The sequence below is a fragment of the Streptomyces sp. NPDC044003 genome, assembly GCF_056435185.1.
On sequence record NZ_JBWKFA010000002.1, the window covers coordinates 529381 to 579600 of the forward strand.

The window sequence follows — 50220 nt, forward strand, 5'->3', positions numbered from 1 at the left end:
TCTCCTCGATCGAGCGGGAGATCAGGCTGTACTCGATCTGGAGGTCCGCGATCGGGGCGACGGCGGCGGCCCGGCGGAGGGTGTCCGCGCCGACCTCGGAGAGGCCGATGTGCTTCACGTGCCCCGCCTCGACCAGCTCGGCGATCGCGCCGACGGTCTCCTCGATCGGCACGTCCGGGTCGACGCGGGCGATCCGGTAGATGTCGATGTGGTCGGTGCCGAGGCGCTGGAGCGAGTACGCGGCGAAGTTCTTCACGGCGGCCGGGCGGCCGTCGTAGCCGGTGAACCCGCCCTCGACCGTGCGCAGGGCGCCGAACTTCACGCTGGTCAGCGCCTGCTCGCGGGCGGCGGAGGGCGCGGTCCGCAGCGCCTCGTTGATGAGCAGCTCGTTGTGGCCCATTCCGTAGAAGTCGCCCGTGTCGAGCAGGGTGACGCCGGCGTCCAGGGCCGCGTGGATCGTCGCGATCGACTCGGCGCGGTCGCTCTCGCCGTACAGGGCGGACATGCCCATGCAGCCGAGGCCGAGCGCGGAGACTACGGGGCCGGTGGTGCCGAGGGGACGGGTGGGGACGGCGGTCTTCGGGGTCTTTGCTGTGGTGGTCATGGAACAACCATGACATGTGCAATGACAGATTTCAATATCTGTCACTCCATCTCCCACGTCCGGCTCACTTCACCGTGCGCGGCAGGCGCAGGCTCAGCAGCAGCGTCACCGCCACCACACCCAGCTGGACCAGGAGCGTCGTCCGCAGCGCCCCTCCCATGTCCGCCGGCGTCGAGGCCAGCGAGAGGAACAGCGAACCCAGCGTCGCCACGCCCAGCGTCAGCGCCGACTGCTGCGTGGTCACCATGACCCCGCTGCCCACGCCCGCCCGCTCCGACGGCACTTCGGAGAGCACCACCCGGAAGAGCACCGGCAGCTGGAGCCCCTGACCGAGACCCGCGACCGCCATGCCCGGCACCAGCTCCCCCACCGAGAGCCCCTGCCAGTCGTGCCCCACCGACCAGGCGATCGCGGCGACGCCGACCCCCTGGAGCAGGGCCCCCACCGGCACGACCCGGGTGCCCCAGCGCCGTACGAGCCGCGGCCCCGCCAGCGAGGCGCCGAAGAACGCCAGCGCCATCGGCACGAGCGCCAGGCCCGAGGCCACCGCGCCCGTCCCCAGGCCCTGCTGGAGCGCCACCGCGATCACGAACATGAAGCCGCTGAAGCCCAGCGAGAGCGGCAGCACCACCGCGAGCCCGCGCCGCAGCGGGACCAGGGCGAGCAGGCTCGGCGGGACCAGCGGGACGGCGCCCCGGCGGTCCGCCCGCCGCTCCACCCACCAGAAGGCCCCGGCCGCGAACGGGAACACCGCGAGCGACACCCAGGTCCACAGCGGCCAGCCCGCCGCCCGGCCCTCCGTCAGCGGCGCGAGCAGGGTGAGCAGCGCGAGCGCGAGGAGCAGCGTGCCCGGCACGTCCACCGGCGCGGGCCGGTCCGAGCGGGTCTCCGGCACCGTGCGGACGGCGAGGGCCAGGCCCGCCACCGCCACCGGCACGTTCACCAGGAACACCGCGCGCCAGCCGGAGCCCGCGATGTCGGCGGTCACGAGCACCCCGCCCAGGATCTGGCCGCCCGCCATCGCGAGACCCGCGGTCGCCCCGTACAGGCTCAGCGCCCTGGCCCGGCGCGGCCCCTCGGTCGAGGAGGTGATGGTCGCGAGCACCTGCGGCAGCATCAGCGCCGCCGCGGCGCCCTGCGCCACCCGCGCCGCGACCAGGGTCCAGGCGTCCGGGGCGAGCCCGCAGGCGAGCGAGGTGAGGCCGAAGGCGGCCATGCCGGCGAGGAAGAGCCGGCGGCGGCCGAAGAGGTCGCCGAGCCGCCCGCCGAGGACGAGCAGCACGGAGTACGCCAGGCCGTACCCGGCGACGACCAGCTCCAGGAGCGCCGGGCCCGCGGCCAGGTCGTGGTCGATGGACGGCAGGGCGACGTTGACGATGAAGAAGTCGATGAGGGGGAGCGCGGCCCCGAGCAGGACGGTGAACAGGCCGAGTGCGCCGAGCGCCGGGGCCCGGCGGCCGGCCGGGGCCACGGTACGGACGGAAGGGGAGGTCGTAGTCACGGGACCGAGCCTCCGCCTCCGCTCAGCCTGGTACCAGAGTGTCCTTATCCTGGTACAAGCACTACCTGGAAACCGGCTGACCGGCCCGGCACGCTGGAGGCATGACCGTCATGGCGATGCGCGCACCCTCGGACGCGGCGAACGAGACCGACGTCGCGCCGAACGAGACCGACGTACGGCGCCACGAACTCGCCGCCTTCCTGCGCTCCCGCCGCGAGCGCATCACCCCCGAGCAGGTCGGGCTGCCCCGGGGCCGGCGCCGCCGCACCCCCGGACTGCGCCGCGAGGAGGTCGCGCACCTCTCCGCCGTCGGCGTCACCTGGTACACCTGGCTCGAACAGGCCCGCGACATCCAGGTCTCCCCGCAGGTCCTGGACGCCCTCGCCGGGGCCCTGCTGCTCGACCCGACCGAGCGCAGCCACCTCTTCGCCCTCGCCGGAGCGGCCGACCCGCACCCCGAGGCGCCCTGCTCCGCCGTCACACCCACCCTGCGCCGGCTGCTCGACCAGCTGGAGCCCGTCCCGGCGGCGATCCAGAACAGCCGGTACGACTTCCTCGCCCACAACCGCACCTTCGGGCAGCTCTTCTGCGACCTGGACGCGCTGCCCCGCGAGGACCGCAACTCCCTCTGGCTGGCCTTCACGAACGAGGACTTCCGGGCCTCGGTCACCGATCTGCCCGAGGTCATGCGCGCGCTCGCGGGGAAGCTCCGCGCCGCCATGGCCGAGCACCTGGCCGAGCCCGCCTGGAAGGAGCTCGTACGCCGCCTGGAAGAGGCCTCGCCCGAGTTCCGGGAGCTCTGGGCCCGGCACGAGGTGGTCGCCCCCGGCGGCCGCGTGAAGGTCATCCGCAACGCGCGCGTGGGGCTGCTCAGCTTCGAGCACACCAACCTCTGGCTCGGCCCGAACGCCGGGACCCACCTCGTCACGTACGTCCCCGTGGACGACGCCACCCAGGCCGGCGTCGCCCGCCTGCTCGACCTGGTGGTCCGCGAAAGGCAGGGTCAGGTCGAAGGGGCCTTGGCCATCGCCTGAGGCCCGCCCTCCGTCGAACCCTCCGGCGCCAGGCACCGAGCCGTCCGCTCCGCCGTGCGCCGCGCCCACGCACCGCTGGTCAGCGCCCCGACCGCCAGGACGGCGAGCCCGCAGCCCGTGATGATCCAGTAGCCGGGGCGGGCCGCCGCCACGAACGCGTCCGCCTGCGGCGCGGCGCCGGCCCCCGCCGCCAGGACCGTGCCGATCACCGCGACGCCGAGCGTCTGCCCGACCTGGCGGCTCGTCGAGGCGACGGCGGCCGCCACGCCGGCCTGCGCGCGGGGCATCCCGGAGACGGCGGTGTTCGTGATGGGGGCGTTCACCAGGCCGAAGCCGATGCCGAAGACCACGTACCCGGTGAAGAGCAGCGCATCGCTCGTCTCGGCCGAGAAGGCCGCGAAGAGCAGCGGCCCCGCCGCCATCGCCGTCCCCGCGAGGAGCAGCGAGGGGCGCGGCCCGCGCGCCGCCGTGAGCCGCCCCGACAGCGGGGCGAAGACGAAGGTCATGCCGGCCATCGGCAGCATCCAGAGCCCGGCGGACAGCGGGGAGAGCCCGCGCACGTCCTGGAGGTAGAGCGTGTTCAGGAAGAGGAAGCCGCCGAGCGAGGCGAAGGCGCAGACCGCGATGACGGTGGCGCCGCTGAACGGCGCGCTGCGGAAGAACCGCAGGTCGATGAGGGGCTCGCGGCGGCGGGGCTCGTAGAGCAGCAGCCCGATGAGCGCGGCGGCCGCGATCCCGGCGAAGAGCGGGTCGGTCTCGATGATCGCGTACGTGAGCGAGCCGAGGAGCGCCGTCACCAGGAGCTGCCCGACGGGGTCGGGGCGCCGGGGGCGGGGCGCGCGGGACTCGGGGACGTACTTCATGGTCAGGAGCAGGGCGACGAGGGCGACCGGCAGATTCACCCAGAAGATCGCCCGCCAGCCGACCGACTGGACGAGCACGCCGCCGACCAGCGGCCCGGCGGCCATGGAGACGCCGACGACCCCGCCCCAGACGCCGATGGCACGCGCGCGTTCCGCCGGTTCCGTGAAGGTGTTCGTGATGATCGACATGGCGACCGGGTTGAGCATCGAGCCGCCCACGGCCTGGACCGCCCGGAAGGCGATCAGGGCCTCCAGGTTCGGCGCGAGGGAGCAGAGCAGCGAGCCGAGGGCGAAGACGGCCAGGCCGGTGACGAAGACCTTGCGGCGGCCGATCCGGTCGGCGGTGGAGCCCGCGAGCATCAGCAGGGAGGCGAGGACCAGGGTGTAGGCGTCGATCGTCCACTGCATGCCGGCGACGGTGGCGCCGAGGTCGCGGCGCATGGCGGGCAGGGCGACGTTCAGCGCGGTGTTGTCCAGGCTGACGATGAGCAGGCTCATGCAGCAGATCGCGAGGACGACGAGACGGCGACCGCGTGTGAGCTCGGGCATGTGCGGATCGTATGGCTGTCTAAGAAACTCCGCAGTGCGGGACAATGGCCGAATGACCGCGTTCACCCCTCTCGCCATCGGGCCGCACATCGTGCAGCCGCCGGTGGTGCTCGCCCCGATGGCCGGCATCACCAACGCCCCCTTCCGTACCCTCTGCCGTGAGTTCAGCGGCGGCAAGGGGCTGTTCGTGAGCGAGATGATCACGACACGCGCCCTGGTCGAGCGCAACGAGAAGACGATGCAGCTCATCCGCTTCGACGAGACGGAGAAGCCGCGCTCGATCCAGCTGTACGGCGTGGATCCGGTGACGGTCGGCAAGGCCGTGCGGATGATCGTCGACGAGGACCTCGCCGACCACATCGACCTGAACTTCGGCTGCCCGGTCCCCAAGGTGACCCGGAAGGGCGGCGGCTCCGCCCTTCCCTACAAGCGGCCGCTGCTGCGGGCGATCCTCCACGAGGCCGTGACGAACGCGGGCGACCTGCCGGTCACGATGAAGATGCGCAAGGGCATCGACGACGACCACATCACCTTCCTCGACGCCGGGCGGATCGCCGTCGAGGAGGGCGTCACCGCGATCGCCCTGCACGGCAGGACCGCCGCCCAGCACTACGGCGGTACGGCCGACTGGGACGCGATCGCGCGGCTCAAGGAGCACGTCCCGGAGATCCCGGTGCTCGGCAACGGCGATATCTGGTCGGCGGACGACGCGCTGCGGATGATGCGGGAGACGGGCTGCGACGGTGTCGTCGTGGGCCGGGGTTGCCTGGGCCGCCCGTGGCTCTTCGGGGACCTGGTGGCGGGCTTCGAGGGCACCGGGGCGTACGCGCAGCCGGGGCTTCGGGAGGTCGCGGACGCGATGGTGCGGCACGCGCGGCTGCTCGGCGAGTGGCTGGGCGACGAGGCACGCGGTGTCATCGACTTCCGCAAGCACGTGGCCTGGTACCTGAAGGGCTTCGCGGTCGGCTCGGAGATGCGCAAGAAGCTCGCGATCACCTCTTCTCTGGACGAGCTGCGCGCTCAGTTGAGCGAGCTCGACCTGGACCAGCCGTGGCCGGTGGGTGCGGACGGTCCTCGGGGCCGTACGTCCGGAAACAACCGAGTCGTCCTGCCGGACGGCTGGTTGAAGGACCCCTACGACTGCGCCGGGGTGAGTGAGGACGCCGAGCTGGACACGTCCGGCGGCTGAGATCCGGCCCTTCTGGGGGAGTGATCCTCGCCACCCTTGAGGGGGATGGTGCTCAGATGAGCAGGTTACGGGTGGCTGCACAGCCTGAAGGGGTGGCACTGAGTGCCATCCCTTTTGCGTTCAAGAGTTGAACGCAAGTGCTCGATTGGGCGCTCATGTGAGCGGTTAGGGGTTGGATTGGGCCAACTGGCCTTCGGGCCGTGAAACCGGAAGCTTCGCCTCGGTAACTTTCGAAGTGCTGGCGGACGGGTGGTTAAAACCGTGTGACCGGCAGGCGTACCTCCCCAGAAGCCTTCGATCTGGGTATGTTCCTCGCCGTCAGGGCAGCCAACCGAGTCATCGAGGAGTCGGGACCCGTGTCGGAAATTAATGATCAGAAGTTCGTCTACGACTTCACCGAGGGCAACAGGGACCTGAAGGACCTGCTCGGTGGCAAGGGCGCCAACCTCGCCGAGATGACCAACCTCGGCCTGCCGGTGCCTCCGGGCTTCACGATCACCACCGAGGCGTGCAAGGTCTACCTCGAGAGCGGCTCGGAGCCGGTCGAGCTCCGCGACGAGGTCACCGCGCACCTCGACGCCCTCGAGCAGCAGATGGGCAAGAAGCTCGGCCAGGCCGACGACCCGCTTCTGGTCTCCGTCCGCTCGGGCGCCAAGTTCTCCATGCCGGGCATGATGGACACCGTCCTCAACATCGGCCTCTCCGACGAGTCGGTGGCCGGCCTCGCCCGCCAGGCCGACAACGAGCGCTTCGCCTGGGACTCGTACCGCCGCCTCATCCAGATGTTCGGCAAGACCGTCCTCGGCGTCGACGGCGAGCTCTTCGAGGAGGCCCTCGACGAGGCCAAGGCCGCGAAGAAGGTCGCCAGCGACACCGACCTGGACGCCGCCGACCTCAAGAAGGTCGTCAAGCACTTCAAGAAGATCGTGAAGGCCCAGACCGGCCGCGACTTCCCGCAGGACCCGCGCGAGCAGATGGACCTCGCCATCGAGGCCGTCTTCAACTCCTGGAACACGGACCGCGCCAAGCTGTACCGCCGCCAGGAGCGCATCCCGGGCGACCTCGGCACCGCCGTCAACGTCTGTTCGATGGTCTTCGGCAACCTCGGCCCCGACTCCGGCACCGGCGTCGCCTTCACCCGCGACCCCGCCTCCGGCCACCAGGGCGTCTACGGCGACTACCTGCAGAACGCGCAGGGCGAGGACGTCGTCGCCGGTATCCGCAACACCGTGCCGCTGGCCGACCTCGAGTCGATCGACAAGAAGTCGTACGACCAGCTCATGCACATCATGGAGACGCTGGAGACCCACTACAAGGATCTCTGCGACATCGAGTTCACCATCGAGCGCGGCCAGCTCTGGATGCTCCAGACGCGCGTCGGCAAGCGCACCGCCGGTGCCGCCTTCCGCATCGCCACGCAGCTCGTGGACCAGGGCCTGATCGACGAGGCCGAGGCGCTCCAGCGCGTCACCGGCGCCCAGCTCGCCCAGCTGATGTTCCCCAAGTTCGACGAGAACGCCAAGGTCGAGCAGATCGGCCGCGGCATCGCCGCCTCCCCGGGCGCCGCCGTCGGCAAGGCCGTCTTCGACTCGTACACGGCCGTCAAGTGGTCCCGCTCCGGCGAGAAGGTCATCCTGATCCGCCGCGAGACCAACCCGGACGACCTGGACGGCATGATCGCCGCCGAGGGCATCCTCACCTCCCGCGGCGGCAAGACCTCGCACGCCGCCGTCGTCGCCCGCGGCATGGGCAAGACCTGTGTCTGCGGCGCCGAGGAGCTGGAGGTCGACACCAAGCGCCGCCGGATGACCACGGCCGACGGCCAGGTCGTCGAGGAGGGCGACGTCGTCTCCATCGACGGCTCCACCGGCAAGGTCTACATCGGTGAGGTACCCGTCGTACCGTCCCCGGTCGTCGAGTACTTCGAGGGCCGCATGCACGCCGGCGCCGACGACGCCGACGAGCTCGTCGCCGCCGTCCACCGGATCATGGCCTACGCCGACCGCGTCCGCCGCCTCCGCGTCCGCGCCAACGCCGACAACGCCGAGGACGCCTCGCGCGCCCGCCGCTTCGGCGCCCAGGGCATCGGCCTCTGCCGCACCGAGCACATGTTCCTCGGCGAGCGCCGCCAGTACGTCGAGCGCCTCATCCTGGCCGACACGGACGCCGAGCGCGAGGAGTCGCTGAAGGCGCTGCTCCCGCTGCAGAAGCAGGACTTCATCGAGCTCTTCGAGGCCATGGACGGGCTGCCCGTCACGGTCCGTCTGCTCGACCCGCCGCTGCACGAGTTCCTGCCCGACATCACCGAGCTCTCGGTGCGCGTCGCCCTCGCCGAGTCCCGCAAGGAGCCGCACGAGAACGACCTGCGCCTGCTCCAGGCCGTGCACCGGCTGCACGAGCAGAACCCGATGCTGGGTCTGCGCGGCGTCCGCCTCGGTCTGGTCATCCCCGGCCTGTTCACCATGCAGGTCCGGGCGATCGCCGAGGCCGCGGCCCACCGCATCGACGCCAAGGGCGACCCGCGCGCCGAGATCATGATCCCGCTCGTCGGCACCGTCCAGGAGCTGGAGATCGTCCGCGAGGAGGCCGAGCAGGTCATCGCCGAGGTCCAGGCGCAGACCGGCGTCGAGCTGAAGCTCGCGCTCGGCACCATGATCGAGCTGCCGCGCGCCGCCGTGACCGCCGGTCAGATCGCCGAGGCCGCGGAGTTCTTCTCCTTCGGCACCAACGACCTGACGCAGACGGTCTGGGGCTTCTCCCGCGACGACGTGGAGGCCTCGTTCTTCACCGCGTACCTGGAGAAGGGCATCTTCGGCGTCAGCCCCTTCGAGACCATCGACAAGGACGGCGTCGGCGCCCTCGTGCGCAGCGCCGTCCAGGCCGGCCGCGCCACCCGCCCCGACATCAAGCTCGGTGTCTGCGGCGAGCACGGCGGCGACCCGGAGTCGGTGCACTTCTTCCACGAGGTCGGCCTCGACTACGTCTCCTGCTCGCCCTTCCGGATCCCGGTGGCGCGCCTGGAGGCCGGTCGCGCCGCCTCGGGGGCGAAGGGCAGCGACAGCCGCTGAGCCTGCTGAACCGGGGTTCAGGAGCGGCGGTCGGGCCCTCCTGAACCCCGGTTCAGCAGCGGGCTTCACAGCCACCGGGGCCGCCGTCGGTCACCTCTTGACCCTCACCGACGGGCGGCGGCTCCGGATTCACAAAGAGACGGGACGGACACCTTTTGTGCGGAGGTGTCCGTCCCGTTGTTTGTTCGTTTGTTTGTCGAGCTGATGTGAGTCAATGTTCAATTGCGGCCGATTGGATTATTGGCCATTGAACTTGTTTGATTCCTCAGCGCAAAGAACGGGGCGGGCGCGGCCCCCGGATCCCCACCCGGAGGCCGCGCCCTTTACCGATGCCGGGCAGGTGAGCCGCAACCTCGCCGACCGCCGCCGGACGGGCAAAGCCCCCCACGGTCTTCACCACGTCACCTCGGTCCTGAAGGTTTCCTGCCCGACCCGTACAGCTTTTCGGTTCCCCCCTGATTGCCGCGATGCCTTTCAACTGTGGCTGAAACACCCTGGTAACGTGCAGTGATGCTGTGCATACTCGTCGTCGGGGGTGGTTGCGAGTGCACAGGTGGGGACCTTCATGCTGCGGATTCATTTCACCGCGAACGATTTGGCAGGGGTGCGGACGGCCGCCCGGCCGGACGTTCTGTGGGAAACGATTCTGAGCTTTCACCGTTTAAGGGACCGGCGCGGCCCCGTCGTCTACGGGGAATGGCGCGCGGACGCCCGGATGCGGCTCGGCGGTGAGACCCGGCTCCTTGCCGCGCTCGTCCCCAGCCGCGGCTATTTCCCCGACTTCCTGACGCCCGCCGAGGGCGTCCACGGACTCGACGAGGGCCTCCAGGCCATCCGCGCGACCGAACACGACCGGCTCCGCGGCGAGCTCTCGCTGCTCGCCGCCGACCGTTCCGGCGGCCGGACCGTGCCCCACTCGCTGCGCGCCCTCGCCGACGGCGGCGCGGAGCCCTTCGACCGGCTCGTCGGGGCCCTGCGCAGCTACCACCGGGCCGCGATCGAACCGTACTGGCCGCACGTCCGGGCCCGCGTCGAGGCCGACCGGGCCCGCCGCGGCCGCGCGCTCCTGGACGGCGGCGCCGAGGAGCTGCTCGCCTCGCTGCCGCCGATGCTGCGCTGGCGCGCACCCGTCCTGGAGGCGGACTACCCGGTCGACCGGGACGTCCACCTCGACGGGCGGGGCCTGCTGCTCCAGCCCTCGTTCTTCTGCCGGGGGACCCCGGTGGTGCTGCGCGACCCCGCGCTGCCGCCGGTCCTCGTCTACCCCGTCACGCACGGCGAGACGCCGACCGTCCGCGCGCCTGGCGGCTCCTCGCTGGCCAAGCTGGTCGGCCAGACCCGCTCGGCCGTCCTGCACGCCATCGGGGACGGCGGCACGACCAGCGAGCTGGCCCGCAGGGCCGGGGTGTCGCTCGCCTCGGCCAGCCAGCACGCGGGCGTCCTGCGCGAGGCCGGGCTCATCGCGACCCTCCGCCACGGCAACGCCGTCCTGCACACCCTGACACCGCTGGGCGCCGCCCTCCTCGGCGGCGCCCAGCGGCAGGTCGACCTGCGGTGCTACACGGGTGGCTACGCGCGGAACGGGCCGGTCACCTCGTAGGTGATGCCGCCCGAGGAGCTGCCGCTCGTGCCGCGCTGGCTGGAGAAGTACAGCCGCGTGCCGTCGGGGGAGAAGGCCGGTCCGGTGATCTCGGAGCCGGACTGGCCGTTGATCCGCAGGAACTGCGTGACGACGTCGTCCGGGGTGATGAGGCAGATCTCCATGTTGCCGCCGTCCTCGGCGACGTAGAGATCACCGGAGGACGAGCCGGTGATGTTGTCCACGCCGGTGAGCGGGGCGCCACCGCCGACCACCAGCGAGTCGTCGTAGGCCAGCTCGTAGGTGCCGGCGGCCAGGTTGACCTGCCAGACCCGGTTGTCGCCCTTGGTGGTGAACCAGACGGTGTCGTTCGCGTAGTGGCAGCCCTCGCCGCCGTTGAAGTGCTTCGCGCCGGAGACCTGGGTACGGGTGGTGGTCGGGGAGCCGTCCGGGTCCGGCACGTTCTGCCAGCCGAAGGTGCCGGAGGTGCCCGAGCCGGCGGTGAGGACCTGGAGGGTGCCGGAGGAGAGGTTGCCCCAGGTCGTGGGGATGAACCGGTAGAAGCAGCCGTCCGTCTCGTCCTCGGTCAGGTAGACCACCTGGCGCACCGGGTCGGCGGCCGCGGCCTCGTGCTTGAACCGGCCCATCGCGTCACGGCGGGTGGCGGTGCCGCCCCACGGGTTCGTCTCGTAGACGTAGCCGAGCGACACCTCCTCGCAGGACAGCCAGGTGTTCCACGGGGTCTTGCCGCCGGCGCAGTTCTGGCGGGTGCCGGAGAGGATGCGGTACGCGCCGGTGATCGCGCCGGCGGAGTCGAACCTCACCGCGCTCGCGCCGCCGCTCGGGTTGATCTCCGAGTTCGAGACATAGATCCAGCCCGAGCCGTCGGCGAAGCAGGCGCCGCCGTCGGGGGCGTTGTGCCAGGCGTACGAGGTGCCGGTCACGGTCTGGCCGGACCGGGCGATCACCCGGCTGGTGAACCCGGCCGGCAGCTGGATGCCGTTCGCGTCCGCCGCGCCCAGCGCCCCGTAGGGGCCGGCGCCGGGCTGTGCGGGGGCGGCGACGGCCGCGCTCTGCCACAGGCTGCCGCCGAAGGCGGCGGCCGAGGTGCCGATGACCGCTCCACGCAGGAAGGTGCGTCGCTCCACGTCTCACTCCTGAGAAGGGTGGTGCCTGCCCCGCCGCACCGGTCGGCGACGGGGTCGCGCGCTTCCGGAACCTAGGAGTGCGGAGTTGACTGGGCATCAACGAGCGGTGAAGCGGAGGCGGGGGCTCGCTGTCGGTGCGGGGCGCTAGGTTCCCGCCATGTCGATTCACGCACGTCTGCTCGGTTCCGTACGGCTGCCCGGGGCCGGCGCCCTCGTCCACGGCGATGTCTACGAGAGCCGCCGGGGCGGCAGCCGCCGCGCCCTGCTCCTCCACGGCGACGACCTGGAGGTCCACGACCTGGAGGACCTGTTCGCCGGGGAGCGGGCGCCCGCGGCCGTCTTCCCGATGCCGTGGCCGGGCTGGGGCCGGGGCGGCGCCTCGGTGAGCCCCGACGGCACCTTCGCGGTCTTCTCCGGGCAGCGGGCGGTACGGGCCGTCGGCAGGGACGGCACGACCCGGTGGGAGTACCGGCACGCCTGCTGGGGCCCCGTGCTCGACCACGAGCACACCGGGGACGAGCAGCAGCTCTGCGAGGGGTACGAGCACGGCTCGGTCCGGGTCTCCGACGACGGGCGGTTCGTCTGGGCGCACGTCATGGGGGAGGAGTACGAGGAGATGTGGGCCGTCCTGGACGCCCGCGACGGCCGGGAGCTCGCCCGGCTGCCCCTCGACGACAGCGCGGCCGCCGGATCCCACCACCTCGCCCACCCCGACGGCGTCCACATGGGGCTCTGCATCGGCATGGGCCAGGACGGCATCCTGCTGTACTGGGCGCGCTGGGACGGCGAGCGGACGACCGTGTGGGACCTCAACGAGACGCTCGACCGGATCCTCCTGGACGCCCACGCGGCCCACGAGGGCTTCCTGACCGTCGAGCACTACGGGGCGGACCTGCGGCTGCACGCCCTGGACGGCGCGGTCCTGGCCGAGCGGGAGCAGGACGAGGAGGCCGAGCTCGCCTGGGACTACGCGGCCGGCTTCGTCGACGGCGACACCGTCATCGCGACCACCGGCATCGAGTACGAGGACGAGGAGGGCCCCCGCCACTGGCTCCTGACCGCCCGCACCCTGGAGGTACGCGGCTCCGTCACGTACCCCTGCGGCCCCGTCGACAGCCTCGTCCGCCCCCTCGGGGACGGCAGCTGGCTCACATACGACGAGAAGACCGAGACGCTCAGCCGCTGGACGGTCTGAGGGACCTTCGGCACTGGGGCCCGGCCACGGCGCGGGGGACACTGGGGAGCATGCGTGAGACCCCCGACATCGGCGACCGCCACGACCTCGACGTGCTGCTGCGGCGCTTCTACGGCGCCGCCTTCGCCGACCCGCTGATCGGGCCCTTCTTCACCGAGATCGCCGGGACCGACCTGGAGGTCCATCTGCCGCGCATCGCCGACTTCTGGGAGCGCGCCCTCTTCCGTACCGCCGACTACGGCCGCGACGCCTTCGCCCCGCACGCCGCCCTCCACGCCGCCCGGCCGCTCACCGCCGCGCACTTCGGCCGCTGGGTGCAGCTCTGGCACGCGAGCGTCGACGGACTCCACAGCGGGCCGCGGGCCGAGCGGGCCAAGGCGCAGGGGGAGCGGATCGCCCTCGCCCTGCTGAAGCGGCTGGGCGGCGGGTCGACGGAGGGCACGGGCGGCGGGTTCGTCCCGCTGGCGGCCCTCGAACTGCGTTCCGTGGCCTGAGCGAAAAGAATCCTCGGGAGAGCGATGAGTTCCGAGGGGCAGGCCCGTCTTACCTCTCGACAGCACCGCACGACGGAAGAGAGCGCGCCATGGCCCCCCAGATGATCTTCGTGAACCTGCCCGTCAAGGACGTCGACGCCAGCAAGGCCTTCTTCGAGAAGCTCGGCTTCTCCTCGAACCCGCAGTTCAGCGACGAGACCACTGCCTGTGTGGTCATCAGCGACACGATCTTCGCGATGCTCCTCGAAGAGCCCAAGTTCCAGTCCTTCATGGCGCCCGGCAAGGAGATCTCCGACGCGACCAAGACCACCGAGGTCCTGGTCACGCTGAGCGCCGAGAGCCGGGAGAAGTGCGACCAGCTGGCCGACCGCGCCCTCGCCGCCGGCGGCAGCCCGGCGAAGGAGCCGCTGGAGATGGACTTCATGTACGGCCGCTCCTTCACCGACCTGGACGGCCACCACTGGGAGGTCTTCTGGATGGACCCGGCGGCCGTCCAGGGCTGAGTGCCCCTCCGAAGGCTCAGGCCGAGACGCCGCCGTCGATCACCAGGTCCGTGCCGACGGCGGAGCCCGCGTCGTCCGACGCGAGGTACAGCACCGCCGCCGCCACCTCGGCCGCCGACGCGATGCGGCCGAGGGGCGACTGCTCCTTCATCCGGACCTCCCGCTCGGCCTCCGTCTCGCCGGGCTGGAGCGACATCGTGGACTCCGCCGCGCCGGGGCTGACCGCGTTGATCCGGACCCCGTCGCCGATGTGGTCCAGGGCCGCGGCCCGGGTGATCGCCGAGACCGCCGCCTTGGAGACCTGGTAGCCGAAGACCCCGGGGATCCGGACGTGCGGACCCAGGTTGGACGCGATGTTCACGATGGCCCCGCCGCCGTTCGCCCGCATGTGGGCGACCTCGGCCTGCAGGGCGTGCAGCACCCCCGTGACGTTGATGTCGAGCAGCGCGTGCCAGTCCTCCAGGGGGAGGTCGGCGGCGCTGTGGCCGCCGCCCCGGAAGACCCCCGCGTTGTTCACGGCCACGTCCAGGCCGCCGTAGAGCTCGACCGCGCGCCGGACCAGCTCCCGGGTGGACTCGGCGCTCGACACGTCGGCGGTCACCGCGGCGGCGGTGCCCCCGGCGGCCTCGATCAGGGCGACCGTCCCGCCGAGGGGCTCCGCCGTACGGCCGGCGACGACGACCTTCGCGCCCTCGGCGGCGAAGGCGAGCGCGATGGCGCGGCCGAGACCGGAACCGGCGCCGGTGACGAGGACGGTGCGGTCGGTGAAGCGTGCGGACATGAGGGCTCCTTGTCGAGTGGTGAACTTGACCGTACGTTCCAGAATGAGGGTCGAAGAAAGGGCGCCCCCCGTGGGCGCCCGTTCCTCACTTCAGCAGTGCCAGTGCCTGCTCCGCCGCGTCCGTGACCCGGCCCGGCTCGCTCGACACCTTGCCGACCACCCGGATCCCCTGGAGCAGGACGAGCAGCATCCGGGCCAGGGCGCGCGGATCCCGGTCGGCCGGGAGCTCGCCCCCGGCGCGGGCCCGGGTGAGCGCCCCGTACAGCAGCGTCTCGATCTGCTCCCAGCTCAGCTCGACCCGCCGCGCGACCATCGCGTCGTGCGGGCCCAGCTCCGCGGCCGAGTTGGTGACGAAGCAGCCGTTCAGGCGCTCCCCGTCCGCCGCCGCCTCGGCGGCGAAGCGGCGGACCAGGGCCCGCACGGCCGGCAGGGCCGGGCCCGGCGCGGACAGCTCCTCGACGATCCGCGGGTCGCGGGTCTCCAGGTAGCGGTCCATCGCCTTCAGGTACAGCTCGTGCTTGTTGCCGAAGGTCGCGTAGATGCTGGCGCGGCCGATGCCGAGGCGCTCCACGAGGTCGGACATCGTCGTCGCCTCGTAGCCGCGCGCCCAGAACAGTTCGAGCGCTGCCTGGAGCGCGGCCTCCGGATCGAATTCCTTGGTCCTGGCCACGCGAAGACCGTACGGCTGTCTGGAACGCTCGGTCAAGTTACTTCGTGCGCACCGGATACACCGCCACCGTGACCTCGTCGTCGTCCAGGCACCGGCCCGTCTCCAGGTCGAAACGCTGCTTCAGGAGCGGCGAGGCCACGAACGGCCGCCCGCCCGCCGAGCCGACGAGCCCCCGGGACAGCACCTGCGCCCCCGTGAACGGATCGCGGTTGTCGATCGCGTACGTCCGGCCCGAGCGGTCCCGGAAGACCGCCACCTGCCGGCCGTCCGGCAGCAGCGCCGCCACGCCACGGCCGGGCGTCAGCCGGGCCTCCTCGCACACCGCCATCCAGGAGTCGGGGGACAGAGACAGTTCGAGCGTCGCCGTCGTGGTCGTCGTCGTCATCGGGAGGTGGCCCCTTCCAGCGTTCCGATCGTGAGAATCGTGAGGTCCGGCTTGATCTGGTCGCGCTCCGGCACGAACCGGACCGACGGGTCCGGCGCTCCCGGCGCGTTCACGAAAGAGACGAAGCGCCGCAGCCGCTCCGGGTCGTCCAGGGTCTCGGCCCACTCGTCCCGGTAGTCGGCGACGTGCGCGGCCATCAGCGCCTCCAGCTCGTCGCAGAGCCCGAGCGAGTCGTGCACCACCACGTCCTTGAGGTGGTCGAGCCCGCCCTCCAGGCGCTCCAGCCAGGTCGACGTCCGCTCCAGGCGGTCCGCCGTCCGGATGTAGAACATCAGGAACCGGTCGATCAGCCGCACCAGTTCGGCGTCCGAGAGGTCCTGCGCGAGGAGGTCCGCGTGGCGCGGGGTCGCGCCGCCGTTCCCGCCGACGTACAGGTTCCAGCCGTTCGCCGTCGCGATGATCCCGAAGTCCTTCGACTGGGCCTCCGCGCACTCGCGGGCGCAGCCCGAGACCGCCGACTTCAGCTTGTGCGGGGCGCGCAGGCCCCGGTAGCGCAGCTCCAGCTGGATCGCCATCCTCACCGAGTCCTGGACGCCGTAGCGGCACCAGGTCTGCCCGACGCAGGACTTCACCGTGCGCAGCGCCTTGCCGTACGCGTGCCCGGACTCGAAGCCCGCGTCGACCAACCGCGTCCAGATCGAGGGCAGCTGGTCCACCCGGGCGCCGAAGAGGTCGATCCGCTGGCCGCCGGTGATCTTCGTGTAGAGCCCGAAGTCCCGCGCCACCTCGCCGATCACGATCAGCTTGTCCGGGGTGATCTCACCGCCGGGGATGCGTGGCACCACCGAATAGGAGCCGTTGCGCTGCATGTTGGCGAGGAAGTGGTCGTTGGTGTCCTGGAGGGAGGCCTGCTCGCCGTCCAGGATGTACCCGTTGTTGAGGGACGCCAGGATGGAGCCGACGGTCGGCTTGCAGACCTCGCAGCCCTCGCCGCCCCGCGCCTCCTCCCGGCCGTGCGAGTCGAGCAGGGCGGCGAAGGAGGTCAGCTGCAGGGTGCGGGCGATCTCGTACAGCTCGCTCCGGGTGTACGAGAAGCAGCCGCAGAGCCCCTTGTCGGTGGCGGCCGGCAGCAGCTTCTCGATCACCTTCACGCAACTGCCGCAGCCCGTACCGGCCTTGGTGCACCTCTTCACCTCGGGGAGGCTCGTGCACTGACCGATCGCGTGCTTCGTCACGTTGTGGCAGGAGCAGATCACCGCGTCGTCCGGCAGCGCCGAGGGGCCGAGCGCGACCGGGGCGCCCGCGCCCGCCGGAAGCACCAGCTGCTCGGGGGAGACCGGCGGCACGGAACCGGTGAGCGGACGAAGCAGCCCGTACTGCTCGGCGTCGCCGACCAGGACGCCGCCGAGCAGCACCCCGTCGCCGGAGATCACCAGCTTCTTGTAGACGCCCGAGCGGGAGTCGGAGTACACGACGTCGAGGCAGCCCTCGGCCGTGCCGTGCGCGTCGCCGAAGGAGGCCACGTCCACACCGAGCAGCTTCAGCTTGGTCGACATGTCGGCGCCGGTGAAGCCGCCCCCGGCCTCCTCCTCGGCGATCGCCGCCGCCGCCGTCTGCGCCATCTCGTAGCCCGGCGCGACCAGGCCGTACACCCGGCCGTCCGAGGCCAGCGCACACTCGCCGATCGCGAAGACCGCCGGGTCGGACGTACGGCACAGCGCGTCGACCGCGATGCCGCCGCGCTCGCCGACGTCCAGGCCGCAGTCGCGGGCCAGCTGGTCCCGGGGGCGCACACCCGCCGAGAACACGACCATGTCCGTGGCCAGTTCGGAACCGTCCGACAGCTTCATGCCCGTCACGGAGCCGTCCGCCGTCACGACCTCCTGCGTGCCCGTCCCCGTGTGGACGGTCAGCCCCATCCGCTCGATCGTCCGCAGCAGGGCCGCGCCGCCGCCCTCGTCGACCTGCACCGGCATCAGGCGCGGCGCGAACTCCACGACGTGCGTGTCCAGACCGAGGCCCTTGAGCGCGCCCGCCGCCTCCAGGCCGAGCAGACCGCCGCCGACGACCGCGCCGGCCTTCGCCGTCTTCGCGTACTCCTCGATCGCGAGGAGGTCCTCGATCGTGCGGTAGACGAAACAGCCCTTGGCGTCCTTGCCGGGCACGGGAGGCACGAAGGGGTACGAGCCGGTGGCCAGGACGAGCGTGTCGTACGCGACCACCAGGCCCGAGCGGGCGGTGACCGTCCGGGCCTCCCGGTCGATCGTCTCCGCCGGGTCGCCGACGTACAGCTCGATGCCGTGCCTCTCCATGAAGCCGTCCTCGACCATCGACAGGTCGTCGGGCGTCTTCCCGGAGAAGTACGAGGTCAGCTGGACGCGGTCGTAGGCCGGGCGCGGCTCCTCGCAGAGGACCACGATCCTGGCCCGCTCGGTGACGCCACGGTCGGCGAGCGCCTCCAGGAACCGCTGGCCGACCATTCCGTGGCCGACCAGGACGATGGTGGGGGTGGTCATGAGGAGCCTCCGTCGTGGGTGAGCAGGTGGAGCAGGGGGGCCTCGTCGGGCAGGGCCTCGTCGCCCTCCCAGGCCCGGGCGAGCGCGCCGACCGCGGCGAGGTCGCCGAGGAGGACGCCGCCGACGAGCCGGTCACCGCGGACGACGACCTTGCGGTAGGCGGCGCGCGTGGCATCGGTGAGCTGGACGACGTCGTCGCCGGGACGCGCGGTGACCTCACCGAACGCGGCGAGATCGAGGGGCTGCGCGCCGCCGAGCGTGAGACGGGTGAGGGCGCGGGTGCCGGTGTAGCGCGGCGCGGGCGCGGTCGACTCTCCGAGCAGGACGGCCGCCAGGGTGTCCGCCTGGTCCAGTGCCGGGCCCGCCAGGCCGTACACGCGGCCCGCGTGCTCCGCGCAGTCGCCGATCGCGTGGATGTACGGGTCCGAGGTGCGGAGCTCGTCGTCGACGACCACGCCCCTCGCGACGGTCAGGCCCGCCTCCCGGGCCAGGGCCACCCGGGGCCGGACCCCGCACGCCAGGACCACGACCTGCGCGTCGAGGACGAAGCCGTCGGCGAGTTCGACCGCCGTGACCGCCCCGTCCCGCTGCCGCAGGCCGCTGACCCGGCACTCGGTGTGCACCTCGACCCCGAGCGTCTCGACGTGCTCCCGGAGCAGCGCCGAGGCCTGTTCGTCGAGCTGGCGCTCCATCAGGCGCTCGCCCTGCTGCGCCAGGACCACCTCGGCGCCGAGCGCCGCGAGGGCCCGCGCGGCCGAGACGCCGAGGAGCCCGCCGCCGATGACCACGGCCCGCACCCCGGGCCGTACGACGGCGCGCAGCTCCAGGCAGTCGTCGAGCGTGCGGAAGGGGTGGACCCCGGAAGGGAGGGCCGCTCCGCGCGCCCCGCGCAGCGGCGGGAGCACCGGGTTGGAGCCGGTGGCCAGGACCAGCCGGTCGTACGCGACGAGCGAGCCGTCCGCGCACTCCACGGTCCGGGCCGCCCGGTCGATCCGTACCGCCCGGGTCCCGAGCCGTACCGGCTCCCGGGTTCCGGGCAGGGCGATGACCTCGGGGGCGTACCGTCCGGCGAGGACGTCCGCGAGCAGCACCCTGTTGTAGGGGGCGTGCGGTTCCTCGCCGAGGAGGGTGACGGGCAGGCGCTGGGCGAGCCGGGCGCCCGCCGTTCCGCCCCCGACCACCACGATCCGTGTACTCATATGGGAAGGGTGCGGGGCGGGTGTTACCCGTCGGCATCCCGACTGTTTCCCGTACGGAACGCTGATCTCCGTGCGGTGCGGGGAGCGCTGTGAGGCCCGCCGGATTAACGCGCGGTGAGTCTCGCCTCAAGGCCGCCTTAAGCGCGCCGTTTCCGTATACGGGCCGCCCTAGGGTGCCGGACGTGACCACCGAGGCCAGCCACCACCCCCTCTACACCCCTCTGCTCGTGCCGCTGTCGGAGCGGCCGCCGGCCGAGGTCCCGCCCGCTCCCGTCCTGCGGCTCGCCCCCGAGCGGCTGCGGAACGCGATCGCCGCCGGCGCCGGGGCCGTCGCGCTGCTCTGGGGTGTGCAGGCCCGGCCCTCCGCCCGCCTCGACGCGTTCTTCGCGACCGGCGCCCACCTCACCGGCCTCCTCGCCGGGTACGGCGTCCTCGTCCTGCTCCTGCTGATGGCCCGCGTCCCGGCCGTCGAGCACGGCGTCGGCGCCGACCGGCTCGCCCGCTGGCACGCACTGGGCGGCCGGTACGTCCTCGGTCTGATCGGCGCCCACGCCCTCCTCGCCCTCTGCGGTTACGCGGTGCACACCCGCACCGATCTCGTCACCGCCACTGGCGACCTCCTCGCGTACGGGGCGATCGCCGCCGCCACCGCCGGCACCGGCCTCCTCGTCGCCGTCGGCGTCACCTCCGCCCGGGCCGTCCGCCGCCGGATCCGGCACGAGACCTGGCGGGCGGTCCACCTCGGCGCCCTCCTCGCCGCCGCGCTCGGCTTCGTCCACCAGCTCGCGGGCCCCGATCTCGCCGGCGGTCTCCTCACCCGCTGGCTCTGGTCGATGGCCCACGGCACCGTCGCCGTCCTCCTCGTCTGGTACCGGATCGTCGTCCCCGTCCGCGCCGCCCTCCGCCACGAGCTGCGGGTCGCCGAGGTCCGCGACGAGGGCCCCGGGGTCGTCTCGGTCCTCGTCCGGGGCAGGGGAGTGGCGCTGCTGCGCGCCGAGCCCGGCCAGTTCTTCCGCTGGCGCTTCCTGCGGCGCGGGCTCTGGTCCACCGCCCTGCCGTTCTCGCTCTCCGCGCCCGTCCGCGACGACACCCTGCGGATCACCGTGAAGGCGCTCGGCGACCACACCCGCCGCATCCGCCGGCTCCGCCCCGGCACCCGCGTCCTCGCCTCCGGCCCCTTCGGCGCGCTCACCGCCCACCGCCGCACCCGCCGCAAGGTCCTGCTGCTCGCCGGCGGGGTCGGCATCACCCCGCTGCGCGCCCTCTTCGAGACCCTGCCCGGCGGGCCCGGCGACGTGACCCTCCTCTACCGGGCCTCGGACGCGGCCGGTCTCGTCCTGCGCGCCGAGCTGGAGGGCATCGCCCGGGAGCGGCAGGCCGCCCTGCACTTCCTGCTCGGCCCCTCGGACGGTGCCTTCGACCCGCTCGCGCCCCGCGCGCTGCGGCACCTCGTGCCCGAACTCGCCGCCCACGACGTGTACCTGTGCGGACCGCCCGCGATGGCCCGCGCCGCGACCGCCTCCCTGCTCAGGGCCGGGGTGCCGGCCTCCCGTATCCACAGCGAGGACTTCGACCATGCCTAGACACCGAGCGCCACGCCCCACGGAGCTCGCCCGGCGGCGGCTCGCGGCCGCGCTCCTCGGCACCGGGGCGCTCGCCGCGACCCTGCTCACCGCCGTCGTCACCCCGGCGGCCCCGCCCGCGCCCGACCGGGAACCGGGCGCCGCAAGCTCAGACGTAGCTCAACGATCAGCCGATTGATGGACGGGGCAACGATCTTCTCCCTAGGCTCACGGCCATGCCCGAGATCTCGCTGACCGCCCTCGTACTGCTCTGCCTCGCCGCGCTCGTGGCGGGCTGGATCGACGCCGTGGTGGGCGGTGGCGGGCTGCTCCTGCTGCCCGCCCTGCTGCTCGGGCTGCCGCACGTCGCGGCCGCGCAGATCCTCGGCACCAACAAGGCCGTCGCCATCGTGGGCACCACCGGGGCCGCCGTCACCTATGTCCGCAAGGCGCCCGTGCAGGTGTGGACGGCGGTACGGATCGGGCTCGCGGCCCTCGCCGGGTCCATGGGCGGCGCGTTCTTCGCGGCCGGGATCAGCAGCGACGTGCTGCGCCCGGTGATCATGGTGGTCCTGCTCGCGGTCGCCGCCTTCGTGATGCTGCGGCCCTCCTTCGGCGCGAAGGCCGAGGGGGAGGAGCGGGCGCCGCTGACCCGGGCGCGGATCGTGACCGCGATCGTGGTCGTCGGCGGAGGCATCGGCTTCTACGACGGCCTGTTCGGGCCGGGCACCGGCACCTTCCTGGTCCTCGCGCTGACCGCCGTGCTCCGCCTCGACCTGGTGACCGCCTCCGCCACCGCCAAGATCGTCAACGTCTGCACCAACGCGGGCGCCCTCGCCATGTTCGCCTACCAGGGCAGCGTCTACTGGCAGCTCGCGGCCGTCATGGCCGTCTTCAACCTGGTGGGCGGGACCGTCGGGGCCCGGATGGCGCTGAGCAAGGGCGCCGAGTTCGTCCGCGGGGTGCTGCTCGTCGTGGTGCTCTCGCTGGTCGCGAAACTCGCCTTCGACCAGTGGAGTTGAGCGCCGCTCCCCGTTCGGGTGATCAACGCCACGGTGCGGGTGGACTTCCGGCAGGACAGCGACGGGCTCCTCTTCGGGACGGTGAGCTCGGGGAACACCGTGGGAACGCGACGACGGGCGGGCGGCGGTGCGGGGCGGTCAGCGGACCCCGATGAGGTGGCCGAAGGCGACCACGTTCCCCTGGTAGCCGTTCTTCTTCGAGAAGCCGCCCCCGCAGGTGATCACCCGGATCTCGGCCCGGTCGGCCTCGGCGTACACCTTCTTGTCCGGGAAGTTCTTGTTGTCGTACACCTCGATCGCGTCGACCGTGAAGACGGCGGTCCTCCCGTCCTCCCGGTCCACCTCGATCCGGTGGCCCTTCTTCAGCGCGCCCAGCGTGTAGAAGACGGCGGGTCCCTCGGCGTTGTCGACATGACCGGCGACGATCGCGGTGCCCTTGGCGCCGGGCGTCGTGCCGTCCCCGTACCAGCCGGCCATGTTCCGGTTCGCGGCGGGCGGCACGTCGAGCGCGCCGTTCTCCGCGAGCCCGAGCCGCATCATCGGGGCGTCCACGTCGGTCTCGGGGATCCGCAGCCGGACCGGCGCCGAGGGCGGCAGCGGGTCGGCGGCGGCGTCGGTGTGCACGCTCGGCCCGGCGGCGAAGGCCTGCGCGGCCGACGGCACGGGCGGAGTGACGTTCTCCGAGCCGTTCTGGACGAGCCAGAGTCCGGCGCAGGCGGCCATGGCTATGCCCCAGCCCTTGGTCCTGTTGCTCACCTGGGTTCCCTCGGTCGACTCGGTCGCTTCGTGGATGTGGCCCTGCCCCCGCCGGGCCGTGTTCGGGCGCGCGGCGGGGGCAGGACGGGCGGTGGTCTCAGTGGCCCTGCGCGCCGCTCGCCCGGCGACGCAGGAGCACGACCCCGCCGACGGCAGCCGCGGCCAGCACCGCCGCACCTGCCGTGACCTGGGCGGTGTCGGGGCCGACGCTGCCCCCGACACCGGTCTGGACGTGGCCGCTGGGACTCCGGTGCTTGACCCACAGGTCGCCCCGGGCGGTCTTGCCGTTGTCGCAGGCCACGCTGATCCAGTAGGAGCCGGCCTTGACGTGCTCCGGCACCCTGAACTGTCCGACCACGACCTCCTTGTGCGTGCTCGGGCTCAGCGGGAACTCGCCCGCGCCGAGCGAGTTCGCGTCCCCGACGCCGTGGCCGTGCTTGCCGCAGGCGAGCGTGTTCACGGTGACGGTCTCGCCCGGGGACGCGGACGACGGGAAGATCTCCAGCGACTCGTGGTTCCCGCTGTTCCCGCTCGACTCGTGGCTCTCGCTGTTCCACTCCTGGTTGTCGTTCGCGTACGCCGCGGGGGCGCCGAACGCCCCGATCGCGAGGACCGCCAGCGCGGTACCGGTGAACAGGCGGGCAGTGGTGCGCATGGGGGTCCTCCGGGGCGCGCGAGCGGTCATGCCGGCTGGTCCTGCCGGGAGGGACATCCCGGAGCCGGACCTTCTAAGACCGAGATAAGAGCCGCGCCGCGCGCCCCGCCTGCTGATGGGGCATCAGGATTGGTCCGTTCGATACGGTGTGTCGGCTGGATTCCGTACGTTTCCGCAGGTCGGAGGGGTTACGGGGAGTCAGCTGACGGTTCGTTCCGAACGGGTGATCACCGATGGGTGCCCGGTCTATCCGATCCCGGTCAGCCCGCCGATCGCCGCGACGGCCCACTCCTGCGCCCCTGCCGCCGTCCCGGCCGCGACCCCCGTCGCGACCGGGGCGAGGACGCCCCGCAGGGCGGTGAGCGTACGGCGCAGCCGGCCCGCCTCGACGGGCTCGGGCCCGGTGATCTCCGCCAGGACCTCCTCGGCCGCCTCCTGGGTGGCCAGGCGGTCCGGCTCGGCGAGGCCGGCCCGGGGAAGCTCCCGGAGGAGTTCGTTCACCCGCTCGGCGAGCGTCTCGTACCCCGGTGCGACCGTGCCGTTGCTCTGCTGGTTCTGCGTGACGGTCTCGTTGTTCCAGGCGAACTGGGAGTGCGAGACGGCGCCGTGGAAGACCGGCCCGTTGTCGCGCGGGGTGTTCTGCTGGTCGCTCATCGGGAGGACTCGTCTCCTTCGGTCTGCTGGTGCTGGGTGGCGTGGTCGTTGTTCCAGGCGAACTGGGAACCGTGGACGTCCCCGTGGATCACGGGACCGATCTGGTTGATGACCGTCGGGGTCCGGTCGGTCGTGCGGTCGGTCGTGCGGACGACCGGCAGTGACGTGAGCAGGGAGACGAGCTCGACGCCGCCGTTGTGCAGGACCGCCTTGCCCTGTGTGCCGTTCACGGAGCAGTCCGCGAAGCGCCCGCTGGTCCCCTCGTCGAAGATCGCCCCGGCGACGGCGCAGTCGGTGAACTCGCTCTGCGCGACGTCCAGGTAGGCGGAGTCCTTGCCGGAGATCCCGACTCCTCCGGAGCCGGTGACGGAGAGGTTCCTGGCGAAGAGCCTTCCGTTCCCGATCCCTCCGACCCCGCCGCTGGTCACCGCGCTGACGGTGCAGTCGTAGACGAACAGCTGAGCGTCCTCGGCCACTCCGAAGCCGACCGTTCCACGCTCTGCCGTCACGTGTCTGAGCGTGACCCTGGACTGGCCGCCCGCGGTCACCGCAGGCAGGCTGAAGTCACGAATCGTCGTGTCGGTGAGGTCGGCCGTGGTGCCTCCGTCGCCCTGGGTGTCCAGGCCGGCCTGGCACCGGTCCACCCGGATGCCCTCGAACAAGCCCGCGGAGCCGTCCAGGACCCGCAGCGCGGAGTTCGTCAGGTCCTCGATGCGGACGCGCGTGAAGCGTCCCCTGGCACCGTCGGTGACCGCGATGCCGACGTTCCCTCCCGAGATGTGGCAGTCACGCACCTCGGGCGCCCCGCCCGACGTCGAGAACACCGAGACGTTGCGCGCGTCGAGGACCTCGCAGTCCTCGAACCGGCCCAGGCCCTGTCCCTGGGCGTTGATGCCGGTGTCGCGGCACGCGGCGAACACGCTGCCGCGCACCACCGGACCGGCGCCGCTCTTCGTCACGATCCCGTGCAAGGCATCGCTGACCCGCGTGCGGTCCACGGAGCCCCGGGACTGCTCGATGAACATGATTCCCTCCGCGTGGACGGCGTTGATCGCGCACTCCGTCAAGGTGAGCTCGGCCTGGGTGTCCGCCACGAAGGCCGCGGCCCCCGTGCCGGTCACCTCGCAGCCGGTGACCTCTGCGCGCGCCCCGCTGACTCGAAGGCCGTGGATACGGCTGCCTTCGATCCGGCTGCCCCGGAGGGCCACGTGGGCGCCTTCGGTCACCGCGATCGCGTTGTCGGCGGCGTCGGTGAACCGGCACCGTTCGACCAGACCGGCCGCACCCGTGAAGACCGTGCGGCCGTGCAGGACCACGCTGTCCCGCAGGGTGACGGAGGTGCCCGGCCGGGCGTGGAGGGCGACGCCGCCGTGGGCCCGGATCTCCGTGTGCTCCAGCGTCAGCGTCCCCGCGTGGCAGCCGACGACGTCCGCCTCGCGGCCGACCAGTACGAGCCCCTGGACGTGGACCGGTCCGAAGGCGTCCAGGGCCGCGCCCCGGGCCCGGCCGACCACGACGGAGCCCGGTCCCTCGGCGGCGACGAGGCGCACCTCGCCCCGGACGGTGAGCGTCTCCTCGTACCGCCCGGGCGCGATCTCGATCAGTGCCGCACGGCCCCGCGCGGCCGCCGCGCGGAGCGCCGACGCGATGTCGGGGTGGGCCCGACGGCCCCCGCGCGGCGAGACGACGTACCTCGCGACCATCCCGTTGCTCTCCCCGGTCCCGCTCGGTCTAGAGCCTGTTCCACTCCACGGAGTCGTATGCCGAGTACACCTGCCCCATCAGCTCCTCGTCCACCGCGAACGCCGTCTCGTCGATCGCCGTCACGGGCGCGATCGTCCGGGAGTTGGTCACGAACGCGGCCCGGTAGCCCGGGAGATCGGCCAGGGTGACCGGCCGCCGGACCGAGGGCAGGCGCGGCTCCAGGAGGGCCATGGTGATCCCGGCGAGGCAGGGCGCCGACGGCCAGATCACCGAAGTGCCGTCCCAGAAGGCGATGTTGGTGATCGCCCCCTCGGCGATCTCGCCGTACGGGGAGGTCAGCAGGGCCTCGTCGAAGCCGGCCCGCCGGGCCGCCTCACCGTGGTAGCGCTGGCCGAAGCCGCCCAGGTGCTTGATGTGCGGCGCGGGCCGCCAGTAGTCGACGGTCGTCAGGCGCTGCGGGGCGCCGGGGCCGTCGGGGGCAGGGTCGGCGACCGTCACCGCGGTGCGGACGCCCGGGTACACGTACACCCGGACCGAGGCGTCCCGACGCCCGGCGTTCTCGAGGGCCCCGGTGACGAGCTCGCGCACCTGCTTGCCGTCCAGCTCCCGGCCGAAGAGCTCGCGGGTCGAGCGGTCGAGGCGGTCGAGGTGGAACGCGAGCCCCTTCACGCGCCCGTCCCGTACCTGCATCGCCGTGAAGTGCCCGTAGCCGCTCATGAGGGCGGCGAGGAGCGGCGGATCGGTTGCCGGGGCCCCGTCGATCTCGATGTGCGGGGGAGGTGTCGTCATAGCCTCACCGTACGGCGCCGGGGCGGCACTTGACCTCGACGGGACTCCGACGGGACTCCGACGGGACTCCGGCAGGGCTCCCGATCGGACTCCGCGCGATCGCCGAGCAGGGCACCCACGAGGAACCCCTCGCCGTCGGCGGCGCCTACGCCCGGCTGCACGCGGCCCGGTTCGCCCGTACGGTGGAGACGTGATCGTGACCGTCCGTACCACCACCGACGCCCGCGCCAAGGCCGACGCCCTGGCGCGCGGCGCCGTCGAGGCCCGGCTCGTCGCCTGCGCGCAGATCTCGGGGCCCGTCACCTCCGTCTACCACTGGCACGGCGCGATCGAGACCGCCGAGGAGTGGGAGGTGGTGTTCAAGACCACCGAGGCCCGCTACCAGGCCCTGGAGGCGCACCTCCTCGCCGCCCACGACTACGAGACGCCCGAGATCCTCGCCACCCGGGTGAACCGGGTCAGCGAGGAGTACGCCCGCTGGGTCGAGCGGGAGACCGCGGGGGCGGTGGAGATCGAGACCCCGGTCTCCGACGAGCGGCCGTTCTTCGTGTACGGGACGCTGCGCCCGGGCGCGTACAACCACGACCGGTTCCTCGCCGGCCGGATCGGCACCGAGGCGGACGCCGTGCTGCACGGGGCGGTCCTGCACGACGGGCCGGGCTATCCGTACGTCGTCCCGGCGGCGGAGGGCCGGGTGGTCGGCACCCTGCTCACGCCCTCGCCCGGCGACTACAGCGACCTGTTCGGCCTGCTCGACCGCCTGGAGCTGCCCGTCGGCTACGAGCGGGTGGCGATGGACGTCGTACGGGTACGGGACGGGGCGCGGGTGTCCGCCTGGGTGTTCCTGGCGGCGCCGGACGCGCCCCTGGGCCCGGTCATCGAGAGCGGCGACTGGTTCATGCGCCCGTAGCCCCGCCCCGCTGGTCGGCGACCGGCTCCAGACGCACCGCGCACACCTTGAACTCGGGCATCCGCGAGACCGGGTCGAGCGCCGGGTTCACCAGGGTGTTCGCCCGCCCCTCCCCGTACCAGTGGAACGGCATGAAGACGGTGTCCGGCCGGATCGACGCGGTGATCCGGGCCGGGGCGACGGCCCGCCCGCGCCGCGAGACCACCGCGATCCGCTCGCCCTCGGCGACCCCGAGCCGCTCGGCGAGGCGGGGGTGCAGCTCCACGAAGGGGCCGGGCGCGGCGGCGTTCAGCTCGTCGACCCGGCGGGTCTGCGCCCCCGACTGGTACTGGGACACGACCCGGCCGGTGGTCAGGACCACCGGGTAGTCGGCGTCCGTCTCCTCGGCCGCCGCCCGGTGCACCACCGGCACGAACCGGGCCCGCCCGTCGGCCGTCGCGAACCGGTCGAGGAAGAGCCGGGGCGTCCCCGCGTGCTCGGGCTCGGGGCAGGGCCAGAAGACGCCCTGCTCCTCCTCGATCCGCCGGTAGCTGATGCCCGCGTAGTCGGCGGGGCCGCCCGCCGAGGCGCGGCGCAGCTCCTCGAAGACCTCCTCCGCGTCGGTCGGGAAGCCCTTCTCCCAGCCGAGCAGTCCGGCGAGCCCGTGCAGCACCTCCAGGTCGCTTCGGACGCCCGGGGGAGGGGTGAGGGCGCGGCGGCGCAGCAGCACCCGGCCCTCCAGGTTGGTCATCGTCCCCGTCTCCTCCGCCCACTGGGTCACGGGCAGGACGACGTCGGCGAGTTCGGCGGTCTCGGAGAGCACCACGTCGGCGACGGCGAGGAAGTCGAGCGACCGCAGCCGGCCCTCGATGTGCGCGGCGCGCGGCGCGGAGACCACCGGGTTGGAGCCCATGAGGAGCAGCGCCTTCACCTCGCCGCCGAGCGCGTCGAGGAGCTCGTACGCGCTCCGCCCGGGCCCCGGCAGCGACTCCGGCGCGACGCCCCACACGCCGGCGACGTGCGCGCGGGCGGCCGGGTCGTCGAGCTTGCGGTAGCCGGGGAGCTGGTCGGCCTTCTGGCCGTGCTCGCGGCCGCCCTGGCCGTTGCCCTGGCCGGTCAGGCAGCCGTAGCCGCTGAGCGGCCGGCCGGCCCGGCCGGTGGCGAGGCAGAGGTTGATCCAGGCGCCGACGGTGTCGGTGCCCTTGGACTGCTGCTCGGGGCCGCGGGCGGTCAGGACCATGCCGCTGTCGGCGTCGCAGAACATGGCGACGGCCTCGCGGAGCTGCGGCACGGGGATGCCGGTGATCCGCTCGACGTGCTCGGGCCAGTGCGACATGGCTCCGGCGCGGGCGCCCTCCCAGCCGTCGGTGCGTGCGGCGACGAACTCCTCGTCCACCCGTCCCTCGGCGACCACGAGGTGGAGCATGCCGAGGGCGAGCGCGAGGTCGGTGCCGGGGCGCGGCGCGAGGTGCAGATCGGCCTGCTCGGCGGTGCGGGTGCGGCGCGGGTCGACGACGATCAGTTTCCCGCCGTTCTCCTTCAGCTCCGTGAGGTAGCGCAGGGCGGGCGGCATCGTCTCGGCGAGGTTGGAGCCGACGAGGATCACGCAGCCGGTCTTGGGGATGTCCTCCAGGGGGAAGGGGAGTCCCCGGTCGAGGCCGAAGGCCCGCTGGTGGGCAGCGGCGGCCGAGGACATGCAGAAGCGGCCGTTGTAGTCGATCTGCGAGGTGGCGAGGACGAGCCGGGCGAACTTGCCCAGGGTGTACGCCTTCTCGTTGGTGAGGCCGCCGCCGCCGAAGACCCCCACGGCATCGGGACCGTGGTCGGCGCGGGTCCGGCGCAGCCCGTCGGCGACGGCGGCGAGTGCCTCCTCCCAGGAGGCGGGTTCCAGGGCCCCTGTGTCAGGGCGTCGGACCAGGGGCTCGGTGAGCCTGACCCGGGAGGAGAGTACGGAGGGGGCGGTGCGGCCCTTGCCGCACAGGGCGCCCCGGTTGACGGGGAAGTCGGTCCGCTCGACCACCTCGGCGGGCAGCTCCGGGGTGCCGGTGGGGCGGAGCGACATGCCGCACTGCAGGGCGCAGTAGGGGCAGTGGGTGGGCACGGTGGCGGCGTCGGACATGCCGCCAGGATGCGTCCGGCGTGTTACGCGGGGCGGCGCGGCGTATTACGGGCGCGGTGCCATGCCCTCCGCCGGCCGGGCGGCATCGGGTGAGGCCAGCGCCTCGGCGACGCCCTTCTCCTCGGGACCCAGGAAATGCGGATCGGGGCGGAGCCCGGCGTCGAGGGCGGCCTTGCCGGCGGCGAAGAGCTCGCGGGTGGTGCCGTAGTACCAGGTGCGGTCGTGGGGTTCGGGGACCCCGACCCCGTACGAGTCGACCCCGGCGCGGTCGCACAGGGCGACGGCCCGCTTGATGTGGAAGTCCTGGGTGACGAGGACGGCCCGGTCGACGCCGAACACCTTCCGGGCGCGGACGCAGGAGTCCCAGGTGTCGAAGCCCGCGTAGTCGCTGACGATCCGGCCGTCCGGCACGCCGCGCGCGGTGAGGTAGGTGCGCATGGCGCTCGGCTCGTCGTACGCGGTCCGGCTGTTGTCGCCGGTGACGAGGAGGACCCGGACCTTGCCCGTGCGGTACAGCTCGGCGGCGGTGTCGAGGCGGTGCGCGAGGTACGGGGTCGGGCGCCCCTTCCAGAGGCCGGCGCCGAAGACGACGGCGACGTCCCGGGCGGGCACGTCGGCGGTGGTACGGAGCTTCCCGGCGGCTGCGGACTGCATCCAGGTGGCCGGGGCGAGGGCGAGGACGGCGCCCAGCATCACGGCCTGGACGGTACGGCGGCGGGCCCGGGTGGTGCGGGGGATCGACCGGGTGAGCCGTGCCGGCATGCGGGACCTCCGGGGAGCGTGGGGCGGTGTTCGGTCTGTCACTCCGTCCGACGCGCATCGCCGGTGATCGGTTCGCCGGATGCCGCGCGTGTTCCGTACAACACACCCGCGAGGCCCATGCCGAGGAGCATGCCGAGCAGCTGGGCGGCGGCGAAGGCGGGCACGGAGGCGGGGGCGATGCCGGTGAAGGAGTCGGAGAGGGCGCGGCCGACGGTGGCCGCCGGATTGGCGAAGGACCCGGAGGAGGTGAACCAGATGGCCGCGCCGATGTAGCAGGCGACGGCGACGGGGGCGAGGGCGGGACGGCCGAGGTGGCCGAGGCCCCGCACGACGAGTACGAGCCCCGCGGTGGCGACGGCCTCCCCGAGCAGCAGATGCAGCGCCGAGCGCGGCTCGGTGGCCCAGGAACCGGGTGCCCGCCCGAACATGGCCTCGGCGAGCAGGGCGCCGGAGACGGCCCCGGCGAGCTGGGCGGCGATGTAGGCGAGGACGTCGCGCCCCTTGCCGTCGTGTCGCCGGGACCACCACTCGGAGAGGGTCACGACGGGGTTGAAGTGGGCGCCGGAGAGCGGGCCGATGAGGGCGATGAGCAGGCCGAGGCCGAGGGCGGAGGCGGCGGCGTTGGCGAGCAGCCGGACGCCGATGTCCTGGCTGAGGGAGTCGGCGCGGATGCCGGAGCCGACGATGACGGCGACGAGGGAGGCGGTGCCGATGAACTCGGCTGCGGCGCGCCGGGGGAGCGCGGGCGGGGACATTCTCATAGTGGAAAAGATATTCCGTGATTCGGAATGAAAAAAGAGGGGAGGAGAGGGGCGTGACCCTCGTACGATCCGCTTTCATGATCATTGACGACGAGGTCCTCGGGGACGCGGTCCGCAACAACGCCGAGTGGTGCCAGACGATGTGCCGCGCCCACGGCCTGACCGGCACCTTCGGCCCCCGCGCCTGGACGAGCGCGGCCCGCACGCCGCTGTACTACCCGGACGCGGTGACACTGACGGAGCAGGCGGAGGTGGGGGACGTCGTGGCGGGCATCGACCGCACGACGGCCGGGGCGTCGGTGAAGGACAGGTACGCGCGCGTGGACCTGACGTCGGAGGGCTTCCGCCTCCTCTTCGAGGCGCAGTGGATAGCCCGCCCGGCAGGCCTCCCGACCCCCTCCACGGTCGGCGACTGGCGGGAGGTCCGCACCCCCGCCGAACTGGCGGCCTGGGCGCTCGCGTGGAGCGGGGACGACGCCGAGGACGCGGAGCTCTTCCGCCCCGAACTCCTGGCGGACCCGGCGACGACGATCGTGGCGGGCCACGCGGCGGACGGGCGGATCCTGGGCGGGGCGGTACTGAGCGCGAGCGCGCGCGTGACGGGTGTCTCCAACCTCTTCGCGACCGGGGACACGGACCCGGCCTCCGTCTGGGCGGGCGCCCTGGCGTCCGCGCCGACGGACCGGCCGGTCGTCGGCTACGAATCCTCCGCGGACCTGCCCCCGGCGCGCGAGGCGGGCTTCAGGGAACTGGGCCCGCTGAGGGTCTGGCTGAGCGCGTAACGAACCGGGGCGGCGCCCCGGCCCGCACCGGGCCGGGGTGGCGCCCCCGCCCCGTGCGGGCCGGGGTGGCGCCCACAACGGGGCGGGCGCGCGCGTGAGGTCGGCGCAAAGACACGTCACCCCGGCGAAACCCCCAGGCAACGCACCCCCGTCACGATCGGTCCATGACGCACCCGGACGCCACGTTCGACAGCGCCGCCGAGCTGCTCGGCAGGATCGGCGAGCAGCTCGGGACCCGGCTCGGCCACGTACGCCCGTACGGCCGCCGCGACGAGGAGGCACCCCCGCCGATGACCCCCGCCCCCACCCTCCTCGCCGTGGGCCACGGCAGCCGTGACCCCCGCGCCCGCGCCACCCTCTCCCACCTCCTCGACCGCGTCCGCGAGCTCCGCCCGGGGCTGGACGTCCGCCTCGCCCACATCGAGCTGAACGCGCCGCTGCTCGACGAGACCCTCCAGGACCTCGCCGCGGAGGGCCGGGAGGCCGTACTCGTCCCCCTCCTCCTCGCCCCCGGCCACCACGTCACCCACGACCTGCCCGCCGCGGTCGCCGCCGCACCGCGCCTCCGCGCCCGCGTGGCCGAACCCCTCGGCGCCCACCCCCTCCTCGTCGAGGCCCTCGCCGACCGCCTCGCCGAGGCCGGCTGGACCCCCGACGAGGGGGACGGGGTCGTCCTTGCCTCCGCCGGCTCCCGCGACCCCCGGTCCCGCGCCGAGATCCGCCGGATCGCCGCCCTCCTCGGCGAGCGCCTCGGCGGCGTCCCCGTCGTCCCCGCGTACGCCTCGGCCGCCGCGCCCACCGTCCCCGACGCGATACGCGCCCTGGCCGCCCGCGGCCGGCACCGGGTCGCCGTCGCCTCCTGCTTCACCGCGCCCGGCCTCTTCGCCACCCGCGCCGCCGCCCACGCCCCCTGGCTCGCCGCCGAACCGCTCGGCGCCCACCCGGCCCTGGCCCGCCTGGTGCTGCACCGCTACGACCAGGCGCCGGCCCGCGCCGCGCACCGGGAGCTCCTCGCCGCCGGGTGACCCCGGCCACGCACGGCCGAATCACGTCACCCGCGCTCCGGCACCTGACTATCGTCGGGCGATCGGGACAAGGGGGTGACCAGTGCGGGGTGTCGTCAAGGGCGTGTCGCTGGCCGGAATCGCCGCGGCCGTGGCCGTGTTGGCCTCGCTGGCGGCCAACGCCGCCACGTCCGAGGACCGTTGGCCCGGCGTGCTGGACCGGATCCGGCAGCAGCCCTGGTGGTGGGTGGCCGGACTCGCCGCCGTCGCCGTCCTCGTGGCCGTCGGCACGGCCTGGCGGCAGGAGCGCGGCGCCGCGACGGCGGGCGACCCGCCACCGCCGCCCCCGCAGACCGTCCCCGACTGGGTGGTCGACCGCGCCGAACGGGCCCGCACCGTCAAGGCCGTGTGCCGCACCCGCCGCCGCGGACGCGGCCGTACGGTCGCCCTCACCACCTCCCTCGAAGGCGCCGGCGGCTTCGGCAAGACGGTCCTCGCCCGGGCCGTGGCGGCAAGTCCCCGCGTCCGCAGGCGCTTCCGCGGCCGCATCTACACCGTCACGATCGGCCGTGACGTCCGCGGCCGGGCCGCCATCGCGGCGAAGGTCGCCGAGGCCACCCGCTTCATCACCGACGACACCACCGCCTTCGACGACCCCGGCCTCGCGGGCGACCACCTCGGCCGCCTCCTCGACCGGCGGCCCCGCACCCTGCTGCTCCTCGACGACGTCTGGGAGGCCGAACAGCTCGAACCCTTCCTGCGCGGTGGTGCCCGATGCGTCCGGCTCGTCACCACCCGCGTCCCCGGCGCCCTGCCGCGCGACACGGAACGGGTCCGCGTCGACGAGATGTCCCCCGACCAGGCCCGCTCCGTCCTCACCTGGGAACTGCCCGGGCTCCCCGAGACCCTCGTACGCGACCTCCTGGAGGCAACCGGCCGCTGGGCGCTCCTGCTGCGCCTCACCAACCGCCTGATCGCCCGCCGGATCGCCACCGGCAGCGACCCCGCGCACGCCGCGGCGGAGACCCTGCGCAGTCTCGCCGCGCACGGCCCGGCCGCGGTCGACTCCGACCCGGCGACGCTCGACCTCGACGACCCGGTCCGCCGCGCCCAGGCCGTACGGGCCACGGTGGAGGCGGCCCGGACGCTGCTCCCGGCCGGCGGCGACCGGCGCCTCGCGGAGCTGGCCGTCTTCGCCGAGGACGAGTCCGTCCCCGTCCCGCTGATCGCCCGCCTCTGGGCGGCCACCGACGGCCTCACCGAGGCCGGGACGCGCTCCCTGTGCGGTGAGCTCGACCGGCTGTCCCTGGTCTCGCTCACGCCCGGCCACGGCGGCCGGATCACCCTCCACGACGTGCTCCGCGACTACCTGCACAAGGAGTTGGGCGATGCGGCCGTGACCGCCCTGCACGGCACGCTCGCCGACGCGGCGGGCCCCGTCCCCTGGGAGCCGCCGGAGGACTCGCGCGGCTACCTCCTCGACCACACCGTCGAGCACCTGCTCGCCGCCGGACGGACAGCGGACGCCGAGCGCGTCGCGAGCCACCTGAACTGGATCGAGACCCGGCTGCACCAGCGCGGTCCCATGGCGCCCTGGGCGGATCTGGCCGCCGTCCCCACCGACATGGCGGCGCGCATGGCCGACGACCTCACCCGCACCGCCCACCTCCTCGGTCCCACCGACCCGCCCGAACTCCTGACGGACGTCCTGCACAGCCGCCTGGAGCCGCTGCCGCTGTGGCGCGACCGGATCGCCGGCCGGCGGACCGCCCCGGAGACCGGCGGCCGGCCCCAGCTCCGCAACCGCCGCACCCCGCCGGATCTGCCCGAACCGGCGTTGCTGCGCACCTTCCACGGCCACACCGGTCCGGTGTGGTCCGTGGCGGTCGCGGCCGACGGCTCGCTCGTCACGGCCGGCGCGGACGGCATGGCCCGAGGCCTCGACCCGAACAGCGGCGGAAGGCTGACGGTGGACGTCCGCGGCCGCATCCGGGCGTTCGCGATGTCCCAGGACGGCACCTGGCTCGCGACGGCCGGGTCCGGCCGCACCGTCCACCTCTGGTCGACGCACCGGGGCACCCCGTCGCGGCTCACCCTCGGGCCGGCCGGGGAACGCGGTGCGTCGGTGGGGGCCCTGGCGATCTCCCGCGTCCTCGGCGACGGGTCCGCCCGCGTCGCGACCGTCGCCACGGACGGCACCCTGGAGGTCTGGCACGCCGATACGGGGGAGCGCCTCGCCTCGGCCGCCCCATGGCGGGGCGACGAGCCCGTCTGTGTGGCGTTCCCCCCGCACCACGACTGGATCGCCGTCGGCGGTCGCCGGACCGGCGTCGTGCCGATGTCCGTGGCGGACCTCGCCCGCGACGAGGCGCGCGTCGCCACCATCGGTCCCCTCGTGAACGCCGTCGCCGTGGCGCCGTCCGGCGACTGGACGGTCTCCGCCGAAGTGAACGGCACGCTGCAGATCTGGGACGAGACCCCGGCCCGCGACCGGTGGCGGATCACGGCACACAGCGGCCCCGCCACCGCCGTGGCGGTGTCACCGGACGGCACGTGGCTGGTGAGCGGGGGAGAGGACGGGACCGTCGCGGTCTGGGACCGGTCGACGCGCGCGTGTCGTGCCCGCTACAAGGCGCACACGGGCCGGGTCCACGCCGTCACGGTCACGCCCGACGGCAGGCGGCTGATCAGCACGGGGGAGGACGGAACGGTCAAGGTCTGGGCCGGCGACGGACCCGAGCGGATCGGGTCCGGCGACGGCGAGGGAATGCGGAGGATCACCGTCGCCGACGGCGGCGGACGGCTGGCCGTCGTGCACCGCGACGGACGGACCCGGCTCTGGGACCCGCTCGGTGACACCTGGAGCAGCCCCCTGTCCTCACGGATCGGCGACGACTACACGGGGCCGGTCGCCTTCGCCCCGTCCGGCAGTCGGTACGCCGTCGGCCACCTGTACCGGGTCGAGGTCAGGACCATCGATCGGTCGTCGGGCGTGCGCCACGCCGTCCTCCGGCTCGGCCACACCGTCACGGCGCAGGCCCTCGCCGTCGCCCCCGACGGCACCTGGATCGCCGTCGCCGACTCCGAAGGCGCGCTTCAGCTGTGGGACCACGCCGCGGAACGGCGGACCGCCGTCCTGCCGGGCCCCTGGGGCGCCGCCGGCCGGGCGCACGCCGTCGCGATCGCCCCCGACGGGACCTGGCTGGCCGTGCTGCGCCACCGGCCGCGGCCCGGGCCGGCAGGCGTCGAGTCCCTCGTGCAGGTGTTCCCGCTCGCACCGTACCGGCGATCGGCCGGCCGCCCCGTCGACCTCCCGCACGACGGGAAGCTGAACGCCCTCGCCGTCACCTCCGACGGCACCCGCCTCCTCACCGCCTCCGCCACCGGCACGGTGAGCTTCTGGGACCCCCGCACCGGCGCCCTGCTCTCCTCCTTCACCGACCCCGACGGTCCCGTCCACGACCTCTCCGTCTCCCCGGACGGCACGTGGATCGCCACCGCCGGCGCCATGCTGCGCGTCCGGAACGCCGCCACCGGCCGCACCGTCGCCGGAGTCCGCGCCGAGACGCCCCTCAGCTCCTGCGCCTGGCTCCAGGACGGGCGCGGCCTCGTCGCCGTCGGCGAACGCGGCCTGTACTCCCACGAGTTCCGGCCCTGAACCCGGATCCCTCTCGCGCCCCGGTCTCGTTTGTCCGTCCCGCCCGTTACCTTCGGTGCATGGAAGGCATCACGGATCCCAAGGACAACGCCGACAGCGACAGCGACAGCGACAGCAACGGCAACGGCAACGCCACCGACACCCCCGGATACGACTCCGCGGCGACCGAGCGCTGGGCCGCCGAGCCCGACAAACGTCCCGGGCGCACCGCCTTCCAGCGGGACCGCGCCCGCGTGCTGCACTCGGCCGCGCTCCGCCGGCTCGCCGGCAAGACGCAGGTCGTCACCCCCGGCACCAGGAGCCACGCCTGGGACGCCAGCCCCCGGACCCGGCTCACCCACTCCCTGGAGTGCGCCCAGGTCGGCCGTGAGCTCGGTGCCGCCCTCGGCTGCGATCCCGACCTCGTCGAGGCGGCCTGCCTCTCCCACGACATGGGCCACCCGCCCTTCGGGCACAACGGCGAGCAGGCGCTCAACGACGTCGCCAAGGACTGCGGCGGCTTCGAGGGGAACGCCCAGTCGCTCCGCCTCCTCACCCGCATCGAGCCCAAGCGCTTCGTCAAGGACGAGGAGGGGGAGCTCGTCAGCGTCGGGCTCAACCTCACCCGCGCCGCCCTCGACGCCGCCACCAAGTACCCGTGGGCGCGCGGCGGTCACCCCGAGGACCCCGGCTCGCCCAAGTTCGGCGTGTACGAGGACGACCTGCCGGTCTTCGAGTGGATCCGGCAGGGCGCCCCCGCCCACCGCAAGTGCTTCGAGGCCCAGGTCATGGACTGGTCCGACGACGTGGCCTACTCGGTGCACGACTTCGAGGACGGGCTGCACGCCGGGCACATCGACCCCAACATGCTGTACGCCGAGCCGGAGCGCGCCGACGTCTTCGCCGTCGCCGTCGGCCGCTACGTACCCGAGGACACCGACCCGCAGGAGCTCGCCGAGGCCTTGGACCGGCTCGTCGACCAGGAGTGGTGGCCGCACGGCTACGACGGCTCGGCCGTCGCCCAGGCCCGCCTCAAGGACGCCACCAGCCAGCTCATCGGCCGCTTCTGCCTCGCCGCCGAGGGCGCGACCCGCCAGGCGTTCGGCTCGGGCCGGCTCACGCGGTACGCCGCCGAGCTCGTCGTCCCGCGCGAGACCCGCAACGAGTGCGCGGTCCTCAAGGCCGTCGCCGACCGGTACGTGATGCAGCGCGCCGAGCAGGAGGCCCTCCGCGCCGACCAGCGGATCGTCGTCGCCGAGCTCGCCGAGGCCCTCGTCGCCCGCGCCCCCGACGGCCTCGAACCGCAGTTCCGGGCCGCGTTCGACAGGGCCCCCGACGACCGGGCCCGCAAGCGCGTCCTCGTCGACCAGATCGCCAACCTCACCGACGCCTCCGCCCGCGCCCTCCACGCCCGCCTCCGCACCCACCGGCCGTAGGGCCTCTTCCGTCACCTCTCTCCGTACGAGACCCTCGCAGGCACGGCCCGGAGAGGTACGACGGGACGAACGCCCGGGGGCGTAGGTTGGAACCGGTCGCAACGAGGAGGAAACGACGTGGTCGACGCAGATCAGACCTTTGTCATCGTCGGCGGGGGCCTGGCAGGGGCCAAAGCGGCGGAGACCCTGCGTTCCGAAGGGTTCAACGGCCGGGTGATCCTCATCGGCGACGAGCGCGACCACCCCTACGAGCGTCCACCCCTCTCCAAGGCCTACCTCATCGGGAAGGACGAGCGCGACTCCGTCTTCGTGCACGAGGCCGCCTGGTACGCGGCGAACGACATCGAGCTGCACCTCGGCCAGACCGTCACCGCCATCGACCGCGGGGCCCGCACCGTCCGTCTCGGCGACGGCACCGTCATCGCCTACGACAAGCTGCTCCTGGCCACGGGCGCCGAGCCGCGCCGCCTCGACATCCCCGGCACCGGCCTCGCCGGCGTCCACCACCTGCGCCGGCTCGCCCACTCCGAGCGGCTCCGGCACGAGCTCAAGCAGCTCGGCCGGGACAACGGCCACCTGGTCATCGCGGGTGCCGGCTGGATCGGCCTGGAGGTCGCCTCCGCCGCCCGTCAGTACGGCGCCGAGGTCACCGTCGTCGAAGCCGACCCCACCCCGCTGCACCGGGTCCTCGGCCCCGAGCTCGGCCAGCTCTTCGCCGATCTGCACACCGACCACGGCGTCCGCTTCCACTTCGGCGCCCGGCTCACCGAGATCGTCGGCCAGGACGGCATGGTCCTCGCCGTCCGCACCGACGACGGCGAGGAGCACCCCGCGCACGCCGTCCTGATCGCCATCGGCGCCGCCCCCCGCACCGGCCTCGCCGAGAACTCGGGCCTCGCCCTCGTCGACCGGGCCGACGGCGGCGGCGTCGCCGTCGACGAGTCCCTGCGCACCTCCGACCCCGACATCTACGCCGCCGGTGACGTGGCCGCCTTCCACCACCCGCTGCTGCACCACCGGCTCCGCGTCGAGCACTGGGCCAACGCCCTCAACGGCGGACCGGCCGCCGCCCGCGCCATGCTCGGGCAGCGCGTCTCCTACGACCGGGTGCCGTACTTCTTCACCGACCAGTACGACCTCGGCATGGAGTACTCCGGCTGGGCGCCGCCCGGCTCGTACGACCAGGTCGTGGTCCGCGGCGACACCGGCAAGCGCGAGTTCATCGCCTTCTGGCTCAAGGAGGGCCGCGTCCTCGCCGGCATGAACGTGAATGTGTGGGACGTCACAGACCCCATCCAGAACCTCATCCGGGCCCGTACGGCCGTGGACCCGGAGGCCCTCGCCGACCCCTCCGTACCCCTGGAGAGCCTGATCTGATCGCTTCGGTTCACCCGTAGAATTCATGCGTGGCAGGCAGGATCAACGATGACGACGTGAAGGCGGTACGGGACGCGGTCCCGATCGACGCCGTCGTGTCCGAGTACCTCCAGCTGCGCAACGCGGGCGGCGGAAACCTCAAGGGCCTCTGCCCCTTCCACGACGAGAAGTCGCCCTCCTTCCAGGTCAGCCCCAGCAAGGGACTCTTCCACTGCTTCGGCTGCCAGGAAGGCGGCGACACCATCGCCTTCGTGATGAAGATCGACCACCTCTCCTTCTCGGAGACGGTCGAGCGCCTCGCCGCGAAGGCGGGCATCACCCTGCGGTACGAGGAGGGCGGCTACAACCCCGGCCACCAGCGCGGGGAACGCATCCGCCTGATCGAGGCCCACAAGATCGCCGCCGATTACTACGCCGGGCAACTCGGCTCCGCCGAGGCCGAGATCGGCCGGAAGTTCCTCGCCGAGCGCGGCTTCGACCAGGCCGCCGCCGAGCACTTCGGCGTCGGCTACTCCCCGGCCGGCTGGGACCACCTCACCCGCTTCCTGCGCGGCAAGGGCTTCTCCGACAAGGAACTGATCCTCTCCGGCCTCTCCCAGGACGGCCGCCGCGGCCCCATCGACCGCTTCCGCGGCCGCCTCATGTGGCCGATCAAGGACGTCGGCGGCGAGATCGTCGGCTTCGGCGCCCGCAAGCTCCGCGACGACGACAACGGCCCCAAGTACCTCAACACGCCCGAGACGCCGATCTACAAGAAGTCCCAGGTGCTCTACGGCATCGACCTGGCCAAGAAGGACATCGCCAAGGTCAGCCGCGCCGTCGTCGTCGAGGGCTACACCGACGTCATGGCCTGCCACCTCGCCGGCGTCACCACCGCCATCGCCACCTGCGGCACCGCCTTCGGCGGCGACCACATCAAGATCCTCCGCCGCCTCCTCATGGACAACGGCTCGGCCCGCGTCATCTTCACCTTCGACGGCGACGCGGCCGGCCAGAAGGCCGCCCTGCGCGCCTTCGAGGACGACCAGAAGTTCGCCGCCGAGACGTACATCGCCATCGCCCCCGACGGCATGGACCCCTGCGAACTCCGCCTCGCCAAGGGCGACGAGGCCGTCGCCGAACTCGTCCAGCCCCGCACCCCGCTCTTCGAGTTCGCCCTCCGCCAGATCGTGCGCCGCTACGACCTGGAGACCCCGGCGGGCCGCGCCGCCGCCCTCGACGAGGCCGCGCCGATCGTCGCGAAGATCAAGAACATCGCCTCCCAGCACGAGGTCGCCGTCCAGCTCGCCGGCATGCTCGGCATCCTCGACACCCAGTTCGTGGTCCGGCGCGTCGCCCAGATCGCCCGCTGGCAGCGCCAGGGCGGCGAGCGGGGCCCCGGCCGGCAGCAGCAGCCCCAGCGGACGTACGACACCCCCGCCCCGGCCGCCGCCCCCTCGGGCCCGGCGCTCAATCTGCGCAGCCCCGCCCACCGCACCGAGCGGGAGCTCCTCAAGCTGGCCCTCCAGCGGCCCGAGCTGGTCTCCCCGGCCTTCGACGCCTACGGGGTCGACGAGTTCACCGCCCCGCCGTACGCGGCCGTCCGGCAGTGCGTCCAGGACGCGGGCGGCGCCACCGGAGCCCCCTCCGACTACCTCGACACCGTCCGCGAGGCCGCCCCCAACGACTCGGTCCGGGCCCTCGTCACCGAACTCGCCGTCGAGACGATCTTCGCCAAGTCCGTCGACGAGGCCTACGCCGGCGACCAGCTCGTCACCGTCCGGCTCCGCGCCGTCGACCGCCGCATCCGCGACGTCCAGGGCACCCTGGCCCGGCTCGGAGCCAACGGCGACCCGGAGCAGCTCGCCGCCGTGCAGAACGAGCTGTGGGTCCTCACCCAGTACGGGCAGTCCCTGAGGAACAACGGCGCCGCCGCGCTCTGACCGTCGGTCACGGTACGGACTCAAAAAGTCACCGCACGCCCCTCGTGGCGGCGATGTGTCGTACCCCACACTGGGTGACGGTGCCGTTCCGCCCCTCCCTGGAGGTCGCCCGCCGTGCAGACCGAGATCCAGACCGAGATCCAGACCACCGAACCGGACGAGCAGGCCGAACTCCCCGAGATACCGGTCCAGCGGCGCCGGACCGACCTCGGCGGCAACGGCCCCTCGTCCGACCTCTTCCGTCAGTACCTGCGCGAGATCGGCCGCATCCCGCTGCTCAGCGCCGAGGAGGAGGTCGACCTCGCGCGCCGCGTCGAGGCCGGACTCTTCGCCGAGGAGAAACTCGCCAACACCCCCGACCTGGACAGTCAGTTGGCGGGCGATCTGGACCGGCTCGTCGTCCTCGGCCGGATCGCCAAGCGCAAGCTCATCGAGGCCAACCTCCGCCTCGTCGTCTCCGTCGCCAAACGGTACGTGGGCCGCGGCCTCACCATGCTCGACCTCGTCCAGGAGGGAAACCTCGGCCTCATCAGGGCCGTCGAGAAGTTCGACTACGCGCGCGGCTACAAGTTCTCCACGTACGCCACCTGGTGGATCCGCCAGGCCATGTCCCGGGCCCTCGCCGACCAGGCCCGGACCATCCGCGTCCCCGTGCACGTCGTCGAACTCATCAACCGGGTCATCCGCGTCCAGCGCCGCATGCTCCAGGAACGCGGTTACGAACCCACCGCCGAAGAGGTCGCCGACCAGCTGGACCTGGCCCCCGAGCGGGTCGGCGAGGTCCTCCGCCTCGCCCAGGAACCCGTCTCCCTGCACGCGCCCGTCGGCGAGGAGGAGGACGTCGCCCTCGGCGACCTCATCGAGGACGGCGACGCCGCCTCACCCGTCGAGTCCGCCGCCTTCCTGCTGCTCCGCCGCCACCTGGAGGACGTCCTGTCCACCCTCGGCGAGCGCGAACGGAAGGTCGTCCAGCTCCGCTACGGCCTCGACGACGGAAGGCCCCGCACCCTGGAGGAGATAGGACGCATCTTCGGCGTGACGCGCGAACGCATCCGCCAGATCGAGTCCAAGACCCTCAACAAACTGCGGGACCACGCCTACGCCGACCAGCTGCGCGGCTACCTGGACTAGGGCCTGTCCCCGACGGTCAGTTCCCAGGAGCCCTCCGCGTCGAACTGCAGGAACAGCGGACCGCCGGGCAGCCGCACGGTGGTCCGCACCCGCCCGCCGTCGTTCACCGGCAGCACGCTCTTCAGCGGATCCAGCGTCGTCAGCCCGGTGACCTCCCAGTACCGCAGGCTGACGTGCCCGCCGCGGCCCGGCTCCCGGCCCCGGAAACGGACGCGGAGGTCGGCCGCCGGGCCCGTGTACAGCAGCGCCTCGTGGCCGACGCCCGTCAGCGTCCCCGTCAGCCTGCGGGCCGCGGCCACCGGCTTCACCCGCAGGATCCAGGCGTCCCGCGCCGAGACGACCAGCTGCGGGGGATGGGTGCGGGGCACCCAGGAGCCCCGGAAGTCCTCGTACAGGACGTTGAAGTAGACCTCGGGGATGTCCTTGCCCTCCGCGGTGAGCGGCCGGACGCCGAAGTGGCCCCCGCCCCGGTGCGCCGCCTCCAGCAGGAAGGGGCCGTCCGGGAACCGTTCGTCGGTCGCGAAGGTCTCCGGGCCCGTCCCCTCGATCGTGAACGGCTCGAAGAGCGGGCCGAAGTCCCAGCCCTCCAGGAGGGTGTACGGCCGGTCCGCAGGGGGGAAACCCGCCCCGCCGGCCCCCGTGCCCGACCAGCCGGGCGGCGCCTGCCCCGGCACCTTGGTCACACCGGTCAACGGCACCGGACCGCCCGGGGATTCAGGAGACTTCGCGAAGTGGCCCATGCCGCACATGATGCGGCACGGGCCACCATGAAGTCGATCATCCGGCCGGTCGGCCGTCCGGTCAGTCGACCTCGGCGACCGCCTGCGCGAACTGCGCCGCGTACAGCCGGGCGTAGGCCCCGCCGGACGACAACAGCTCCTCGTGCGTGCCCTGTTCGACGATCGAGCCGTTCTCCATCACCAGGATCACGTCCGCGTCCCGGATCGTGGAGAGCCGGTGCGCGATGACGAAGCTCGTCCGGCCGTGGGCCAGGCGCGCCATCGCCTTCTGGATGAGGACCTCGGTACGGGTGTCGACCGAGCTGGTCGCCTCGTCCAGGACGAGGATCACCGGGTCGGACAGGAACGCCCGCGCGATGGTGATCAGCTGCTTCTCGCCCGCGCTGACCCCCGCCCCGTCGTCCTCGACGACCGTGTCGTACCCCTCGGGCAGGGTCCGGATGAACCGGTCGGCGTGGGCGGCGCGCGCCGCCTCCTCGACCTCGGCGCGGGTCACCGTGCGCATGGCGCCGTAGGCGATGTTGTCCGCGATGGTGCCGCCGAAGAGCCAGGTGTCCTGGAGGACCATGCCGATGCCCTTGCGCAGCTCCTCGCGGGACATCTTCCCGACGTCCACCCCGTCCAGGGTGATCCGGCCGTCCGTCACCTCGTAGAACCGCATCAGCAGGTTCACCAGGGTCGTCTTGCCGGCGCCGGTCGGGCCGACGATCGCGACCGTCTGGCCCGGGTCGACCGTGAGCGACAGGTCCTCGATGAGCGGCTTGTCCTTCTCGTAACGGAAGGAGACGCCCTCCAGCGCCACCTTGCCCTTGAGGTCCACCGTCCCCCAGCCTTCGGCCGGGGGTGCCCCCATCTCGCTGCTCGGGCTGTCCGGCTCCTGCTCCTCCGCGTCGAGCAGCTCGAAGATCCGCTCCGCCGAGGCGACACCGGACTGCACCAGGTTCGCCATCGACGCGACCTGCGTCAGCGGCATCGAGAACTGGCGCGAGTACTGGATGAAGGCCTGCACGTCACCGATGGACAGGCTGCCGGTCGCCACCCGCAGACCGCCGACCACGGCCACCAGGACGTAGTTGATGTTCGAGACGAAGAACATCACCGGCTGCATCACACCGCTGTTGAACTGGGCCTTGAACCCGGCCTCGTACAGCGCCTCGTTCTGCTCGCGGAAGTCCTTCGCGGACTCCTCCTGCCGGCCGAAGACCTTCACCAGGGCGTGCCCGGTGTACATCTCCTCGATGTGGGCGTTGAGCGCGCCCGTGGACTTCCACTGCTGCACGAAGTGCGGCTGCGAGCGCTTGCCGATCTTCGCCGCGACGAACACCGAGACCGGCACCGTCACCAAGGCCACCAGGGCGAGCAGCGGCGAGATCCAGAACATCATGAAGAGCACGCCGACGATCGTGAGCAGCGAGTTGACCAGCTGGCCCATCGACTGCTGGAGCGTCTGCGAGATGTTGTCGATGTCGTTGGTCGCCCGCGACAGCACCTCACCGCGCTTCGCCTTGTCGAAGTACGACAGGGGGAGCCGCGCCAGCTTCGTCTGGACGTCCTCCCGCATCCGGTAGACCGTCCGGTTGATCACCTTGATCGACATACGGGTGGAGACCAGCATGAGCAGGCCCGCCGCCACGTAGATCGCGAGGACCCACAGCAGGACCTCGCCGACCGCACCGAAGTCGATGCCCTGGCCGGGGGTGAAGTCGACCCCGGACAGCATGTCGGCCATGCCGCCGTCACCGTCGGCGCGGAGCTTCTCCAGGGCCTGGGCCTTCGTGACGCCCTCGGGCATGTTCCGCCCGACGACACCCGCGAAGATCAGGTCCGTCGCCTTGCCGAGGATCTTCGGCCCGACCACGGAGGCCGCCACCGACAGCACGCCCGCGATCAGCATCACCCAGAGCGTGCCGCGCTCGGGCGCCAGCTGCTTGAGCAGCCGCTTGCCCGAGCCCTTGAAGTCCATCGACCGCTGGTCGGGGCCGCCACCGGCCATCATGCGTCCGCCAGGACCGGCCATCAGGCTGCCTCCGCCTCGGTCAGCTGGGAGAGCACGATCTCCCGGTACGTCTCGTTCTCCGCCATCAGCTCACGGTGCCGTCCGGTGCCCACGACCCGGCCCTCGTCGAGGACCACGATCCGGTCGGCGTCGCGGATGGTCGACACGCGCTGGGCGACGATCACCACGGTCGAGTCGGCCGTCTCCTGCGCCAGCGCGGCCCGCAGCAGGGCGTCCGTCTCGTAGTCGAGCGCGGAGAAGGAGTCGTCGAAGAGGTAGATCTCCGGCCGCTGCACGAGCGTCCGCGCGATCGCGAGCCGCTGCCGCTGACCGCCGGACACGTTGGTGCCGCCCTGCGCGATCGGGGCGTTCAGGCCGGCTTCCAGCTTCCGTACGAAGTCGGCGGCCTGGGCGACCTCAAGCGCGTGCCACAGCTCCTCGTCGGTCGCGTCGGGCTTCCCGTACCGAAGGTTCGTCGCCACCGTCCCCGAGAACAGGTACGGCTTCTGCGGGACGAGTCCCACGGTCTTCGCCATCAGCTTCGCGTCGAGCCTCCGCACGTCCACGCCGTCGACGAGTACCTCGCCGCCGGTCGCGTCGAAGAGCCGGGGCACGAGCCCGAGCAGCGTCGACTTGCCGCTGCCCGTCGAACCGATGATCGCGGTCGTCTCACCGGGCCGGGCGACGAGCGCCACGTCCCTGAGGACGGACTCCTCCGCGCCCGGGTACCGGAAGTCCGCGCCCTTGACCTCCAGGTGCCCGCGCCGGAGCAGCTTCGTCACCGGCTCCGCCGGCGGCACGACGCTCGTCTCGGTCCCGAGGACCTCCTCGATGCGCTCGGCGCACACCTCGGCCCGCGGCACCATCATGAACATGAAGGTGGCCATCATCACGGCCATCACGATCTGCATCAGATAGGCGAGGAAGGCGGTCAGCGCGCCGATCTCCATCCCGTTGCTGGCGATGCGGTGCGCGCCGAACCAGACCACGGCCACGCTGGAGACGTTCACGACGGTCATCACCGTCGGGAACATCAGCGCCATCAGCCGACCGGTCGCCATCGACACATCGGTCAGCTCGCCGTTGGCGCCGCGGAAGCGCTCCTCCTCGTACCCGTCCTTCACGAAGGCGCGGATGACCCGGTTGCCGGTGATCTGCTCGCGCAGCACCCGGTTCACCGTGTCGAGGCGCGTCTGCATGGTCCGGAAGAGCGGCCGCATCTTCCGGACGATCAGCGAGACGGCGACGCCGAGGACCGGCACCACCGCGAGCAGCACGGCCGAGAGGGGGACGTCCTGGCCGAGCGCCATCACGATGCCGCCGACACACATGATGGGAGCGGACACCATCAGCGTGAACGCCATCAGGACCAGCATCTGGACCTGCTGGACGTCGTTGGTCGTACGGGTGATCAGCGAGGGCGCGCCGAAGTGGCCGAGTTCCCGGGCGGAGAAGGACTGCACCCGGTCGAAGACCGCGCCGCGCACGTCACGGCCGAGCGCCGAGGCGGTCCGCGCGCCGTAGTACACCGCCCCGATGTTGCAGACGACCTGGACGACGGAGACGCCGACCATCAGGGCGCCGAAGCGCAGGATGTAGCCGGTGTCCCCGTTGACGACACCGTTGTCGATGATGTCGGCGTTCAGGGTCGGCAGGTAGAGGCTCGCGCAGGTCTGCAGGAACTGCAGGAGGACGAGCAGGGCGATGGGTTTTCGATAGGGCCGCAGGTGGGTTCGGAGAAGTCTTATGAGCACGGCTCCTACTATCGCCCGCACCCCGGGAGCGTTACGACTCGGTTTCGGGGCGCGGGCGGAGCCCTGGGAAAGACTTTACGAACCTGCGTGCGACCCTCAGGCGCCGAACGCGCCCGGGTGGATCTGGTCCCGCGTCGCCACGTACTGCTGCCGCACGGCCTGGCCGACCGACAGTTCCCCGCCGGGCTCCAGGATCTGCGCGACCGCGCCCTGCCAGGCCGGGGGAGCGGACGGGGAGAGCGTGCCCCGCGCGACCCCGAGGGCCCAGGCGGCCTGCCGGGCCGCGCCGAGCGCCGCGTAGTCGGCGGGCTGGGGGACGACGACCTGGGCGCCGAAGAGCGCCGGCGCGAGGGCCTGCACGGCCGGCAGGGCGGCGGCCGCGCCGAGCAGGAAGACCCGCCGTACCTCGACACCCCGCCCGCGCAGCACGTCCATGGCGTCGGTGAGCCCGCAGAGCATCCCCTCGAACGCCGCCCGCGCCAGGTGTTCGGGCCTCATCGACTCGCGCCGCAGCCCGCTGAGCGTGCCGGCGGTGTGCGGCAGGTTGGGGGTCCGCTCGCCCTCCAGATAGGGCAGCAGGACGAGCCCGGAGGCGCCGGGCGTCGACTTCAGCGCGAGGGCCGACAGCTCCTCGAGCGACTCCACACCGAGCATCTCGGCGGTCCCGCGCAGCGCCCGTACGGCATTGGAGGTCGAGACGACCGGCAGGTACATGCCGGTGGCGTCGGCGAAGGACGTGATCATGCCGGTGGGGTCGGCGAGGGCCTCGTGGTGGACGGCCATCACGGAGCCGGAGGCGCCGAGGGAGACCACCGCGTCGCCGGGGCCGAGGCCGAGGCCGAGGGCGGCGGCCATCGTCTCGCCGGTGCCGGCGGAGACGAGGAGGCCCTCGGGGGTGATGCCGGCGGCGTCGGAGGGCCCGAGGACCTCGGGCAGCACGGCCTGGTGGCCGAGGGCGAGATCGACGAGGTCGGGGCGGTACGTGCCGGTGCGGACCGACCAGTAGCCGGTGCCGGAGGCGGCGCCGCGGTCCGTCGTGCGGCGGGCGGGCCGGCCGAGCAGCTGCCAGACGAGCCAGTCGTGCGGCTGGAGGACCATGGCGACGCGCTGAGCGTTCTCGGGCTCCGTACGGGCCAGCCAGCGAAGCTTGGCGACCGCCTGTCCGGCACCGGGCACGCTGCCGACGGCCTCGGCCCAGGCCTGCCGTCCGCCCAGGGACTCGACGAGGTCGGCGGCGGCGACCTGCGCCCGCTTGTCGTTGCGGACGAGCGCGGGCCGCACCAGGCCGCCCTGCGCGTCGAGCGGCACGAGCCCGTGCTGCTGCGCGGAGACGCCGATGGCCTCGACACCTTCGAGGAGCCCGCCGGTGGCGGCGTCCCCGAGCGAGAGCAGCCAGGTCTGCGGATCGACGTCGACGGCCTTGGGTTCGCCGGGATGCGCGGCGTACCCCTGCCGCAGTACGGCACCCGTGTCCGTGTCACAGACGACGATGCGTGTGAACTCCGCAGAGCTGTCCAATCCGGCGACTATCCCCATGGCACCTGATTCTGCCGCACGCGAGGGGGTTCAGGCGCTGCCAGTCCCGGATGCGGGGGCTCGGGAGCGGCCGGCGCCGGGTGTGGGGGCTCAGGAGCGGCCGGCGCCGGGTGCGGGGCTCAGGTGTTGCTGGTGCCCCACTCCTCGTCCTCGACCTTGCCGTTGCCCCGGCCGCGCTCGCGCAGCGCGTGGACCCGGTCGGTCACGGAGTGCGGCAGCCGGTCGCCGACGACGTGCAGGGCCTTGCCCGCGGCCTGGCGCCCGGTCTGGGCGGCGGACTCGGTGGCGTTCCGCACGGCCGGGTTCTGCACGAAGTCCTTCGCGGACTTCTTCATCTGTTCGTAGCGCTCGCGTCCGGCCCGCGTGCCGACCACGTAACCGAGGGCGAGTCCCATGACGAACGTCAGCTTGTACCGCACGGCAGCGATCCTTCCCTGGAGGCCCTGGGGATACCGATTGGCGGAGCACCCCCCTGCTTGCGCTAATGTATGTCTCGCAGCGAGCGAGCGCCGCCCGGGAAGGCCCGAGGTGGATCCGATCGGTGCAACGCAGCAATCCCCTGTAGCTCAATTGGCAGAGCAGCCGGCTGTTAACCGGCAGGTTACTGGTTCGAGTCCAGTCGGGGGAGCGCGATCCCCTGTAGCTCAATTGGCAGAGCATTCGGCTGTTAACCGGAGGGTTGCTGGTTCGAGTCCAGCCGGGGGAGCGAGACGGAAGAGGACCCTTCGGGGTCCTTTTTCGCGTCTATGGGAACCATGTGGGGCGCGACGCGGTCTTCATGGTCGAGCAGAGCCGATCATCCGGAGCAGGAGATCGTATGAGCGGCTATGCTGCGGCAGACGGCGCGCACACATGTACGCGCCTCACCGTACGGGGCGGTAGCTCAGCCGGTTAGAGCAGCGGACTCATAATCCGTCGGCCGTGGGTTCGAGTCCCACCCGCCCCACCGCAGCAGAAACGTCGTGACCAGCGGAAACGCCCCTGAAGGGGTGTTTCCGCATGCGGTGCTCGCCTCCCGCCTGTGCGGCGAGGGGCGCCCCTGGTCCGCCCCACCGGGCCCGGGCCTTCCCGGCCTGGGGTTTCAGGTGGAACGTGAGTGTGAAACCACGACGATGTTCCCACGCCGATCCCACGGCCCCTGCGTGTGACACGCCGCACATCGAGTCGAATTTCTGGCGCCTTGTCGACACTCCGGTCCTCAGGCCCGGCTGGTCGTTCCTGCGGCTCGCCGGGGAGATCGGACCGCGCCGTGCCCTCGCCGCGCAGAGGCGGCATGTCACCGCCCCGCCCGTAGGAGCCGCGGACCGATACGCATCCGGCGCGAAGGGCGGGTCATTCCTAGGAGTGACGCAGAGAAACGGGCCCGACGACAGGACGGCGCAGGGAGTAACGGGAGCGTGTCGGCGGGGGCGGACGACTCCGCGAGGTGCGGTGCGCGATGCCCACGGCCGTTCGTATGGAGCCCGTATGCACCATCCCAAGTGGCGGGCGATTGCACAGCAGCTGACGGTGAGCCATGTCGCCGCGTATCGAGAGCCGACAGTGGGTCAGCTGACGCGGCGGACGAAAGGAAGTCCACCGATGCGCTCTGCCCGCATTCTCTTCGCCGCGGCCGCCACCGCCGGCACCCTGGCGCTCGCCGCACCCGGCGCCTACGCGATCACCGCAGGTGACTGGGACGGCTCCTCCCAGAGCCAGGAAAACGACCACGGCAAGCCGAAGACCGAGAAGGAGCACGACAAGGGCGGCCAGTGGGAGAAGGAGCAGGAGAAGCCGAAGGGCGGCATGCACACCGGCTCCGGCGCTCTGTCCCTCGTCGACGGCGACGACTGGTCCAAGGAGCACGACAAGGGCGGGAAGACCGAGAAGGAGCACGACAAGGGCGGCCAGTGGGAGAAGGAGCAGGAGAAGCCGAAGGGCGGCATGCACACCGGCTCCGGCGCTCTGTCCCCGT

General features: G+C 72.7%; 42 protein-coding genes and 3 tRNA genes (1 of these 45 only partly in view). 23 read left to right on the forward strand and 22 right to left on the reverse strand.

Going from position 1 to position 50220, the window contains the following annotated elements; genetic code table 11:
• A protein-coding gene (locus AC07AW_RS09005; protein ID WP_478814777.1) for an aldo/keto reductase crosses the window boundary here: on the reverse strand, positions 1–604 show its 5' portion. The gene continues 434 nt to the left of window position 1, outside the view; 604 of the gene's 1038 nt are visible here — the first part of the coding sequence; its start codon is at positions 602–604; its stop codon lies beyond the left edge, outside the window.
• Between the two features lie 64 nt (positions 605–668).
• Positions 669–2105 carry an MFS transporter gene (locus tag AC07AW_RS09010; RefSeq protein ID WP_478814778.1) on the reverse strand — a complete coding sequence of 479 codons (1437 nt, stop codon included), beginning with the start codon at positions 2103–2105 and terminating at the stop codon, positions 669–671.
• A gap of 101 nt (positions 2106–2206) precedes the next feature.
• On the opposite strand from AC07AW_RS09010, the gene AC07AW_RS09015 reads away from it, so the two are divergent.
• Positions 2207–3139 (forward strand): MmyB family transcriptional regulator, encoded by a 933-nt coding sequence (locus AC07AW_RS09015; RefSeq protein ID WP_478814779.1) that lies wholly within the window; start codon positions 2207–2209, stop codon positions 3137–3139.
• Here AC07AW_RS09015 and AC07AW_RS09020 read toward each other — a convergent pair.
• Positions 3109–4551 (reverse strand): MFS transporter, encoded by a 1443-nt coding sequence (locus tag AC07AW_RS09020; protein WP_478814780.1) that lies wholly within the window; start codon positions 4549–4551, stop codon positions 3109–3111. The genes AC07AW_RS09015 and AC07AW_RS09020 overlap by 31 nt on opposite strands.
• A gap of 52 nt (positions 4552–4603) precedes the next feature.
• Between AC07AW_RS09020 and dusB the strand changes: the two genes are divergently transcribed.
• From dusB to AC07AW_RS09035, 3 genes are all read left to right on the forward strand, one after another.
• The gene (gene dusB / locus AC07AW_RS09025) at positions 4604–5740 is read left to right on the forward strand and encodes a tRNA dihydrouridine synthase DusB (RefSeq protein ID WP_478814781.1); all 1137 of its coding nucleotides are present in this window, start codon (positions 4604–4606) and stop codon (positions 5738–5740) included.
• 356 nt (positions 5741–6096) lie between these two features.
• Positions 6097–8808 (forward strand): pyruvate, phosphate dikinase, encoded by a 2712-nt coding sequence (ppdK, locus tag AC07AW_RS09030; protein WP_478815314.1) that lies wholly within the window; start codon positions 6097–6099, stop codon positions 8806–8808.
• Between the two features lie 565 nt (positions 8809–9373).
• Entirely contained in the window at positions 9374–10408 is a 1035-nt protein-coding gene (locus tag AC07AW_RS09035; RefSeq protein WP_478814782.1) for an ArsR/SmtB family transcription factor, read from the forward strand.
• Here AC07AW_RS09035 and AC07AW_RS09040 read toward each other — a convergent pair.
• On the reverse strand, positions 10378–11535 hold the full coding sequence (locus AC07AW_RS09040; RefSeq protein ID WP_478814783.1) for an alkaline phosphatase PhoX: 1158 nt from the start codon (positions 11533–11535) through the stop codon (positions 10378–10380). The two genes, AC07AW_RS09035 and AC07AW_RS09040, sit on opposite strands and share 31 nt — an antisense overlap.
• Positions 11536–11692: 157 nt before the next feature.
• On the opposite strand from AC07AW_RS09040, the gene AC07AW_RS09045 reads away from it, so the two are divergent.
• The 3 genes from AC07AW_RS09045 to AC07AW_RS09055 all read left to right on the forward strand — a co-directional run bounded on the left by AC07AW_RS09045 (position 11693) and on the right by AC07AW_RS09055 (position 13727).
• Positions 11693–12730, forward strand: a complete 1038-nt coding sequence (locus tag AC07AW_RS09045; RefSeq protein ID WP_478814784.1) for a hypothetical protein — start codon at positions 11693–11695, stop codon at positions 12728–12730.
• Positions 12731–12780: 50 nt separating this feature from the next.
• Positions 12781–13224 (forward strand): group III truncated hemoglobin, encoded by a 444-nt coding sequence (locus AC07AW_RS09050; RefSeq protein WP_478814785.1) that lies wholly within the window; start codon positions 12781–12783, stop codon positions 13222–13224.
• A gap of 89 nt (positions 13225–13313) precedes the next feature.
• Positions 13314–13727 (forward strand): VOC family protein, encoded by a 414-nt coding sequence (locus AC07AW_RS09055; RefSeq protein WP_478814786.1) that lies wholly within the window; start codon positions 13314–13316, stop codon positions 13725–13727.
• A gap of 16 nt (positions 13728–13743) precedes the next feature.
• Here AC07AW_RS09055 and AC07AW_RS09060 read toward each other — a convergent pair whose 3' ends face one another.
• From AC07AW_RS09060 to AC07AW_RS09080, 5 genes are all read right to left on the reverse strand, one after another.
• Positions 13744–14508, reverse strand: a complete 765-nt coding sequence (locus tag AC07AW_RS09060) for an SDR family NAD(P)-dependent oxidoreductase (protein WP_478814787.1) — start codon at positions 14506–14508, stop codon at positions 13744–13746.
• A gap of 85 nt (positions 14509–14593) precedes the next feature.
• On the reverse strand, positions 14594–15178 hold the full coding sequence (locus AC07AW_RS09065) for a TetR/AcrR family transcriptional regulator (RefSeq protein WP_478814788.1): 585 nt from the start codon (positions 15176–15178) through the stop codon (positions 14594–14596).
• A gap of 37 nt (positions 15179–15215) precedes the next feature.
• On the reverse strand, positions 15216–15563 hold the full coding sequence (gene nirD, locus AC07AW_RS09070; protein WP_478814789.1) for a nitrite reductase small subunit NirD: 348 nt from the start codon (positions 15561–15563) through the stop codon (positions 15216–15218).
• Positions 15560–18079, reverse strand: a complete 2520-nt coding sequence (nirB, locus tag AC07AW_RS09075) for a nitrite reductase large subunit NirB (RefSeq protein ID WP_478814790.1) — start codon at positions 18077–18079, stop codon at positions 15560–15562. The genes nirD and nirB overlap by 4 nt, the downstream gene beginning before the upstream one ends.
• Complete coding sequence (locus AC07AW_RS09080) at positions 18076–19278, reverse strand: NAD(P)/FAD-dependent oxidoreductase (protein ID WP_478814791.1); 1203 nt, start codon at positions 19276–19278, stop codon at positions 18076–18078. The genes nirB and AC07AW_RS09080 overlap by 4 nt, the downstream gene beginning before the upstream one ends.
• A 275-nt stretch (positions 19279–19553) precedes the next feature.
• Here AC07AW_RS09080 and AC07AW_RS09085 point away from each other — a divergent pair, with 275 nt between their 5' ends.
• The 3 genes from AC07AW_RS09085 to AC07AW_RS09095 are packed head-to-tail and all read left to right on the forward strand — an operon-like array spanning position 19554 to position 21862.
• A complete protein-coding gene (locus AC07AW_RS09085) occupies positions 19554–20861 on the forward strand; it encodes a ferredoxin reductase family protein (RefSeq protein WP_478815315.1) in 1308 nt (435 codons plus the stop codon).
• Positions 20854–21039 (forward strand): hypothetical protein, encoded by a 186-nt coding sequence (locus AC07AW_RS09090; RefSeq protein ID WP_392154133.1) that lies wholly within the window; start codon positions 20854–20856, stop codon positions 21037–21039. The genes AC07AW_RS09085 and AC07AW_RS09090 overlap by 8 nt, the downstream gene beginning before the upstream one ends.
• Before the next feature lie 37 nt (positions 21040–21076).
• A complete protein-coding gene (locus AC07AW_RS09095; protein WP_478814792.1) occupies positions 21077–21862 on the forward strand; it encodes a sulfite exporter TauE/SafE family protein in 786 nt (261 codons plus the stop codon).
• Between the two features lie 138 nt (positions 21863–22000).
• On the opposite strand, the gene AC07AW_RS09100 is transcribed toward AC07AW_RS09095, so the two are convergent.
• The 5 genes from AC07AW_RS09100 to AC07AW_RS09120 form a co-directional block, all read right to left on the reverse strand.
• A complete protein-coding gene (locus tag AC07AW_RS09100; protein WP_478815316.1) occupies positions 22001–22585 on the reverse strand; it encodes a class F sortase in 585 nt (194 codons plus the stop codon).
• 130 nt (positions 22586–22715) lie between these two features.
• Positions 22716–23273, reverse strand: a complete 558-nt coding sequence (locus AC07AW_RS09105) for a hypothetical protein (protein ID WP_478814793.1) — start codon at positions 23271–23273, stop codon at positions 22716–22718.
• Between the two features lie 246 nt (positions 23274–23519).
• Positions 23520–23927, reverse strand: a complete 408-nt coding sequence (locus tag AC07AW_RS09110; protein ID WP_478814794.1) for a hypothetical protein — start codon at positions 23925–23927, stop codon at positions 23520–23522.
• Positions 23924–25630 carry a right-handed parallel beta-helix repeat-containing protein gene (locus AC07AW_RS09115; protein ID WP_478814795.1) on the reverse strand — a complete coding sequence of 569 codons (1707 nt, stop codon included), beginning with the start codon at positions 25628–25630 and terminating at the stop codon, positions 23924–23926. Before AC07AW_RS09115 ends, AC07AW_RS09110 begins: the two co-directional genes overlap by 4 nt.
• 28 nt (positions 25631–25658) lie before the next feature.
• Entirely contained in the window at positions 25659–26420 is a 762-nt protein-coding gene (locus AC07AW_RS09120) for an aminotransferase class IV (RefSeq protein WP_478814796.1), read from the reverse strand.
• A gap of 29 nt (positions 26421–26449) precedes the next feature.
• On the opposite strand from AC07AW_RS09120, the gene AC07AW_RS09125 reads away from it, so the two are divergent.
• On the forward strand, positions 26450–26614 hold the full coding sequence (locus tag AC07AW_RS09125; RefSeq protein ID WP_478814797.1) for a hypothetical protein: 165 nt from the start codon (positions 26450–26452) through the stop codon (positions 26612–26614).
• Positions 26611–27330, forward strand: coding sequence for a divalent cation tolerance protein CutA (cutA, locus tag AC07AW_RS09130; protein WP_478814798.1), 720 nt, complete (start codon positions 26611–26613; stop codon positions 27328–27330). Before AC07AW_RS09125 ends, cutA begins: the two co-directional genes overlap by 4 nt.
• Here the strand turns inward: cutA and AC07AW_RS09135 are convergent.
• The 3 genes from AC07AW_RS09135 to AC07AW_RS09145 are packed head-to-tail and all read right to left on the reverse strand — an operon-like array spanning position 27317 to position 30951.
• The gene (locus AC07AW_RS09135; protein WP_478814799.1) at positions 27317–29428 is read right to left on the reverse strand and encodes a molybdopterin oxidoreductase family protein; all 2112 of its coding nucleotides are present in this window, start codon (positions 29426–29428) and stop codon (positions 27317–27319) included. The genes cutA and AC07AW_RS09135 overlap by 14 nt on opposite strands.
• A gap of 45 nt (positions 29429–29473) precedes the next feature.
• A complete protein-coding gene (locus tag AC07AW_RS09140; protein WP_478814800.1) occupies positions 29474–30190 on the reverse strand; it encodes a SanA/YdcF family protein in 717 nt (238 codons plus the stop codon).
• Positions 30191–30228: 38 nt separating this feature from the next.
• The gene (locus AC07AW_RS09145; RefSeq protein ID WP_478814801.1) at positions 30229–30951 is read right to left on the reverse strand and encodes an aquaporin; all 723 of its coding nucleotides are present in this window, start codon (positions 30949–30951) and stop codon (positions 30229–30231) included.
• Between the two features lie 77 nt (positions 30952–31028).
• Here AC07AW_RS09145 and AC07AW_RS09150 point away from each other — a divergent pair, with 77 nt between their 5' ends.
• The 7 genes from AC07AW_RS09150 to AC07AW_RS09180 all read left to right on the forward strand — a co-directional run bounded on the left by AC07AW_RS09150 (position 31029) and on the right by AC07AW_RS09180 (position 42240).
• Positions 31029–31733 (forward strand): hypothetical protein, encoded by a 705-nt coding sequence (locus AC07AW_RS09150; RefSeq protein WP_478814802.1) that lies wholly within the window; start codon positions 31029–31031, stop codon positions 31731–31733.
• A gap of 164 nt (positions 31734–31897) precedes the next feature.
• Positions 31898–32758: a sirohydrochlorin chelatase gene (locus AC07AW_RS09155; protein ID WP_478814803.1), complete on the forward strand. Its 861-nt coding sequence runs from the start codon at positions 31898–31900 to the stop codon at positions 32756–32758.
• Positions 32759–32840: 82 nt separating this feature from the next.
• The gene (locus tag AC07AW_RS09160; RefSeq protein ID WP_478814804.1) at positions 32841–36395 is read left to right on the forward strand and encodes an NB-ARC domain-containing protein; all 3555 of its coding nucleotides are present in this window, start codon (positions 32841–32843) and stop codon (positions 36393–36395) included.
• Positions 36396–36454: 59 nt separating this feature from the next.
• Positions 36455–37810 (forward strand): deoxyguanosinetriphosphate triphosphohydrolase, encoded by a 1356-nt coding sequence (locus AC07AW_RS09165; protein WP_478814805.1) that lies wholly within the window; start codon positions 36455–36457, stop codon positions 37808–37810.
• A 117-nt stretch (positions 37811–37927) separates the two neighbouring features.
• Positions 37928–39187, forward strand: coding sequence for an NAD(P)/FAD-dependent oxidoreductase (locus AC07AW_RS09170; protein ID WP_478814806.1), 1260 nt, complete (start codon positions 37928–37930; stop codon positions 39185–39187).
• A 29-nt stretch (positions 39188–39216) separates the two neighbouring features.
• Positions 39217–41109 (forward strand): DNA primase, encoded by a 1893-nt coding sequence (gene dnaG / locus AC07AW_RS09175; RefSeq protein ID WP_478814807.1) that lies wholly within the window; start codon positions 39217–39219, stop codon positions 41107–41109.
• 138 nt (positions 41110–41247) lie between these two features.
• Positions 41248–42240 (forward strand): RNA polymerase sigma factor, encoded by a 993-nt coding sequence (locus AC07AW_RS09180; protein ID WP_478815317.1) that lies wholly within the window; start codon positions 41248–41250, stop codon positions 42238–42240.
• Here AC07AW_RS09180 and AC07AW_RS09185 read toward each other — a convergent pair.
• The 5 genes from AC07AW_RS09185 to AC07AW_RS09205 form a co-directional block, all read right to left on the reverse strand.
• Positions 42237–42980, reverse strand: coding sequence for a hypothetical protein (locus AC07AW_RS09185; RefSeq protein WP_478814808.1), 744 nt, complete (start codon positions 42978–42980; stop codon positions 42237–42239). The genes AC07AW_RS09180 and AC07AW_RS09185 overlap by 4 nt on opposite strands.
• Positions 42981–43041: 61 nt before the next feature.
• Complete coding sequence (locus AC07AW_RS09190) at positions 43042–44997, reverse strand: ABC transporter ATP-binding protein (RefSeq protein ID WP_478814809.1); 1956 nt, start codon at positions 44995–44997, stop codon at positions 43042–43044.
• Entirely contained in the window at positions 44997–46730 is a 1734-nt protein-coding gene (locus AC07AW_RS09195; protein ID WP_478814810.1) for an ABC transporter ATP-binding protein, read from the reverse strand. Before AC07AW_RS09195 ends, AC07AW_RS09190 begins: the two co-directional genes overlap by 1 nt.
• Before the next feature lie 96 nt (positions 46731–46826).
• Positions 46827–48266, reverse strand: coding sequence for an FGGY family carbohydrate kinase (locus AC07AW_RS09200; protein ID WP_478814811.1), 1440 nt, complete (start codon positions 48264–48266; stop codon positions 46827–46829).
• Positions 48267–48385: 119 nt separating this feature from the next.
• Positions 48386–48685, reverse strand: a complete 300-nt coding sequence (locus tag AC07AW_RS09205) for a YtxH domain-containing protein (protein ID WP_478814812.1) — start codon at positions 48683–48685, stop codon at positions 48386–48388.
• Between the two features lie 136 nt (positions 48686–48821).
• On the opposite strand from AC07AW_RS09205, the gene AC07AW_RS09210 reads away from it, so the two are divergent.
• The 4 genes from AC07AW_RS09210 to AC07AW_RS09225 all read left to right on the forward strand — a co-directional run.
• Positions 48822–48894 (forward strand) — tRNA-Asn (locus AC07AW_RS09210).
• 5 nt (positions 48895–48899) lie between these two features.
• Positions 48900–48972 (forward strand) — tRNA-Asn (locus tag AC07AW_RS09215).
• A 166-nt stretch (positions 48973–49138) separates the two neighbouring features.
• Positions 49139–49212, forward strand: a tRNA-Ile gene (locus tag AC07AW_RS09220).
• A 635-nt stretch (positions 49213–49847) separates the two neighbouring features.
• A partial coding sequence (locus AC07AW_RS09225) for a hypothetical protein (RefSeq protein WP_478814813.1) occupies positions 49848–50220 on the forward strand: 373 nt, incomplete at its 3' end.

Coding starts and splice junctions, on each gene's coding strand:
- AC07AW_RS09015 (WP_478814779.1), top strand. CDS start 2,207: ATGACCGTCATGGCGATGCGCGCACCCTCGGACGCGGCGAACGAGACC.
- AC07AW_RS09020 (WP_478814780.1), bottom strand. CDS start 4,551: ATGCCCGAGCTCACACGCGGTCGCCGTCTCGTCGTCCTCGCGATCTGC.
- dusB (WP_478814781.1), top strand. CDS start 4,604: ATGACCGCGTTCACCCCTCTCGCCATCGGGCCGCACATCGTGCAGCCG.
- AC07AW_RS09035 (WP_478814782.1), top strand. CDS start 9,374: ATGCTGCGGATTCATTTCACCGCGAACGATTTGGCAGGGGTGCGGACG.
- AC07AW_RS09045 (WP_478814784.1), top strand. CDS start 11,693: ATGTCGATTCACGCACGTCTGCTCGGTTCCGTACGGCTGCCCGGGGCC.
- AC07AW_RS09050 (WP_478814785.1), top strand. CDS start 12,781: ATGCGTGAGACCCCCGACATCGGCGACCGCCACGACCTCGACGTGCTG.
- AC07AW_RS09055 (WP_478814786.1), top strand. CDS start 13,314: ATGGCCCCCCAGATGATCTTCGTGAACCTGCCCGTCAAGGACGTCGAC.
- AC07AW_RS09060 (WP_478814787.1), bottom strand. CDS start 14,508: ATGTCCGCACGCTTCACCGACCGCACCGTCCTCGTCACCGGCGCCGGT.
- nirD (WP_478814789.1), bottom strand. CDS start 15,563: ATGACGACGACGACCACGACGGCGACGCTCGAACTGTCTCTGTCCCCC.
- nirB (WP_478814790.1), bottom strand. CDS start 18,079: ATGACCACCCCCACCATCGTCCTGGTCGGCCACGGAATGGTCGGCCAG.
- AC07AW_RS09080 (WP_478814791.1), bottom strand. CDS start 19,278: ATGAGTACACGGATCGTGGTGGTCGGGGGCGGAACGGCGGGCGCCCGG.
- AC07AW_RS09090 (WP_392154133.1), top strand. CDS start 20,854: ATGCCTAGACACCGAGCGCCACGCCCCACGGAGCTCGCCCGGCGGCGG.
- AC07AW_RS09095 (WP_478814792.1), top strand. CDS start 21,077: ATGCCCGAGATCTCGCTGACCGCCCTCGTACTGCTCTGCCTCGCCGCG.
- AC07AW_RS09100 (WP_478815316.1), bottom strand. CDS start 22,585: ATGGCCGCCTGCGCCGGACTCTGGCTCGTCCAGAACGGCTCGGAGAAC.
- AC07AW_RS09105 (WP_478814793.1), bottom strand. CDS start 23,273: ATGCGCACCACTGCCCGCCTGTTCACCGGTACCGCGCTGGCGGTCCTC.
- AC07AW_RS09110 (WP_478814794.1), bottom strand. CDS start 23,927: ATGAGCGACCAGCAGAACACCCCGCGCGACAACGGGCCGGTCTTCCAC.
- AC07AW_RS09115 (WP_478814795.1), bottom strand. CDS start 25,630: ATGGTCGCGAGGTACGTCGTCTCGCCGCGCGGGGGCCGTCGGGCCCAC.
- AC07AW_RS09120 (WP_478814796.1), bottom strand. CDS start 26,420: ATGACGACACCTCCCCCGCACATCGAGATCGACGGGGCCCCGGCAACC.
- AC07AW_RS09135 (WP_478814799.1), bottom strand. CDS start 29,428: ATGTCCGACGCCGCCACCGTGCCCACCCACTGCCCCTACTGCGCCCTG.
- AC07AW_RS09140 (WP_478814800.1), bottom strand. CDS start 30,190: ATGCCGGCACGGCTCACCCGGTCGATCCCCCGCACCACCCGGGCCCGC.
- AC07AW_RS09145 (WP_478814801.1), bottom strand. CDS start 30,951: ATGAGAATGTCCCCGCCCGCGCTCCCCCGGCGCGCCGCAGCCGAGTTC.
- AC07AW_RS09150 (WP_478814802.1), top strand. CDS start 31,029: ATGATCATTGACGACGAGGTCCTCGGGGACGCGGTCCGCAACAACGCC.
- AC07AW_RS09155 (WP_478814803.1), top strand. CDS start 31,898: ATGACGCACCCGGACGCCACGTTCGACAGCGCCGCCGAGCTGCTCGGC.
- AC07AW_RS09165 (WP_478814805.1), top strand. CDS start 36,455: ATGGAAGGCATCACGGATCCCAAGGACAACGCCGACAGCGACAGCGAC.
- AC07AW_RS09185 (WP_478814808.1), bottom strand. CDS start 42,980: ATGGGCCACTTCGCGAAGTCTCCTGAATCCCCGGGCGGTCCGGTGCCG.
- AC07AW_RS09190 (WP_478814809.1), bottom strand. CDS start 44,997: ATGGCCGGTCCTGGCGGACGCATGATGGCCGGTGGCGGCCCCGACCAG.
- AC07AW_RS09200 (WP_478814811.1), bottom strand. CDS start 48,266: ATGGGGATAGTCGCCGGATTGGACAGCTCTGCGGAGTTCACACGCATC.